The sequence below is a fragment of the Pseudomonas sp. GL-R-19 genome (assembly GCF_019956375.1).
Lineage (GTDB): Bacteria > Pseudomonadota > Gammaproteobacteria > Pseudomonadales > Pseudomonadaceae > Aquipseudomonas.
Genome location: NZ_JAHBDJ010000037.1, coordinates 1 through 51,783 on the forward strand (window position 1 = coordinate 1; position 51,783 = coordinate 51,783).

The following is a 51,783-nucleotide window of genomic DNA, read 5'->3' on the forward strand; positions in this document are numbered from 1 at the left end:
CGATAGCGGAGTGTCAGTCAGCATAGTATCGACTGATCCACCGCTATCGCGAGCAGGCTCGCTCCCACAGGTTTTTCGGTGTCCCACAACTCAGGTGACTTACATCCGCGCCAACGCCTGCGCCAAATCCGCCCGCAAATCCTCCACATCCTCAACCCCCACCGACAACCGCACCAACCCGTCGCCGATCCCCAGCTCTGCGCGGGTATCGGGCGGGATGGTGGCGTGGGTCATGATCGCCGGGTGTTCGATCAGGCTTTCCACGCCGCCCAGGCTCTCGGCCAGGGCGAAGATCTGCACGCTCTCGAGGAAGCGTTTGGTGCCGGCCAGGTCGCTGTTGAGGTCGAGGGCAATCATCCCGCCGAAACCGCGCATTTGCCGTTGGGCCAGTTTGTGCTGCGGGTGCGACGGCAGGCCCGGGTAGTAGACCCGCGAGACTTGCGGTTGGCGCTCCAGCCACTGCGCCAGCTCCAGTGCGTTGCTGCAATGCCGCTCCATGCGCAGGGCCAGGGTTTTCACCCCGCGCAGGGTGAGGAAGGCGTCGAACGGGCCGGCGATGGCGCCGACGGCGTTTTGCAGGAAGCCCAGACGCTCGGCCAGTTCGGCGTTCTGCCCGACCACGGCGATGCCGCCGATCACGTCGGAGTGGCCGTTGAGGTATTTGGTGGTCGAGTGCAGCACGATGTCGAAACCCAGTTCCAGCGGGCGCTGGATCCACGGGCTGGCAAAGGTGTTGTCGGCCACGCAGATGATGCCGCGCGCGCGGCAGGTGCGGGCGATGGCGGCCAGGTCCGTGAGGCGCAGCAGCGGATTGCTCGGGGTCTCGACCATGACCATCCGGGTGTCGTCCTGCAGGGATGCCTCGAACGCCGCCAGGTCGGTCAGGTCAACGAAGCTGAAGCGGTGCCCGGCGCTGCGCTGGCGTACCTTGTCGAACAGGCGGAAGGTGCCGCCGTACAGATCGTTACCCGAGACGATGTGCGAGCCGGCGTCGAGCAGCTCCAGCACCGTGGAAATGCTCGCCAGCCCCGAGGCGAAGGCAAAGGCCCGGGTGCCGCCTTCGAGGTCGGCCACGCAACGCTCCAGCGCCCAGCGCGTCGGGTTGTGCGAACGCCCGTAGTCCAGGCCCTTGTGCACCCCGGGGCTCTGTTGCAGGTAGGTGGAGTTGGCGTAGATCGGCGGCATCAGCGCCCCGGTCGAAGGGTCCGGCGCTTGCCCGGCGTGGATCACCCGGGTGGCGAAGCCCTGTGGCGGGGCGTTTTTGTCCTGTTGACTCATGGCAGGGATCTCCGCAGGTGATTGAGCATGTCGGTTCGGGTAATCAGGCCGTGAAATCCCGAGGCGTCCTGGATGATTGCCACCAGCCCACGGCCCAGCTCTGCCTCCAGTTCCGCCAGAGAGGCGTCGGGGGACAGGGTTTGCAGCTTGTCGGTCATGGCGCTGGATACGGCCTTGCGGAAATGTGCAACGTCTTCGTGCACGCCCAGCAGGATGTCGGACTCGTCGATCACGCCGACCAGTTGCTTGCCGTTCACCAGCACCGGCAGTTGCGAGACATCCGCCAGGCGCATGCGCTGAAACGCCGTCAGTAGCGTGTCATCCGGGCCGACGCTGATCACCCGGCCGTCCTCGAAGCGCCGCGCGATCAGGTCGCGCAGGTTGCCGTAGTGCTTGCGTTGCAACAGGCCCTGATCGTTCATCCACTGGTCGTTGTAGACCTTCGACAAATAACGCGTACCGGTGTCGCAGACGAAGCTGACCACCCGTTTCGGCTGGGTCTGTTCGCGGCAGTAACGCAGGGCGGCGGCCAGCAAGGTGCCGGTCGACGAGCCGCCGAGAATGCCTTCGACGCGTAGCAACTGGCGGGCATGGTCGAAGCTTTCTTCGTCGCTGATCGAATAGGCGTGGCGCACGCTGGACAGGTCGGCAATCGACGGAATGAAGTCTTCGCCGATGCCTTCCACCGCCCAGGAACCGGGGGTGGGGAGGGTGCCATTGCGGCTGTATTCGGCCATCACTGAGCCGACCGGGTCGGCCAGAACCATTTCCAGGTCCGGCTGCACGCGTTTGAAGAATCGGGTCAGGCCGGTGAGGGTGCCGGCCGAGCCGACACCGACGACGATGGCGTCCACATCGTGCTGGGTCTGCGCCCAGATCTCCGGCGCGGTGCTGCATTCGTGAGCCAGCGGGTTGGCCGGGTTGTTGAACTGGTCGGCGAAGAACGCATCGGGAATATCCGCGGCCAGCCGCGCGGCGACGTCCTGGTAATACTCGGGATGACCCTTGCCGACATCGGAGCGGGTGATGTGTACCTCGGCGCCCATGGCCTTGAGGTGCAGGACCTTCTCGGTGGACATCTTGTCCGGTACCACCAGCACCACTCGGTAGCCCTTGGCGCGGCCGACCAGGGCCAGGCCCAGCCCGGTGTTGCCGGCGGTGGCTTCGACGATGGTGCCGCCGGGGCGCAGGCGACCATCGCGTTCGGCGACATCGATCATCGCCAGACCGATGCGGTCCTTGATCGAACCGCCGGGGTTCTGGGATTCGAGTTTGAGAAACAGCGTGCACGGGCCGGTATCGAAACGGCTGACGCGCACCAGCGGGGTATTGCCAATCAGTTCGAGCACGGCAGGACGGGAATTGTCGGGCATGTCATCACTCCTTGCGTAAATCCGCACTGGATGGACAGCAATCCGCGCCGGGTCTTCGCGTCGGTCGCGGGCAATGCATCGCTTGGACCATAGGCCGGGATTGGGTCGGCCGCAACCTTGCACAGCCAACCGGTCGCCTCGACGCTTTTTCCTCGTCAGCGACCACAAAAAACATAATTTCGCTATTTTCCGGCTCCGAACAGAATGCGGCCAACACCCTGACACCGATAGCCGCAGCAGAAGAACAACAGTGATCAGAATCGAGGCGGCAGCCATGACCGACCTGAATCAAACCACCTTTCAGAAGTGCACAGCCATGACAGTTGACAAGACCGAAATTGATACGCTTGTAGTTGGCGCCGGCCAGGCCGGCGTGGCCATGAGTGAACACCTGAGCAAGCTCGGCGTGCCTCACCTCGTGCTGGAGCGCAATCGTATCGCCGAAGCCTGGCGCACCGGCCGCTGGGATTCGCTGGTGGCCAACGGTCCGGCCTGGCACGACCGTTTTCCGGGTCTGGAATTCGACGGTCTGGACCCGGATGCCTTCGCCGGAAAAGAGCAGGTGGCCGAGTACTTCGAAGCCTACGCCCGCAAGTTCAATGCGCCGATCCGCACCGGCGTGGACGTGAAGAAAGTCGAACGCAATACCGACCGTCCTGGTTTCACCGTTGAAACCTCTGATGGCGTAATCGAGGCCCGGCATGTGGTGGTCGCCACCGGCCCGTTCCAGCGTCCGGCCATTCCGCCCATTGCTCCACAAATCGACGGCATCACCCAGATTCACTCCGCCCAATACTTCAACCCGCAGCAACTGGCCGAAGGCGCGGTGCTGGTGGTGGGCGCCGGTTCTTCGGGGGTGCAGATCGCCGATGAACTGCAACGCTGCGGCAAACAGGTCTACCTGTCGGTGGGCGCCCACGACCGTCCGCCGCGTGCCTATCGCAACCGTGATTTCTGCTGGTGGCTGGGGGTGCTCGGCGAGTGGGATGCCGAAGCCATGCAACCGGGCAAGGAACACGTGACCATCGCCGTGAGCGGTGCCCGTGGCGGCCACACCGTGGACTTCCGCCGCCTGGCTCACCAGGGAATGAACCTGGTCGGCCTGACCCAGTCGTTCAACGACGCTGTGGTGAGTTTCGAAGACAACCTCGCCGACAACATCCGGCGTGGCGATGAAAACTACCTGGCGCTGCTCGACAAGGCCGACGCCTACATCGAACGCAACGGCCTCGACCTGCCGCTGGAACCCGAAGCCCGAACCATGCTGGCGGACCCGGATTGCGTGACGAATCCAATCCTGGAGCTGGACCTGCTCCAGGCCGGCGTCACTACGATCATCTGGGCCACCGGTTACTCCACCGATTACAGCTGGCTGAAGGTCGATGCCTTCAAGGAAAACGGCAAACCCCGGCATCAGCGCGGCGTGTCGGCCGAGCCGGGGGTGTATTTCGTCGGGTTGCCGTGGCAGTCCCGTCGTGGCTCCGCCTTCATCTGGGGCGTTTGGCACGACGCCAAGCACATCGCCGATCACATCGTTAAACAGCACACCTATCTCAACTATCGGGATGCGACCCAGCGTCAAGCCGACGCCGCCCGTGCACCTCTTCAGAAAGCCAGCCTCATGGGAGTTCGTTAATGCCTACTCATACCCGCATCCGCATGTTCAACACCAAGGACACCTACCCGAACCAGACGCTGGACAACGATCTGTGCCAGGCCGTGCGCGCCGGCAACACCGTGTATGTGCGTGGTCAGGTCGGCACCGATTTCAACGGTCAACTGGTGGGCCTCGGTGATCCGCGCGCCCAGGCCGAGCAGGCCATGCGCAACGTCAAGCAACTGCTGGAGGAGGCGGGCAGCGACCTGAGCCATATCGTCAAGACCACCACCTACCTGATCGACCCGCGCTACCGCGAACCGGTGTACCAGGAAGTCGGCAAGTGGCTCAAGGGCGTGTTCCCGATTTCCACTGGCCTGGTGGTCAGCGCCCTCGGCCAGCCGCAGTGGCTGATGGAAATCGATGTGATCGCTGTCATCCCTGAATAAGGAATTGGCCATGACTTTTTCCATCGTGGGTCGCTGCGCCGAGACCGGCCAGCTGGGCATTGCCATCAGTTCTTCGAGCATTGCCGTTGGCGCGCGCTGCCCCTGGCTGCGGGCCGGTGTCGGCGCGGTGTCGAGCCAGAACATCACGCTGCCGGCCCTCGGCCCGCAGATCCTCGATGAACTGGCGGGCGGCTCGGCACCGCCCCAGGCGCTAGACCACTCATTGACCCGCAATGGCTACAGCCAATACCGCCAGGTGGCGGTGGTCGATGCCCACGGGCGCACGGCGGTGTTCAGCGGCAACCATGCACTGGGCATCAACAACGCTGTGGCCGGTGAGCAATGTGTGGCGGCCGGCAACCTGCTGGCCAACAGTGGGGTGATCGAGGCGATGGTCGCGGCGTTCGAAAACAGCGAAGGCTGCCTCGCCACCCGGCTGATGAAGGCCTTGCAGGCCGGGCAGGATGCCGGTGGCGAAGCCGGCGCGGTGCACTCGGCGGCGTTGTCGGTGGTCGGTGACCTGACCTGGCCGATTGTCGACCTGCGGGTGGATTGGGCCGATGAAAACCCGATCGGCGAGCTGGGCAAACTGTGGACGGCCTACGAGCCGCAATTGCAGGACTACCTGACCCGCGCCCTCAATCCGACCCTGGCCCCCGCGTATGGAGTGCCCGGCGATGAGTGAGTTGCGCAGCCGTGCCATGCTCGCGCGATTGATCGGGTTTGCCACGGTCAGCCGCGATTCGAACCTTGCGCTGATCGAGTTCGTGCGCGACTACCTGCACGAACTGGGCGTGGATTGCGAACTGATCTACAACGCCGAGCGGACCAAGGCCAATCTGCTGGCCACGGTCGGCCCGCGTGTGGCCGGCGGCATCGTGCTGTCCGGTCACACCGACGTGGTGCCGGTGGACGGCCAGGCCTGGACGGTCGAGCCGTTCTGCCTGAGCGAAGCGGACGGCAAGCTTTACGGCCGCGGCACGGCTGACATGAAAGGCTATCTGGCTTCGGTGCTGGCCGCCTTGCCGATGTTTCTCGCCAGCCCTTTGAAGTGCCCGGTGCACCTGGCGTTTTCCTATGACGAAGAGGTCGGTTGCCTCGGCGTGCGCGGGTTGCTGGAAGTGTTGCCCCAACGCATCCCGGCACCGGCGTTGTGTCTGATCGGCGAGCCGACCGAGCTCAAGCCGGTGCTCGGCCACAAGGGCAAACTGGCGATGCGCTGTCATGTGCGCGGCGCCGCCTGTCATTCGGCCTACGCACCGTATGGGGTCAATGCCATCGAGCAGGCCGCGCGCCTGATCGGTCGGCTGGGCGACATCGGCGCCACTCTGGCCCGGCCGCCATTGCACGACAAACGCTTCGATCCGGCGTTCACGACTGTGCAGGTCGGAGTGATCCAGGGCGGTACGGCGCTGAACATCGTGCCAGCGGACTGCCGTTTCGATTTCGAGATCCGCGCCTTGCCGGACTTCGCCCCGCAAGTGGTCGTCGATGAGCTGCAAGACTACGCCGAGCAGACGTTGCTGCCGGCCATGCAGGCCGTGGACACCGATACCGGCATCCGCTTTGAAAAAATCTCGGCCTATCCGGGCCTTGCGACACCCACCGACAGCGCGGCGGCCCGGCTGATTGCCCGGCTATGCGGCAATGACGAGTTCAGCACCGTGGCCTTTGGCACCGAAGGCGGGCTGTTCGATCAGGCCGGCATTCCTTCGGTGGTCTGCGGTCCCGGCAGCATGGACCAGGGACACAAGCCCGATGAATTTGTCAGCGTCGAACAGATGGCAGCCTGCGACCGCCTGATGGATCGCCTGGCGGCGTACTTGAGTGAATCCGAACACCCATGACAACAAAGGGTCGACAAGGCCCGAGGAAGCGATCCATGTCCAGATCCTTGCGTTGCAGTGTTCCGTTTACCCTGGCGGTGTTGAGTGCCAGTGTGTCGGCGGCCCCCCAGGACCTCACCGTGATCTCCTTCGGTGGTGCTACCAAACAGGCTCAGGATAAAGCCTATTTCCAGCCCTTTAATGCCAGCGGCGCGGGCAACATCATCGCCGGTGAGTACAACGGCGAGCTGTCGAAGATCAAGGCCATGGTCTCCGCCGGCCACACTAGTTGGGATGTGGTGGAAGTCGAAAGCCCCGAGCTGTTGCGCGGCTGCGAGGAGGGCCTGTTCGAGAAGCTCGATGCGGGACGCTTCGGTGATTCGGCGAACTTCGTGCCCGGTGCACTGACCGAATGCGGGGTGGCCACATACGTCTGGTCGATGGTCATGGCCTACGACCAGAGCAAGCAGGCCAAGGCGCCGCAATCCTGGGCGGACTTCTGGAATGTCGCCGACTTCCCGGGCAAGCGCGGCCTGCGCAAGAGCGCCAAGTACACCCTGGAAATCGCCTTGCTGGCCGACGGCGTCAAGGCGGACGACGTGTACAAGGTCTTGAACACCCCGCAAGGCGTGACGCGGGCCTTTGCCAAACTCGACCAGATCAAGCCGAACATCCAGTGGTGGGAGGCGGGCGCCCAACCGGCGCAATGGCTGGTGGCCGGCGACGTGGTGATGAGCGCCGCCTACAACGGGCGGATTGCCTCGGCGCAAAAGGAAGGCATGAAACTGAGCATCGTCTGGCCGCAGAGCCTGTACGACCCGGAATACTGGGCGGTGGTCAAAGGCACGCCGAACAAGGCGCTGGCGGAAAACTTCATCGCGTTTGCCAGCCAGCCGCAGACGCAAAAAGTCTTCTCGGAAACCATCCCCTACGGGCCGGTGCATCGCCAGACCCTGCCATTGCTGCCCGAGGACGTGCAGGAGCAATTGCCGACCGCCGCGGCCAACCTGGCCGGCGCGCGGGCCGTGGACGCGGAGTTCTGGGTCGACCATGGCGAAGAGCTTGAACAGCGCTTCAATGCCTGGGCTGCGCGCTGATACAGGCACCGCATAACCTCTGTAGGAGCGAGCCTGCTCGCGATGAGGCCATCAGCTTCAACATCTTAGTTGACTGATCCACCGCCATCGCGAGCAGGCTCGCTCCTACAGAAAAGCTGGGTGCAATACCTCGGGCGTACCGGGTTGAAATGATTGTGTAATTCGGGATGGTCGTTTGTCGGGCGTATGGTTATGCTCGGCGAGTTTGCCAATCGCCAAATAAAAACAACCACAGTGAAACCATGAGCCAATCCGACACGCGTGCGACTGTTCTAGCGCTGTATCCAGAAGACTCCCGCGAGGCGGCGGCGTTGCTCAAGCAGGCAGTGCCGCTGATGGTTCGTCACAACATTGCGCCCAACCCGGTGCACTACGCGCTCTGGTACACCTACAGCAAAGGCCAGGAGCCGGAACTCAATCGGCACCTGGACCGGGTGGTCAACGACTTCGACTATTTCCCGCCGGAGTCGGCCGCCAAACTGTTTCGCGAGTACATCATCCGCGATGAACTGGCGGACGCCCGTTCCGGGCAACAGGAAGCGATCAACCTGGTCGACGATATGGAGCGCGATGTTTCGCGCAGCGTGAAGGGCAATCGGAATTTCCAGGCCAACCTCGACCAATACCTGCAAATGCTTGAAGAGCCCGCCAGCGAGCACTTGCCGAGCATCCTGATCCAGCTGCAGCAAAGCACCCAACTGATGCAGAGTCAGCAGGAACACTTCCTCTCCCGGTTGCAATCGGCGCAACACGAGATCAAAAGCCTGCGGGACAAACTGGAGCGCGCCCAACTGGCCGCGACCCTCGATGGCCTGACCGAATTGCTCAACCGCACCACCTTCAACCGCAAGCTCGAGCAGGCGATGAACAACGCAGTGACCGGTGTGGCACTGGTGATGCTGGACATCGACCACTTTAAACACTTCAACGACCAGTACGGCCATCCCTTGGGCGACCGCGTGCTTCAGCATGTCGCCCGGGTGTTGCGAGACTCGCTGCCGGCCGAGGCCATTGCCGCGCGTTACGGTGGTGAAGAGTTCTGTGTCGTGCTCAAGAATTGCCCGGATCTGGCCGCCGCCGGTGCCTTTGCCGAGCGCCTGCGCCTGAAAATCCAGGCGCTGCGGGTCAAGGCCCGGGGCACCGACACGGTGCTGGACACCATCACCGCGTCGTTCGGCGTGGCTCATGTTCAACCCGGTGACACGCCGGAAACCCTGCTGACCCGTGCCGACGATGCGCTGTACCAGGCCAAGCGCAACGGGCGTAATCAGGTACGTCAGTAGCCTGACGTAGCGGTGGGTGCGACTTGGCCGAGAGTGAATGCACCTTGCGCATCTGACAACGTTCCCAGGCCGGTTCGCTGAACCGGCAACTGACCCCATTCAAGGATTGAGTCAGTTGCCGTCGCTACCCGATCAGTGGAACGGGAAGATGTAGTTCATCCAGGCGGCCATGCGCAGAAGGATCTTGCGCATCATCGCGATGTGATGGAAATGCTGGCTGTACAACGCCGCCTGGCCATAGGCCCCGCCGGGCATCTGGTCGGCGTACTGGGCATAGTCGGGATCGGTGATTTCAATGACCACCGGGACCCGGCCGGCCGGTGGTGAACCGGTGAAGCCGAGCAGCGTGCCCGAAGGTTGGACCTGGCCTTCGGCGATGACCGAAATCACGGTTTTGACCTTGCCTTCGAAAACCTTCCCGGGAATGCCATCAAAGGCGACTTCGGCCTCGTCGCCCTCGCTCAGGCGCAACAGGCTGTTCTGGCGCATCCACGCCGCGAAGTAATGCCCTTCGGCGGGAATGAAGACCATCGAGGGGCGCAGCGGCAACTTGGTCGCCATCATGCCCGGACGCAACGAAACATGGGTGACGAAGCCTTTGCTCGGTGCGCGGACGGTGGTGTTGTCGAGTTCGTACTGCACGTTGTCCAGTTGTGCCTTCAGGTCATCACTGCGCGCGACCACAATGTCCAGTTCCCGTTGGGTGCCGAAATTACGCTTGATCAGCTCGGTGATCCGGGCGCGATCGGCCTGGGCGGCAATCAGTTGTGCCTTGAGGGATTTCATCCGGTATTCGAACGGCGTTGGATCGATGCGAAACAGCACATCGCCTTTTTCCAGGGGCTGGTTGGCCTGCACCGGCACGTCGATCACCTGGCCACTGACCACGGGTATCACCGGAACCGATACGAAATAGGAACGCGCCACCTCGGAATAGGGGTGGTTGTAGTTCATCGTGAAAATCAGTGCGCCGATGATCACGATCCCGCCCAGTACGGCTGTGGGCACCGTCCATTTGTTCAGGGGAATGCGGAAGATCTTGAAGATGGCAACGCAGAGTGCGGCATACGTCAGAATGAGTAAAAGATCCATGGCTCAGATGCCCTCGCCGAGATTGTCCGTTGGCAGCCTGCCCGGTGCAGTGCCGGTTACCGCCTCGAGGCGTTCGATCCGCGCTTGCAGTTCGGCGACTTGTTGTTCGAGGTGAACCACATGGCTTTTTGCTGAATGTCCGTCACTGAAACCCCAACCCCGGTCCTCTCGATAGGCCATCGCCCAGATCCACAGGAACGGCCACAGCGCATGCAGGGTGAACAGGCTGACCCAGCCGGTGGCATGGATCGCATCCTGGTGAGGGTGGTTGCGGTGGACGGCAATTTCATAGGGGATGTCGTGGAGCAGGATGACCCCGTAGAACAAGATGAGCCCGACAAAGATCAGCAGGCCCAGCGCGAAGTAATCAAGCATGAATCACTCCTCTTGAAACAGGTGACGTGTGCGCAAGAGTGTAGCCGTTCAATCTACACTTGACGGGAACGCGGATGCCCAGCTTGAGCAACCGGCGGCTGGCCGAAGCGTTGACCGATATCGTGCAGGCACCCCCGGGCGAGGTGAAATCATGCAAACCACTGGTCAATTCGAAAGGGCGCCGGTACTTGACCCTGTCGAGCGCATTACCGAGGTGATCTTCGGCCTGCTGATGGCCATGACGTTCACCGGTACCATCAGCGTGTCTACGGCAGATCAGGCAGCCGAACGCACGATGATGATTGCCGCACTCGGTTGCAATCTCGCCTGGGGACTGGCCGATGCGGTCATGTACCTGTTGCGCGCACTGGTCGAGCGCACGCGCAGGATCAAGCTGTACCTCGCGCTGCGCAATGGCACGGACGCCGCGGTCGGCCAGGCGCTCGTTGCGCAAGTGTTGCCGGTGCAATTCGCGGCGGTGGCCGGCAGCGAGGGCCTGGAGTTGTTGCGCCGTCGGCTGCTCGAGCAGCCCCCCTTGCCGACCAGGGCGGGCCTGGACTGGAACGACTTCAAGGGTGCGCTCGGTGTTTTCCTGTTGGTCGTGTGCTCGACATTTCCGCTGGTGGTGCCGTTCATACTGCTCGATCAGACGGCACTCGCCATCCGCCTGTCCAACCTGGTGGGCCTCGTGGTGCTGTTCATCGCCGGCTGGATGCTCGCCAGATACGCTGGCGCCACGCAATGGCAGGGTGGGGTGATCTTGGCCGCCACGGGGGGCGTGCTGATCCTGGCAATCATTGCGCTCGGTGGCTGACAGCTGGTCATAATTCAACACACTGAAGACTCATTCTCATTTACTATTGCCCTTCCATTTACGTCGGGCAGCCTGGTATGGATGTTCTTGCCGCAATCCATCTTTATTTATCCCAGTGGGTGATCGAGCCGGTCACCCGGCAGTTCCTGGGCATTTTCGACTTCAACGGCAGACTCGGTCTATCCTTTCTCTGCATGTCTTACGGCGTCGCTTATTGCCTGTTCCGCCGGCGCAAATCCCGGGGCTTGACCGACGCGCGCTCGTTCGGCCAGTTCATCGGCGGCCGCCGGGTTTACCTGCACCGCTCGGCGCTGCTCGACTACCGCTATTACTTCGTACTCGCCATCCTCAAGGTTGCCCTGGTGTTGCCCATCGTCGGCCTGGTCGATCCGTATGTCTTGCGTTCAGCGGACTACATCGCGTTCTTCAGCCACCTGTGGGGCGCGCGCACGCAAGTGGAGGAACACCTGGCACTGACCCTGCTTTATGGGCTGGGCGTATTCCTGGTCAAGGATTTCAGCCATTACTGGGGCCATCGCGCTTTTCATTCGCGGTATCTGTGGGCCTTCCACAAAGTCCATCATTCGGCGCCCGTGCTGGTGCCGGCGACGGCCAGCCGCGTGCACTTTCTGGAAGAAGTCGTCGAAAAGCTCACGGACATCATCTGCGTCGGCGCCTTTGCCGGTGTCTTCTGGTACGCCTGCGGCGGGGAGATCAGCCGCTATACGCTGTTTGGCGTGACCTACATGGTGTTCATCTTCAATAGCCTGGCGGCCAACCTGCGCCACAGCCATGTCTGGTTTTCCTTCGGGCCGCTGCTTGAGCGGGTGCTGAGCAGCCCGGCGCAACACCAGATTCATCACAGCGATGCGCCGCGACACTTCAACAAGAACTTCGGCATCAATTTGTCATTGTGGGACTGGATGTTCGGCACGCTGTACGTCACCCGGTCCACACCCGAGGCCATTCAATACGGCACCGGGGAACAGGATCACGAGCGTTACCTGACGCTGCACGGTTTGATCGTCACGCCGTTTGTGGACATCACGCGCAAACTCCTCTCTGGGAAACGCGCGAAAGCACGGCCTGAAAGCGGATCTGATCCGTATTTTTCAGCGCAATCTGCCTCTGTAACGGATACAGCCACCAGCCCACAATAAATCTCCGGTACGGCAGCGCACGACGCCCCTGTACCGCCAATTCATAGTGTGGGAGGCCCCATGGCCAAGATGTCGATTTTTCTCGGCGGTTTTCTGCTGTTGACCATCCTGATCGGTATGCTTGCGACGATTCCGCCGACGTGATTACACCCGCTGTCGGTCGTCGACGGCCAGGCGCAGTTCGCGGTAGGCCGTGACCAGTTGCTCGAGACTGAACCCACGATTTCTGCCGCTGGGGTTGGGCAGGACCCAGACTGAGGCATTGCCGAAGGTTTTGGTTTGCAGGCCCCAGGCAATGTCGCGCTGATTGGACAACGCGGCATACGCCGCCTTGCCCAGAAACGCCACGAAACGCGGCGCATGGCGTGCGATTTTCTGTTCGAAGGCCGCTGCCGCGGCGGTGAACTCGTACAGGGACAACTGATCCGCGCTGGCCGTCGGCCGTTCCACCACCGCGGTCAATCCGCATCGATAGCTCAAGATCGTCCGATCGTCTTCCGGTCGCACAAGCTCTGGGGTAAACCCGGCGAGGTGCAGCGTGCGCCAGAAACGATTGCCGCGCCCGGCAAAATGATGCCCCTGGGCGGCGGCCGTCATGCCGGGGTTGATGCCGCAGAAGATCACGGCCAACCGTCCGGCGAGGATATCTTCGAGCTTTTCACTCACCGCAGATCACTCTGATCGCCTGGCGTGCCAGCGCCGTCAGTTCGGCTCGGGATTTACCGGCCCGGGCACGGATCGAAATGCTGTGCAGCAGAGACGAGGCGAGCACGGCCAGGGCCGCCGGGTCTGCATCGCCTTTCAACTCGCCAGCATTTTTCGCCGCTTGCAGGCGAACTTCCAGATCGGCATCCAGCCGGCTCAACCGGTCGGACAGCACCTCGCGAATTTCCGGGTCTTCGACGGCTTCGGTGGTTGCCGTGCCGATGGCGAAGCAACCGCGGGGCTGGCCGTCGCCCGAGAAGTAAATCGATAACTGCCCCTCGTAGAAACGCTGCAAGGCCTCGGCCAACGGCAGCTCCAGGTCCGCCAGCGCCTCGTGCATGGACGCCGCGGCAAACTCCCAATATTGCTCCAGCGCTTTGATATAGAGCGCGTGCTTGTCGCCGAATGCCGCATAGAGGCTGGGGCGATTCATGCCGGCGGCGGTGGCGATGCTATCGAGCGACGCGCCGGAATAGCCGGTGTTCCAGAACACACCGAGTGCCTGTTGCAATGCTGTCTGCGGGTCGTAGGCGCGAGGGCGGCCGCGGACTTTACCCTCTGTCGATTTATTTTGTGCCATGTCGTACAAAATCCTTGTAGGAGGGTGGGTCGAGGGATATTCTTACACCGTCGCACAAAATTAAGGAATCAGAAATTCCTTGTTCCAGGGTTTGTTGTAGCCGAGCGCGAACTGAGTGTTGCGGCGACGAAACCGACGCGCCGGGAGTGATCCTCCCGGCCGCGCACGGGCTTGCTTCCTTACGACATTTATTGACCTGCGGGCCGCTGGCGATGCTTGCCGACGTCGGCCCGATTACCCGGCTAAAGGCGCACTCGATCATGACCAAAGCGTTCGATCTCCCGGCTTCGCAGACCTTCGAGCACCCAGGCCCAAACCCGGCTGACTCGCGTATCAACAAACCACTGAAACAGCGGTTGCGCCCCTGGCTGATGGTGGGTGTTCCCATCCTCTTCGCAGCGTTGGGCTATGCCCACTACGTGTCGGGGCAGGCTTTTGTCTCGACCGACAACGCTTACGCCCGAGTGGCGAAGGCATCGATCAATGCGCGGATCTCCGGGCAAGTGGTAGAGATTGCCGTCGAAGACAATCAGCAGGTCCACAAGGGCCAGGTGCTGTTCCGGATCGACCCGAAACCGTTCCAGATCGCCGTCGACCGCGCGCAAGCACAACTGGGCGTGGCGCGCCTGCGTATCGATGGGCTCAAGGCCAGCTATCGCCAGCAACAGGCGGAACTGCAATCGGCGAAAGCGTCGGCTGACTTCGACCAAAAGGATTTTGCCCGCAAGAAAGCCCTGGTCGCCTCCGAGTTCGTGTCGAAATCAATTTACGAACGGGCCGACACCGACGTGAAGGTGGCGCGGCAACGGATCGCGTCCATCGAACAACAGATCGCCAGTACCGTGGTCGCCTTGAACGGCAATCCGGACATCGATGCCGATAGTCACCCGACTGTTCGCGAGGCCAGGGCGCAGCTCGACGAGGCGCAGTTGTACCTCTCGTACACCACGGTGTATGCGCCGCAGGATGGCATCGTGGCCAAGGTCGACGACCTGCAGGTGGGCAACTACGTGAATAACGGCGCGCCGGCCTTTGCCTTGCTGTCCGGTCACGAGATCTGGATCGAGGCCAACTTCCGCGAGACCGATGTGACCCACATGCGCCCGGGCCAGGAAGCCACCATCCGCATCGATACCTACCCGGATCGGGTGTTCAAGGCCCACGTCACCAGCATGAGCCCGGGGGCCGGCTCGGATTTCGCGCTGCTGCCGCCGGAAAATGCGACCGGCAACTGGGTCAAGGTCACGCAGCGGGTGCCGGTACGGCTTGAGCTCGACGAAATGGACCCGGCGCTGCCGCTGTTCTCCGGGACCAGCGCCACGGTGCGGATCGACACCCGCTTTCGCAGCCCCTGGTGGCATCCGCTCAAGGCGTTATTGACCGCAGGTAACTACTGATGAACGCCCAATCGGTGGTAAGCCCCGGTGGGGAGGGCGCGCGCTCGCTCAGGTTCGCCGCCTTGCTGGCGACCTACATGCAGTCGGCGAACCTGCCGCTGCCGAACGCGGCACTCAGGTTGATTCAGGGCAGCCTGTCGATGAGCGACGATCAGGCTGGGTGGATATTCACCTCGTACCTGGCCGCGAGTGCGATCAGCATGCCGCTCGCGCAGTGGCTGGCCGGGCGCTTTGGCTTGAAGCTCGTGTATCAGGCGGCACTGGCCGTGTTTGTCCTTGGCTTGTTGCTCGCCACGGTGGCGACGACGCCGCTGGAGTTCGTGGGGGCGCGCATCATTCAAGGCATCGCCAGTGGCGTGCTGGCGCCGCTGTCGATGGCGATTGCCGTGGAAACCTTGCCGCTGGACAAGCGGGCTACGTTTGGCGCGAGGTGGACGGCCATTGTGCTGTTCGGCATCGTCAGCGGCCCGAGCATTGGCGGCTGGATCGCCGAACATTTTGGCTGGCGGCCGATGTTCTACCTCAGCGTGCCACTGTCGGCGTTTATCTTCCTGGTGGCGGCGCTGTTGCTGACCGAGAAGAAGGCCGAGAAACCTCCGGCGTTCGATTTCTTCGGTTTTGGCACCTTCACCCTCGGCCTGATCAGCCTGCAAATGCTGCTCGACCGGGGGGAGCGCCTGGACTGGTTCGCTTCGCCCGAGATCTGGCTCGAAGCCGTGGCGGCTGCGTTGGGGGCCTACCTGTTCGTGGTGCATGTGCTGACCTCAAAGGTGCATTTCCTCAACAAGCGCCTGCTCAAGGACTGCAACTTCGTGTTGTCGACGGTGATCTTTTTCGTCCTCGGTTTCGTGCTGTTGTCGACCATGGCCCTGACGTCGCCGATGCTGGATGAGATTCTCGGCTATCCGCCGGACACCACCGGCGCCTTGACGATTCCCCGTGGCATTGGCCTGGTTGGCGCTTTTCTGTTGATGGGGCGACTGCCCGAGCGCTTCGACCGGCGCCTCTTCGTGGCCGCCGGTATCGCCATCGTGGTTTATGCCAACTGGCTGATGCTCGGTTATTCGCCGCTGATGGACGAGTGGCCCGTGGCGGTCGCCGGTGCGCTCCAGGGCGCGGGCCTGGGCATCCTGATGCCGGCGGTGAGCAAGGTCGCATTCAGTACGCTCGACCCCGCGCTGCGCCCCGAAGGCACCGGCCTGTTCAACCTGGCCCGGGTCTACGGCAGCACGCTGGGCGTGGCGATCGTGCAACTGTTCTTCTTCAACAACACCCAGGCGATGCACATGGCGTTGGCCAGCCACCTGACGCCGTACCGCGCCGCTGCGCATTCGCTGGCCTCGGCGCCGTTGCAGGTGCTGGGCGGGCTCAACGAAATGATCACCGGCCAGGCCGCGTTCATCGCCGTGATCGACCAGTTCAAGATCCTGATGGTGGTGATGCTGGTGGTGAGCCCGCTGGTGTTGTTCCTTCGCAAGCCCGTTGCGGCCAATTAGTGTTCGTGGAGTGTGCCAAATGAATTCTTATGCGCGGGTCATCAACCTCTACTGGATGCAAACGAAGATCGTGGCGTTGTCGCTGCTGGTATTGCTGACGGCCTGCACCGTTGGCCCCGACTACCAAACACCGGCGGCGAGTATGTCGCAGCACTATGACCCACAGGCCGAGCAGCGTCTGGCCCAGGGTAGCAACCCTCGCATCAACCTCGGCAAGAAGGTCAGTGGCGACTGGTGGACTGCCTTTCGCTCGCAGAAGCTCGACCACGTGGTTCGTCGTGCCATCGACGGCAACCTGGATCTGGTGGCCGCCGATGCCACGATCCGGCAAGCCGCGTCTTCTGTGGCGGCGGCGCAGGGTGCGCTGTATCCGCAGGTCGACTTCGCTGCCGTGGCCGGCCGTCAACGGCTGCACAACACCAGGGAACCCTCAATTGCCAATTTCTATGCGATTGGGCCGCGGGTGGGGTTCGACCTTGATGTATTTGGTGGCAACAAGCGCTTGGTCGAACAGCAGCAGGCGTTGGCCGACCTGCAAAAACACCGCTACGAAGCGGCGTACCTCACCCTGACCGGCAACGTCGCCAGCCAGGCGTTGCTGGTGGCCTCCGCCAGCGCGCAGATACAGGCCGTGGAAAAGCTGCTGGCCAATGACGTGAGGAACCTTGAGCTGGTGCGCATGGCCCACCTCAACGGCAGCACCACGCAGATCGATGTGTCGCTGGCCGAGACCCGTCTCGCCCAGGACCGCACGCTGTTGCCGCCCCTCGCTCAGCAGCGCGATGCCGCACGCCACGCACTGTCGATCCTGACGGGGAAGGGACCGGCGGACTGGATTGCTCCCGACTTCGACTTGAGCGAGTTTGCCTTGCCGTCGAACATGCCGGTGAGCCTGCCTTCGGAAATGGCCCACGACCGGCCGGATGTGCTGCAAGCCGAGGCTCAGCTGCACATGGCCAGCGCAGCGGTGGGCGTGGCGACGGCGAACCTCTATCCCCATGTCACGCTGTCAGCGTCCCTGGCACAGGCGGCTTCCGGCAATGGCGGCGCGGCACTCTGGGGTTTCGCTGCCGGGTTGGCCGGGCCGCTTTTCGATGGCGGCACGCTGAAGGCGCAACAACAAGCTGCCGTCGACGGCTACAAGGCGACACTCGCCGGTTACCAGCAAACGGTCATCACCTCGTTCGGGCAGGTCGCCGACACCTTGCAGGCGATCAACCATGACGCCGAGGAACACCAGGCCCAGACCGACGCATTGCGCGCGGCCGAAACCAGTTTGCAGTTGAACCAGCAAGCCTTCGCGCAAGGCGAGAACAGCATTCTCCAGGTCCTGGAAGCGGAGCGTGCCTACGAGCAGGCACTGCTGGGACAGATCCGCGTGAAAACCGCGCAGTACCTTGACACCGTGCAGCTGTTCATTGCGCTGGGCGGCAACTCCGTCGGTGCCTTCGAGCAACGCGTGGCGTCGGGCGACGGGCAGAAACCTTCGTATCAATAATGGCTGCGGCCTGGAGTAATGACATGACTTATGAAGCCTTTCACGACGGACTGCGCGATACCGGATTCCTGCTCAACCATGGGGCGGTCGAGATGCCGGCGGTTGGGTTCGGTACGTTGTTCCGCGATCTCGCCACAACGACTGAAGCGGTGAAGGAGGCGCTGGCCGCCGGTTTCCGCCATTTCGATTGCGCCGAGCGTTATCGCAACGAAGCGCAGGTTGGCGTTGCATTGAAGGCAGTGCAGGCGGAGGGCAAGATCCGTCGCGAAGACCTGTTCATCACCACCAAACTGTGGAACACCAACCATCGTCCCGAGCGCGTCGAACCCGCGTTCGAAGCCAGTTGCCAACGCCTGCAAGTGGACTACATCGACTGCTACCTGATCCACACGCCGTTTGCCTTTCAACCCGGCGACAACCAGGACCCGAGGGACGAGCAGGGCAATGTCATCTACGACAGCGGCGTGACGCTGATCGAGACGTGGCGGGCGCTTGAGCGGCTGGTGGATGAGGGGCGGGCGAGGTCCATCGGGGTGTCCGATATCACGCTGGAGGCGCTGAAGGTGCTGGTTGCCGACGCCCGGATAAAACCCGCCGTGGTGCAGGTCGAGTCCCACCCTTACTTGCCGGAGTGGGAGTTGCTGGAGTTCTGCAAAGAGCACGGGATTATCCTGCTGGCGTTTGCGCCATTGGGGCATGGCATGGAACCGAATGTGCTGCAGGACCCGGTGCTTGTCGGCATCGCCCGGCGCGTGCAGAAAACCCCGGCCCAAGTGGCGCTGGCCTGGTCGGTACAACGTGGGGTAGCGTTCCTGACCACCTCGGCAACGCCGAGCCATATCCGGGAAAACATCGATATCTCGACCTTGCCGCTCAGGGCCATGATTGAGATTCAACAAGACATCACAACCCGTATACGCTTCAACTCGGTGGTTGAAACCGGTGTGCCTGGATTCATTGCGCGCAAAAAGTAATGCCTGACGTCAGGGCGGCTCGTCACGGGGCCGTCCTGTTTGCCTATCCCTTGAGGTGAAACGATGGACGTTTTCCAGACCCTGCGCTGTTTCACGGCGGTCGCCCAAAGCGGCAGCTTCACGGCAGCGGCCGCGATGCTGGACACCACCACGACCAACGTTTCAAAAGCCGTTTCCAGCCTGGAGGCCCGGCTGCAAACGCGGCTGATCAACCGCACCACCCGGCGCCTGGCACTGACTGAGGCCGGCGTGCGCTATTTGCAGCGCTGCGAGCGGATTCTGCAGGACATACGCGAGGCCGATGAAGAGGCGGGCACGGCTCAGGTCATGCCCGCCGGCCGGCTGAAAATCCATGCCATGTCGGCCATCGGCAACCATTACGTGATCGGTGCCATCGCCCGCTACCGGGAAACCTATCCTTCGGTTCTGTTTGACCTGACCGTGACCAATCGGCTGCCGGATTTGCTCGAGGAAGGCTATGACATGTCGATCGTGCTGGCGCGGGACCTGCCCGATTCCGGATTCGTCGCCCAGCGGCTGGGTATCACCTACAGCATCCTTTGCGCCTCGCCGGCGTACCTGAGCAAACGCGGGGCTCCCGAATCGCCGGGTGAGCTTGGCGGCCATGATTGCCTGCGAATCGTCAACACGGTCATGCCGGCGCAGAACTGGGTATTTGAAGGCTCGCAGGGGATAGAAACGTTCAGCACACCGGTGTCGCCCTTTCACGTCAACACGGCTGACGCCATGACATTCGCGATCAAGAACGGGATGGGAATTGGCATTCAACCGATTGCTTCGGCCGTCGAAGGCCTGCGAGCGGGGACGTTGGTGCGGGTATTGCCGGGGTATCGGCTTGAGGAACTGAACCTGTTTGCGATCTACCCGTCACGCAAGTTCGTGGATGCAAAAATAAAAACCTGGGTGGAATTTCTGAAGCATTCCATTCCGGGTTTGCTCGCCTCTGATGAAAAAATTGTCGGTGCATCTGTGTAGCGATGTGGCTGGCGCTGTACGCATGGAGTGTCGACCCTCCATCGTCCATACAGTGTTCAACCGTTCGAGCATCCGGTGCCCATCACTTGATACTCAATGGTGCGACGTTGACCCTGGGAATCTTCATAGGTCATGCGCGCCGGGACCGGTCCGCATTCATCGGCGACTTGCGAGACTTCGATGACGCGCTTGATATCGAGCCTGGTGCCGTAGGTGTAGGTTTCAAGCGGCGTCTGGCCGTTGGCGGCAGTCGAGTGGCTGTCGTCTGCAAAGGCCTGGGCACCGGCGGTGCCAAGGGCAACAAAGAGTGCGATGTTCAACAGTTTCATGATTTCACCTCGTGGTTCAAGCGTTGTCCTGCAAGGGTATTCAGCCTTGTGAGCGGGTTGCATCTGATTGGGTTTGCTCACTTGGGTAGAGCCGATATTAGGCGTTTGGCGGGGGCGCAAATATCGGCTCGCGGGATAAACACTGTTGCCGGATCGCTCATGAATCGAGGGGAATTAGTTGACGGCGTCGGTGGACAAACTGGCGGACGTCTTCATCGGCGGTCAGTGACACCGCTGGCGCTCACTGGTACTCATCATGCCGACGCCACCAGGGCCCCGTTTCATTGCGCCCCTTGGGTGCGCGGTCGAGCCATTGGTACATGCCCCACAATCCGTCCAGGCCCCGGGCGTAGGTGGAATAGGTGTGATAGATCTCGCCGTCTTCCAGCACAAACGTGCTCAGTCCTGGCCTGTCGCGGGTATAGGTCGGCACATCGGTGCCACAGGTCGCGGCGAACTGTTTCACCGGTTCCGGTATTTCACTGGCGTCCATCGCATGGCCGCCGCGCTGGTAGTTGTACTCGACCAGCCCTTCACGCTGCTGCGCCTCGGTGAAGTAAACGTTGAAGTCGGCGGTGAAGTCGCTGTCGGCGGCCGAGGCCCAGGGGAAGGTCCAGCCCATTCGGCGCTTGTAGGCCTGCAGTTTCGCCAACGGCGCACGGGATATGGCCATCAGGGTCACGTCGTGGTTTGCCAGGTGGACGACGATGGGGTCGAAACTATCGGCGATGGCTGAGCAGGACGGGCAGCCGGCCGTGTAGTCGGGCCCGAACATGAAGTGGTAGACCAGCAGTTGCGAGCGCCCTTGAAAGAGCTCGACCAGGGTTGCGCTGCCGTTGTCGGTATCGAAACGGTACGTCTTGTCGACGCGAACCCAGGGCAATGCCTGGCGTTGCCTGGCTACTTCATCGCTGCGTCGGGTCAGGGCCTTTTCCGCTTCGAGCAGTTGCAAGCGTGCTGCCAGCCATTGTTCCCGGGTCGCGGTATTGTGCGTGTTCATCGTTGTACGCTCCTAGTGAAAGGTCGTGATTTAGACTAAACCCGGGTATCGAATGAGGGGAGTGACAAGTGTGGCGGGATTGCGATGGACTCGATGATCATGGCAGCTGCCCAGGCGCTGGCCGCAGGGAACCCGCTGGGCGCACTGGACCGTGTGGCCTTGCGCGACGATGCGCCCGCGCTGGCCCTGCGCGGTATCGCCATGGCGCAACTGGGCGATCTGGTGCGGGCCCGGGCGCTGGTCAAGCGTGCGCAACGGGCCTTTGCGCCCAGGGAAGTGCTGGCCCGTGCACGCTGTGTGGTGGCCGAGGCCGAGATCGCCCTGGCTTCGCGGGAACTCGGGTGGCCGGTCAAGGCGCTCGAAACGGCGCGGGTCACCCTTGAACACCACGGTGATCGGGTCAATGCCGCCCATGCGCGGTATCTGCAAATCCGCCGGTTGCTGCTGATTGGTCAGCTCGATGAGGCGCAGCAGCGACTGGCCGAACTCGATCCCGGGCCATTGCCGCCGGCATTGCGTGCGACCCATGAACTGGTACTGGCGGGTATTGCCATTCGACGCCTGCAATCGAACGCGGCACGGGACGCATTGACCAGGGCCGGGCAAGCGGCTGGTCAAGCGGGGATTGCCGCGCTGATGGCCGAGGTCGAACACGCTGCGCGCCTGCTCGATGCCCCCGCGGCACGCCTGATTGCCCAGGGTGAGGCACGGCCGCTGTTGCTCGGTGAAGTTCAAGCGTTGCTCGGTTCAACGTCGCTGGTGGTGGATGCCTGCCGGTACGCTGTGCGTGGCTGTGGCATGTCGGTGTCGCTCGCGACGCGGCCGATTCTGTTCATGCTTGCCCGCGCGTTGGCCGAAGCGTGGCCCGCCGACGTAGCGCGGGAAACGCTGATCGCGCGGGCGTTCCGCTTGAAGCTCTCGGATGAATCCCATCGCGCCCGGCTTCGCGTGGAAATCGGCAGGTTGCGTCAGGCACTCAAGCCCTTGGCCGGCATCACCGCGACGGCTCGCGGTTTTGCCCTGCAATCACCGGTGTGTACGCAGGTGGTGACACTGGCGCCGCCGGTCGAGGAAAAGTTTGCCGCGGTATTTGCCTGCCTCGCCGATGGCGAGTCGTGGTCGAGCTCCGCCCTGGCATTGGCGCTGGGCACCAGCCAGCGCACGGTACAGCGCACACTCGATACACTGGCAGAGGAGGGCAAGGTGCAATGGTTTGGCCGTGGTCGCGCACGGCGCTGGATGACGCCGCCCGTGCCGGGATTCGCGACGACCTTGTTACTCCCGGTGCCGCCGCCCGGTGGCTAGGATGAACGCCACCAACCCCAATGAGGAATGCCGGAATGAAACACGCAACTGCTGAGATCATTCGTGAATATGGCCCGTTTGCCGATGTCGACCATGTGTGCGGCGTCACCTGGGACGGCGAAAAGGTCTGGTTCGCCAGCAACAGCAAAATCAACGCCCTGGACCCGGAAAGCGGCAAGGTGCTGAGCTCGATCGATGTCGCTGCCCATGCCGGCACCGCGTTCGATGGCGAGCATCTGTTCCAGATCGCCGAAGACCGCATCGACAAAATCGACCCCCGCACCGGCCGTATCCTCGCCACGATTCCCGCCCCCGGCGCAGGCACCGATTCGGGACTGACCTGGGCCGAAGGTACGTTGTGGGTGGGCCAGTACCGCGAACGCAAGATCCACCAGATCGATCCCGAGACCGGCAAGATCCTGCGCACCATCGAATCCAACCGTTTCGTCACCGGTGTGACCTGGGTGGACGGCGCGCTGTGGCATGGTACGTGGGAAGGCGATGAAAGCGAGCTGCGCCGGATCGATCCGCAATCGGGCGAAGTGCTGCAGAGCCTGACAATGCCCGAAGGCGTGGGCGTGTCGGGGCTGGAATCCGATGGTGGCGAGCGGTTGTTCTGCGGTGGCGGCGATAGCGGCAAGGTGAGGGTGGTGCGTCGGCCTGCCTGAGGCACCGATGTTGGATGTGCCATGTAACGCCATCCCTGGATCGATAGTATTTTTCCGTCCTGCCATGTTTTCTGCTGGTCGAAATCGGTCTAAAAGCCTGGTTGGAAATCATGCCTGTTTTGCTATCCTCAACCTTGTAGGTGAAGACGCAGACTGATGCGCAAAAGGATAGCAAGGAGACGTGGGGCGCGTTCCGAAGGGTACACGGTTAGAAAGATCCCCGCGCTGGGATCCAGCCCTTATGCCGTGTGAAGCAGAAGAGTTCCAAGACAGATTCACGGCTCTTTTGTGGGAGGCCTGATAAACCTTGTAAGCCGGAGACCAGCGCCGGCCACCTACTTCACTCACCCGCGAGCCCGCCCAGTGCGGGCTTTTTAATGCCCGCAAGGTGGGTCTGGTCAGCGCCTCAGGGCGCGCCAAACAGCATCGTCCAGTAAACACCGTTGTCGCTGCGGGCGTTGGCGGCGTAAGCGGCACCGACCTGGGTGAACATCGGGTTCATCAGGTTGGCGCAGTGCCCGGGGCTGGCGAGCCAGCCGGCCATGGCCTTGCTCGGTGAGCCTTGCCCGGCGGCGATGTTTTCACCGATCTGCCGACCACGGTAGCCGGCAGCCCTGGCGCGGTCGTAGGGCATGTCGCCGTCGGGGTCCTGGTGGGCGAAATAGTTGCCATAGGCCATGGCCTTGCTATGGCCCTGGGCGGCGGCGCCGAGGGAGGCGTTCCAGGTCAGCGGCCGCGCGGCCCCGAAGCGCTGGCGACCACACAGGCGCGGCCTTGCCCGGGCTGCGTTGACCTGCGCCAGCAACGCCTGGCCGGCGTTGCGCGGATCACCGGTCTGCCCGTCGAGCACCGGCCGCGCCAGCACCACTTGCCACTCACTCCCGACGCGGCTGACGCCGATGTCGGCGTATTGATTGTCGAGCAGTGCGGCGCAGTGTTCGTCCTGGAACATATCGAAGGCTTCTTCGGCATCCCGTGCACCCACTACGCGGATAGAGCGCACCATGGTTGCCTGATAACCGGAAGCCTTTAACCGGTCCCGCAACCCACCGCCATAGCCAACGGGCAAGGCCAGGTTCGACTTGAGCGTCAGGGGTGATAAACGTTGCGTCGGTCGTCGATCGCAGCGTTGCGGATGGGCGCGATAGTCGTTGATGGCATCGACCAGTTGCCGTTGCCCATCGGCGTGGGCGGAGCTGGCAAAAACGGGGAGCAGGGAAAACAGGCACAGCGAAGAAAAGCGCAAGGCAACGGCGGTTTGGCGCATGGGGCGGGCAACTCGGAAGAGATGACGACGATAGGAGTGGGGGGAAAGCGCTGGGTATGACTGGTGACTCGACACAAGGTTCACGGCGGACAAGCAACTACCTGTTGTCCAACCGATGCGTTCGAGGAAGGATAAGGAGTGGTGCGCCGTTTAAACGGGATCCTGGTCCTCTCTCGGTCGCAGCCTGAAACGACAGACATGCCCGCCACGCACCATGCATTCGCTGTGCTCGACTTCACCGCCGCCCAGCGTGCCGATCAAGGCCAGGTCCAGTTGGCAGACCACCGGGTGGGCAGCGGCCAGGCGATGGAAGACGCAGTTATGCGCGACGATTTCCGGGGTGCCTCCCGAGCGAAAAAACACCTCGGCCTCGTAGCCTGTCTGGTTCATGTGCTGGACGATTCTGGCTTCGTCCACGACCTGTTGTTCCAGGTCCGAAGCCAGCTTGCGGCCCATGCTGCGCATCAGCGTGGCCAGGGCTTCGGGGCCGATGATGGCGGCGACTTCATCAATCAATACGCTGGCCAGTAGCTGATAGTGGCGAGGGAACTGCTCCCGCGCGTGGTCGGTGAGCCGATACAGCTGCTCCGGACGACGACCCGTCGGACGGGTATCGCCGCGCAGCACCAGACCGTCACGCTCCAGCGCCGCCAAATGTTGGCGGATCGCCGTGCGCGTGACGGCCAGATGTTCAGCCAACTCGTCAATGCTCATGCCGCCCGCATGGTGCAGCAGCGCATTGAGCAGGTCCTGCTGTGTTCGGCCCAGTCCTTCCAGCATGGGATACCCTCGCGCGATATCAGAACTTGTCAGGGAACTGCTTGACCAGCGCCGCGGTCAGCGCGTCGGCCAGGGCCTGGATGTGCGTGCGCATCATCGCCCAGGTGCGGGCTTCGCCGGCGTAATCGTGCGCGGCAAACGCATCGATCTGGGCGACGTGGTGACCGCCATGGGCCGACAGCATGTTGACCAGTGTGGCTTCAGGCAGATTGGGGTTGGCGGTGGCCAGGAAAGCCGCAATCGCCTTGGCATTGCTGGTCAGCTCGGAGACGGCAGCCTGCTTGCCCTTGGCGTCTTTCGCGACAGTGGCATCGCTGTAGTGTTTCACCGCGCCCCAGTGACCGGCCAGCAGCTTGAGCAGTTGATCCGCCGCCGGTTGGCCGTAGAGCGGAGCGATGCTGTTGGCGATTTTGGTCGCGTTGTCGACGACCTGGTCCGCCGCGACTTTGGCTTGCTTTTTATCGGCGGATTGATTGGCCAACGCGTAGTTTCTGATCCAGAAAATGTGTTCGACCCAAAGGTCACGCTCGGCCAGGCGCGTGGTCAGCGCGGGGCTGTCGACAGCGGCAGGTGAGGCGGCGGGCGTTTGGCTCCAGACCGGTTGCGCACACAAAGCCAGCAGGAGCAAAGCCAGGGTTTTGATATTCATGACGGGACCCTCTGAGAGTGGGAACGTTCGACAATATCAATATAGGCATAAAAATATGTTTTTATTGGGCGTTGGTGAATTCTCGGATGAATGGTCATAGCCTGCCGCCGGAAGCGATTGGGGGATAGGGAGGCTGTTTGTGGCGAGGGGGCTTGTTGTGGCGAGGGGGCTTGCCCCCGTTGGGTCGCGAAGCGGCCCCAAACCCTGCAATCGCGGTTATTCAGGTAAACCGCATTGTTCGGGTTTACGACTGCTGCGCAGCCGGACGGGGCGGTTCGGCGCTCCGACAAGCCCCCTCGCCACAAAGTCCGCTGCTTCCGTTACAACCCGTCCCTCAGCGCCTTGAGGTATTCAGGGCTTTCGCTGATCGAGTTATGCCCCGTCCCCGGTATCACCTGCAATGACGCCACGCCTTTGGCGAAGTGTGTATACAAACGCTCGGTGCTCGGACGCGGAATCACTTCGTCATGCTCGGCGGCAATCAGCCGAGTCGGCACCGTGATGCGGGCGGCGTAGCGCCAGGACGGGTATTTGTCCTTCAACAACCAGCGCACCGGAAACCAGCGAAATTGACGGGTAGCCAGCCCTTCGAGGCTGTCGTAGGGCGCGATCAGCACCAGTCGCGCGGCCGGGCGTTCGCTGGCAAGGCGCACGGCAACCCCGGAACCCAGGCTGCGTCCGACCACCGCCACATGCGAATGACTGGCATACACCTGGTCGAACAACGTGATGGCATCGCGGGCAATGGCTTCTTCGCAAGGCGAGCCGGAACTGCCGCCGTAGCCACGGTAATGCAGCAGATACAGCGCGTAGTCAGGGAACGCCTGGGTGAACACGGGCAGGTTGCGCGAGACGTCTTCGGCATTGCCGCCGAAATAAATCAGCGCGTTGGGACCCTCGTGGGGTCGGGTGGAGACCAGCACCTGCGCGTCGGCGACCGGCAGGGTGAGCAGTGTCTCGGCGCCGCCGACGGTACGCGGTTGCGGGAAATAAATCAGTGCCCGCTGGAACACGAACAGCCCCACGCACAGCGCCAGGTACAACGCAGCGACGATGACGACGAGTAACACCAGGGTGCGTGACATTCGACTAACGTTAATGGGCGGCATTGACTGCTCGGGGAGTGAAAGTGGCTGGCGCCGCAAGGCTTCCTGAGTGTAGTCAATCGACCCTGGCGCGGATTATCCGGATTGTCGATTCAACGGGCCGAGCCCGTGCGACTGGTGAGAAGCGTTTTATGAGCCATCCTGAGGGTTACACCCGTAGAGCAATACTCACGCTGGCTGCCGGTGCTTCGGCGGTCTTCACGTTTGGTTCGGCGGTTGCGCAACCCGCGCCGTCGACGGGAACAGGAGGCAAGACCATGCAGACCCGGGCCATTCCTTCCAGTAACGAGTCGTTGCCGATCGTAGGGCTGGGCACTTATCGCGGATTCGATGTCGAGCCTGCGCAACCGGCCTACAAAAACTTGCCCGCGGTGCTCGATGCGTTGTTCGACAAGGGTGGCAAGTTGATCGACAGCTCGCCGATGTACGGTCGCGCCGAACAGACCGTCGGCCAATTGCTGTCGATCCATGAGCCACGCTCACCGGCGTTCCTCGCCACCAAAGTGTGGACCCGGGGCCGCGAAGAAGGCATCGCGCAGATGGAGCAATCCTTCGCCCTGTTGCAGACCGACCGGATCGACCTGATGCAGATCCACAACCTGCTGGACTGGCAGACGCACCTGCCGATCCTGCGCCACTGGAAGGAAGCAGGGCGCATCCGCTACATCGGCATCACCCATTACACGGCGTCGGCCTATGAAGAAGTGGAAGCGGTACTCAAGGCCGAGCCACTGGATTTCTTGCAGATCAACTACGCACTGGATGATCGCGGTGCCGAGAATCGCCTGCTGCCGTTGTGCCGCGAGCGGGGGGTGGCGGTGATCTGCAACCGGCCGTTTGGCGGTGGAGGCTTGCTGGCCAATCTGAAAGATAAACCGCTACCGGGCTGGGCAGCGCAAGTCGGGGTCAAAAGCTGGGCGCAACTGGCGCTGAAGTTCCTGCTGTCGCATTCGGCGGTGACCTGCGTGATTCCGGGTACCGGCAACCCGCGCTACATGGCGGAAAATGCCCAGGCCGGTTTCGGCCCGATGCTGACCGATGCCCAGCGTCAGCAACTGATTGCGCTGGTGGGCTAGCGACTCACCCAACGCCGGCGGGCGAGTGCCGGAACCTATCCTATAATGTCTCGCGTCCATGCCGTTGAAAGCGCATTCGCTACCCTGACGGCGTCCCTGTCCATCACTGCAAGGAGATCGAACATGGCTATCCGTATTGGCGACGAAGCACCGGATTTCACCGCCGACACCACTGAAGGCACCCTCAACTTTCACCAATGGATCGGCGACGGGTGGGCCATCCTGTTTTCCCATCCCAAGGACTTCACGCCGGTGTGCACCACCGAACTGGGCTACCTGGCCAAACTCAAGCCGGAATTCGACAAGCGCAACACCAAGATCATCGGCCTCAGCGTCGACCCGGTCAGTGACCACAACCGTTGGGTCGGTGACATCGCCGAGACCCAGGGTACGGCGGTCAACTATCCGCTGATCGGCGACGAAAACCTGGTGGTGGCCAAGCTCTACGACATGATCCACCCCAATGCCAGCGGCGGCGCGCGCACGGCAGTGGACAACGCCACGGTGCGTTCGGTGTTCATCGTCGGCCCGGACAAGAAGGTCAAGGCCATGCTGATCTACCCGATGAGCGCCGGGCGCAACTTCGATGAAGTGCTGCGCCTGCTCGATTCCCTGCAATTGAACGCCAAACACACCGTTGCCACTCCAGTGAACTGGCGGCCGGGTGAGGACGTGATCATCCCGACCTCGGTGTCTGACGAAGACGCGAAGAAGAAATACCCGGATGGCTTCAGGACCCTGAAGCCGTATCTGCGGACGGTGGCGCAACCGAAATAACTGCTGCGGCCTTCAAACCGCTATCGCGAGCAGGCTCGCTCCTACATTGGGCTTCGGTCGAACACAGATTTTGTGTTCACTGAATTTCCCTGTAGGAGCGAGCCTGCTCGCGATGGGGCCAGTCCTGCTGGCCCAGAATTTTTATTCAAACCAGATACTTTTTAAACCACCCCAACGTCCGCTCCCACGCCAGCTTCGCCGCCGCCTCGTCATAACGCGGCGTCGAATCATTGTGAAAGCCATGATTGCAGCCCGGATAAATGTAGGCCACATAGGTCTTGCCCCCGGCCTTCAACGCTTTCTCATAGGCCGGCCAGCCTTCGTTGATCCGCGTATCCAGTTCGCCGTAGTGCAGCATCACCGGTGCCTTGATCCGCGGCACTTCCTCGGCCGTTGGCTGACGGCCATAAAACGACACGGCGGCACCCAGTTCCGGATAGGCCACGGCAGCGGCATTGGTCACCCCACCGCCGTAGCAGAACCCGGTGATGCCGACTTTTCCAGTGGCGGCGGGGTGTTTCATCATCCACTCGACGGCGGCGAAAAAGTCGTTCATCAGCTTTTCCGGGTCGACCGTGGCCTGAAGTTCGCGGCCCTTGTCGTCATTGCCGGGATAACCGCCGACCGAACTCAGGCCGTCAGGGGCGAGGGCGATGAAACCGGCCTTGGCCAGACGTCGGGCCACGTCTTCGATGTACGGGTTGAGCCCGCGGTTTTCGTGCACGACCACCACCGCCGGCACCTTGCCCGTGGCCTTGGCCGGGCGCACCAGATAACCGCGAACCTGGCCGTGGCCCTTGGGCGACGGGTAGGTGATGTACTCGGGAACAATGTCCGGATCGGTGAACTCGACCTGTTCGGCCAGCGCGTAGTTGGGGCTTAGCGCGGCGAGCAGGGCTCCAGCCGTCAATCCTCCGAAGGTGAACAACGCCGCGCGGTCGAGAAACTCCCGGCGGTTGATCTTGCCGTGGGCGTAGTAGTCGTACAGTTCCAGCAGTTCAGGGGCGAAGTCTTTGGCAGTTAGACGGGTCATTTCTGCAACTCCTCTCGGCTGGTTGAACACGGATCAATTTTGTTGGCGAAACGCTGTCCCTGTGGGAGCGAGCCTGCTCGCGAAAGCGGAGTGTCATTCAGCATGGATGTCGACTGCTCTGCCGCCATCGCGAGCAGGCTCGCTCCCACAGGGGGCTAGGGTGGATGTTTGGTATGCATTTTGTTCATTTCAGGCACTGCGCCCCGGCCTTGGCCACTTGCGCATCTTGCTCGGGCTTGACGCCCGACACTCCGACAGCACCAATCACCTGACCATCGAAAACGATCGGCACGCCCCCCTCAAGCGAGGTCAACAACGGTGCCGACAGGAAAGCGTAGCGCCCGGCGTTGACCATGTCCTCATAGCTTTTCGTTTCACGCCGCCCGAGGGCTGAGGTCCGGGCCTTTTCGGTGGCGATATACGCGCTGCTCGGCGCGCAGCCGTCGAGGCGTTCGAGGGCCAGCGGGTGGCCGCCGTCATCGACTACCACGATGGTCACGGCCCATTGATTGGCCTGCGCTTCGGCGCGGGCGGCTTTGATGATCTGGCTGACTTCGGTCTGGCTCAGGACGGCTTTGCTGTTCATGGGGACCTCCAGGATTGGGTTAAGGCAGGGCGGCTTCGACCAGTTCGATCCAGTGCCGCACCGGGGTTCGGCCCGCGCCGTCGAGGTGCGTCTGGCAGCCGATGTTGGCCGTGACAATCACCTCGGGATGGCCGCTTTCCAGGGCGTTGAGCTTGTTGTCGCGCAACTGCCGCGACAGTTCGGGCTGGGTCAGCGAATAGGTGCCTGCCGAGCCGCAGCACAGGTGCCCGTCGGGGACGGACGTCAGGTTGAAACCGAGTCCGGTCAGCAACGCTTCCACGGCACCGCCGAGTTTCTGGCCGTGCTGCAAGGTGCAGGGGCAATGGAAGGCCAGGCGTTGGGAGGCGTGGATGCCAAGTTTTTCCAGTGGTTCGTCGCGCAACACTTCCACCAGGTCCCGGGCCAGCGCGCTGACCTTTTTTGCCTTGTCGGCATAGGCCGGGTCGCTGGCGAGCAGATGGCCGTAATCCTTGATGAAGGCGCCGCAACCGCTGGCCGTCTGCACAATCGCCTCGGCGCCTTTTTCGATGCCAGGCCACCACGCGTCGATGTTGCGCCGGGCGCGATCGAGGCCGGCGGCCTGGGCGTCCAGGTGGTAGTCCACGGCGCCGCAGCAACCGGCTTCGCGGGTCGCGATGACGCTGATCCCCAACCGGTCCAACACCCGCGCCGCCGCGGCATTGGTGTTGGGCGACAGGCTGGGTTGCACGCAACCTTCGAGCATCAGCACCTGACGCTCACGCAGGGTCATGGGCCGCGGCTTGGCCGGGTAGACATTGCGCGGCAACTTGCTTTGCAGGGTGCCGGGCAGCAACGCGCGGAACACCTGACCGCTATTGACCAGGCTCTTGAACAGCTCTGGATGGGGCACGGTCTGCCGCAACCCCTCGCGCAACAGGCGTTGACCGAACGGGCGTGGCACCGCCGCATCGACCACCGCGCGACCGATGTCCAGCAGGTTGTGATAATCGACCCCCGACGGGCAGGTGGTTTCGCAATTGCGGCACGACAGGCAGCGATCCAGGTGCTGTTGGGTCTTTTGCGTGACCTCGTTGCCTTCCAGCACTTGCTTGATCAGGTAGATGCGCCCCCGCGGTCCGTCCAGTTCATCGCCGAGCAATTGATAGGTCGGGCACGTGGCATTGCAGAAGCCGCAGTGCACGCAGGTGCGCAGGATGCTTTCGGCTTCTGCGGCGCGGGGCAGCTGGCTGGCGCTTTCACTCAAGGTCGTCTGCATGGTTCAAAGCTCCGCGTACAGGCGTCCGGGGTTGAAGATGCCCCGTGGATCGAGTTGCTGTTTCAGGTTGCGGTGATAACGCATCAGCGCTGGCGGCAGCGGATGGAACGGGGTGTCGGTCAGGCCGTGGCTGAAGCAGGTGGCATGGCCGCCGACCTCGTCGACCACCTGGCGAATGAACGCCGCATCGGCATCGGATTTCAGCCAGCGCTGCGCGCCCCCCCAGTCGATCAACTGGCGCCCCGGCAGCGACAGGAGCGGCGTGTTGTGCGGCAGGGACAGGCGCCAAAGCGGCTGGTCTTGATCGAAGAAACCCAAGCGCTGTTCGTTGAGATCGTCCCACCAGGAAGCGTCCAGCTGCTCGCCACCGAGGCGCTCATGGGCCGCCGCCACCGATCCCTCACCGCCTTCTAGCCGCAGGTGCAGGCGTTCGCCGTCGTGACAGGCCGCGCTGATCGGCAACGGCTGCTGGCCCCATTCCGCCAGGCGCAACAAGGCCCGCTCGGCGTCCATTTCCAGGCTGATACTGAGGCACTGCCGGGGTTTTGGCAGCACTTTGAGCGAGACTTCGGTGATCAGCCCGAGGCTGCCGTAACTGCCGGCCATCAGGCGTGACAGGTCATAGCCGGCGACGTTTTTCATCACCTCGCCACCGAAGCGCAACAGCTTGCCGTGCCCTGTGATCACCCGCGTGCCAAGAATGAAGTCCCGCACCGAACCGACCCACGGGCGCCGTGGCCCGGACAGCCCGCAAGCGATCATGCCGCCGACGGTGGCGCCGTCGGCAAAGGCCGGCGGTTCGCAGGGCAGCATCTGTTGCGCGGCGTCCAGCACCTGCGCCATCTGCGACAACGGCGTGCCGCAGCGGACGGTGATCACCAGCTCCGTCGGGTCGTAACTGACGATGCCCCGGTGCGCGCGGGTATCGAGAATTTCCCCGGCCGTGCTGCGTCCGAGGAAGCCCTTGCTGTTGGAACCCTGGATGCGCAACGGCGTGGCGTTTTCCAGCGCCTGATTGACCTGTTCCAGCAGTGACGGGCTGTCATCGAAATCTTCAGGGCTGCGCATCAGAAACGCTCCAGCTCAGGGAAGGGCAACTGACCGCCATGCACGTGCATGGCACCGAATTCGGCGCAGCGGTGCAGGGTCGGGATGTTCTTGCCGGGGTTGAGCAGGCCGCTCGGGTCGAAGGCGGCCTTGATGGCATGGAACAGAGTCAGCTCGTCGCTGTTGAACTGCGCGCACATCTGATTGATCTTCTCGCGCCCCACGCCGTGTTCACCGGTGATACTGCCGCCGACTTTCACGCACAACTCCAGAATCTTGCCGCCCAGGGCTTCGGCTCGATCGAGTTCACCGGGTTGATTGGCATCGAACAGAATCAACGGATGCATGTTGCCGTCGCCGGCATGGAACACGTTGGCCACCCGCAGGCCGTATTCGTTCGAGAGTTCGGTGATGGCGTGCAGTACGCCGGGCAGTTCGCGGCGGGGGATGGTGCCGTCCATGCAGTAATAGTCTGGCGAGAGGCGGCCCACCGCCGGGAAAGCATTCTTGCGTCCGGCCCAGAAACGCACGCGCTCGGCTTCGTCTTTTGCCTGGCGCAGCTCGATGGCGCCGGCCTGTTGCAGCACCTGGCGCACCCGCTCGCAGTCATCGCTGACGTCGGCTTCGACGCCATCGAGTTCGCACAGCAGAATGGCCTGGGCGTCCACCGGATAACCGGCGTGGATGAAGTCCTCGGCGGCGCGGATGGCCAGGTTGTCCATCATTTCCAGGCCACCGGGAATGATGCCGGCGGCGATGATGTCGCCGACCGCGCGCCCGGCTTTTTCCACGGAATCGAACGCCGCCAGCAGTACTTTGGCGGTCTGCGGTTTGGGCAGCAGCTTGACCGTGACCTCGGTAATTACCCCGAGCAAACCTTCGGATCCGTTGATCAGCGCCAGCAGGTCGAAACCGGGGGAGTCGAGGGCGTTGGAGCCCAGGCTCAAATGCTCGCCATCGACGGTGAGGATGTCGACCTTGAGCACGTTGTGCACCGTCAGGCCGTACTTCAGGCAATGCACGCCACCGGCATTTTCCGCGACATTGCCGCCGATGGAGCAGGCGATTTGCGAGGAGGGGTCCGGCGCGTAGTACAGGCCGAACGGTGCCGCCGCCTGGGAAATCGCCAGATTGCGCACGCCGGGTTGAACCCGTGCGGTACGGGCGGCGGGGTCGATGCCCAGGATGTTGTTGAAGCGCGCCATCACCAGCAGCACGCCTTTCTCCAGGGGCAGCGCCCCGCCGGACAAACCGGTGCCCGCGCCACGGGCCACCACGGGGACGTGCAGCTCATGGCAGACACGCAGCACCCCTTGCACTTCGTCGATATATCGGGGTAACACCACTAGCATCGGCGTGGTGCGATAGGCCGACAGTCCGTCGCATTCGTAGGGCCTGAGTTCCTCCTGCTGATGCAGGACTTCCAGATGCGGCAAGCGGGTTTGCAGGGCGTGCAATAGCGCCTGTTTGTCGACGTCGGGCAAGGCGCCGTCAACGCGTTCATCGTAGAGAATGTTCATGGGGTCACGATTCTCGCTGGAGGCCACTGACCTTAATCATTGGCCTGATACAGCCGACTGTCCATGGGGTATTTGTCAGCCGGAAGCGGGCATTCATTGAATAAATGTGCGCAGAAAATGCCAACGCCCGGGCGATGGAGCCCGGGCGTTGCAAGAGTGGTGAACAGGGCGCGCAGACTCAATGTCCGCCCACCACCATGTGGCTGAACGGTGCGACATAGGCCTGCAATGTCACCAGCCCACCGACCAGAATCGCCAGCACAATCGAGTGGAAGAACACGTAGCGCAGGATTTCCCCTTCATGGCCGTACCAGCGGGTGGCGGTGGAGGCGACCACGATCGACTGGGCATCGACCATCTTGCCCATGACCCCGCCGGAGCTGTTGGCGGCGGCCATCAACACCGGGCTCATGCCCAACTGCTCGGACGTCACTCGTTGCAAGCCGCCGAACAGCACGTTGGAAGCCGTGTCCGAACCGGTCAACGCCACGCCGAGCCAGCCGAGCAAGGTACCGAACATCGGATAGAAGATGCCCGTCGCGGCGAAGGCCAGGCCCATGGTCGCATCCAGGCCCGAGTAGCGCGTGAGGAAGCCCAGCGCGAGCATCGCCGCAATGGTGATCAGTGAATAGCGCACCACCCACAGGGTGCGCAGGTACTGGCGAATCAGTTGTGGTATCGAGTACCCCATCAGCAAGCCGCCGACAATCGCCGCCAGCAGAATGCCGCTGCCGGTGGCGGTGAACCAGGTGAACTTGTACACCGCTTCTTCGGTTTTCGGCGCGGCCACCACGGGCGGGACTTTTTCAACCTGCAAATGCAGGGTGGTGAAGGTCACGACCGGCGCAAACACCGGGTTCGCCTCGCGCATCGGCTTGCCCTGAGGATCGAGCTTGGCGGCACTGGTTTGCGGGTCGATGGCGGGGCGGGTGTCGAAGGTGTTCTTGAAGCCCTGGGTGCCCCAGATGAACACGAAGACCGTGAGGATGATCCACGGCATCCATGCGCGCATCACCGCCGGTTCTGCCTCATCGGCGAAGGTTGCAGTCGGTACAGGCTTTTCGTCGTGCTCGGCGTCGATCTTCGAGTTGTCGACCCGGCCGGACAGCGCCGCGGAGGTGTGCACGGTGGCCGGTTTCCAGACCTTGAGGAAACCGGCCAGGCAGGCCATGGAAATCAGTGCGGCGATCACGTCCACCAGCATCGGCCCGTGATAGTTGGACACCAGGAACTGCGGCACGGCAAAACTGACCCCGGCCACCAGGATCGCCGGCCAGATTTCCAGCATCTTGCGCCAGCCGGCAAAGGCCCAGATCAGCCAGAACGGCACCAGCACCGAAAAGAATGGCAACTGCCGGCCGACCATCATCGACAGCTCCATTTCGTCCAGCCCGGTCACCTTGGCCAGGGTGATGATCGGCGTGCCGAGGGCGCCGAACGCCACGGGGGCGGTATTGGCGATCAGCGCCAGCCCCGAGGCGGCGAGCGGCGAAAACCCCAGCCCGATCAGAATCGCTCCGGTCACCGCCACCGGCGTACCGAAACCGGCCGCGCCTTCGAAAAACGCGCCGAAACAGAAGGCGATCAGCAGCAATTGCAGGCGTCGGTCATCGGTGATGCGCGCCAGGGAGTCTTGCAACACCTTGAACGAGCCGTTCTCGGTGGTCAGGCGGTGCAGGAAGATGATGTTCAACACAATCCAGCCAATCGGCAGCAGACCGTTGGCTGCACCGAACAGCGCTGCGGTACCCGCCATGTTCGCCGGCATGCCGAAGGCGAAAATCGCGATCAGCAAGGCCGAGGCCAAGGCGAGCAATGCCGCCAGGTGCGCCTTGACATGGAAAAACGCGAGGGACGCCAGCATCACCACCACTGGCACAGCCGCCATGAGCGTTGAAAGCACCGGGTTACCGAACGGATCGTAGACTTGCTGCCAGACCATGTTCCACCTCTGCTTTTTATTGTTGAACGTGCAGATCCCCTGAGGGGAGGTGGACTTGAGTATAGGTGGCATTGCGCCGCTGTCAGGGCAGGCCTCCGGTCCTGCCAATCGGCGCGCTCCGGAGGGCTGAGCTAGCATGGCCAGTAGGGTTTGAATTCAGTCAGGGGAGCAATGCAGTCATGACCGAGCGCCATCTGGAGCACAAGGAAACGCTATCGAACGGATGCAACATCAAAGTCACAGCCGAGATATTGAAAGACGGTTCGTTGGGCATGTTCATTGGTGTCTATCGGCCGGACGGCACGGCCATCAATGAAAACCATGACCCACGGCCGCACATGCTCGACATGGAAGCGGCGATGGATTGGGGGATCGATATTGCCAAGGGGATTGGCAATAGCCAGCGAACGTTGTGAGCGGTTGCCGTCCGTGCCCGGCGTCCGGCGGTCGCTGTCAGAACCCGAACGAACGGGCCGAGCCTTTGACCAGCTCGACATCCAGCAGATGCCCGACCAGCACGTCATTCAAAAAACGGAACTGATCATTGAGCCCGACCACTTCGTTGCTGAAGTGATGACCGGCTGCCGGGATCAGCAACGCCTCGAACTTCTCGTCGAACAGCAGAGTCAACTCTTTACGCGACTCGTATTTCTGCGCGTAGAAATTGTTGCCGAACACTGGAAAACGCACGGCGAGGGTGACGATGTGAATCATGATGTTTGCTCCTCGCTCAAGACGTACCAGGAAAATACGCTCAAAGTGAAAGCCGTCAGAGCCAGGCAGGTCAGCAGATGGATCAGCATGATGTCCCCCTCCGATTCGGGGTTTCGTGTTGGCTTGGAATCGATCCTACGCTGACGGCCATCAAACGGAAGGCAATCGCGGCGATGGTGAATATCGATGCAAGTGATGGCGGTTTTTTTCGCTGTTGATGCAGGCCCTTTCGCGGGCTCCGGGACATCGCCACCTATACTTAAACCGAAAGTTTCGCGTGTCGGGCATTTCGCCCGGTGCCAACTCCAGGAAGCCGCCATCTTGAACCTGCGTTCGCTGATCATTGCCGTGCTGGTGGTGTTGGCGGGGTGTGCCACGCCTGTGCGCGCGCCGGTGGAAGTGGCGCCGGTCATCGTTCCTGCCAGCACCTGGCAAGAAGTGGACCGGGAGATCGTCACCGCGTCGCAGGCGGCCACCGAGCAGACCAGAATCTACGCCCGCGGCGCCATGGATTACTGGCGCACACGGGTCTATGAATTGACCGAACAGAATTTCATTCCGTGGTTCAGCAGTTACTGGACCCAGGAATGGCTGTCGATGAAGGTCAGCTGGTACACCATCAGCGCCAAGGGTGAGCAGGACGCCGTGGAAAAACGCCTGGCGGCGTACCTGCTCGAAGCCTATCAGGAGAAGGTCCTGGCCCCGGCGGCCGTGGAAATCGATCCCGATGCGATTCTCGGCCTGGCAGCGGCGTTCTATGTCGACATCCTCAAGGAAGAGCTGCAGAAAATCTCCGACCGCCACGGCGTGCCGATGGCCCAGCTCAACGGGCGCATCCAGAAAGTCCCGGCCATCGCCCTTGGGCCTCCGCCGACGAGGGACGCCTCGTTGTACCAGGTCGTGCACACCGAACCGCTGAACTCCTTGCCGGCTTTCGCTGCGCTGATCGACAAAGTCCATAAGGCCGGTGGCGACAAGGGGGTGGGCTCGACCGACACCGCGATGGCGCCGGTGGCCAGGCGCGCCAGCCGGCGGATGGAAGCCGAGATGGCCCCGCGCGGGGCCGCCAGCGCCGTGGCCGCAGCGACCGGGAAACTGGCCGGTGGCTTGATCACGCTAGGGGTGGCTGGCATTCGCGCATTCATCCAGGCCTTTGACCGGCCCGATAGCGAGGCGCTGATTCGCCGTAGCCTGGGCAATACCTTCGACAAGGCCTGGACCAAACTGGTGCAGAGCCCGACCAGCGGCGTCATGGCCGGCACGCTTTACATGGCGGCGCAGATCGAAGGCAACCTGGGCGGCAGCGCACAACCGCCGGTCGGTTTGAGCGCCGGCACTGTCGATCGGACGCCGGCGCAACCGACTAACCTGCAGCACACCCCATGACCCAAGGAGAAAACGCATGTCGTACGTCGATGGATTTATCGCTGCCGTACCCACCGCCAACCGTGAGCAATACATCATGCACGCCAAAGTCGCCGCCTTGGTCTTCAAGGAAAATGGTGCCTTGAGCGTGGTCGAATGCTGGGGCGAGGATGTCCCGGAAGGCAAGGTCACCTCGTTTCCAATGTCGGTGAAGCTCAAGGAAGGCGAAACCGTTGCCTTTGGCTGGATCATCTGGCCTGACAAGGCCACCCGCAATGCCGGAATGGGCAGGATGATGCAGGACCCGCGCATGAAACCGGACGTCAATCCAATGCCCTTCGATGGCCAGCGCATGGTCTACGGCGGGTTCGAAGTGCTCCTCCAGGCCTGACGCTGCACGCGGGATCACTCCGGCGTCGGGGTGATCCTGCAACTCTTGCGCTGGCGGATCTCGTCGTCCGTCGGCCGCTCGTGGATGAACTCGAAGCGCGGCTCACCTTCGTTGTAATGCACCAGCCAGCCCCATTCCAGCTTGAGTTCATCCTGACCTGGCTCGGGCGGTGTAGCCCACCATGGCTCTTTGCTGATGATCTGTCGCATGGCCCCCTCCGTTTTTTCGGGATGGTAGAACTATAACGCGCCTGCCCCACGGCGCCAGAAATGCGCTGGCCGGAACGCGGGTGTTGAGTACACTCAGGCAGTCTTCCCACGAGGTGCCCGGCATGAACGACGAAACCCGCGAGCCGTTCAAACGCCTGTTCTTTGCGCTGAGCTGCGCCCCGGCCCTGCGCCGGGAGATCGCCCAGTGGCGCAGTGCGCTGCAACTGCGCAACGGACGGCCGGTGCCGGCGGAAAACTTTCACCTGACGCTGAAGTTTTTGGGGGCGGTGGGTGTGGCGCAGATCGCCGAGCTCTGCACCGCTGCGGCGTCCATCCGCACACCGGGCGAGCGCTTGACGGTGGTGCTGGATCGGCTGGACGTGTGGCGCAGGGCAGGGGCGCTGGTGCTCGCGCCGCAACAGGCGCCCCCGGCATTGCTGCGCCTGGTGTATGCCCTGGAACAGGCGATGTTGCCGTTCGGGCTGGAGGAAGCACCCAGGGAATATCGTCCGCACCTGACCCTGGCACGACAGTATCGGGCGCCGGTGCCGGAGTCCACAACCGCACCGGAATTCTTCCTGCGTGCCGACCGATTCACCCTGTTCGAATCCCACAAGGGCCGTTATCGGGCGCTGGCCGAATGGCCGCTGATCGATCCCCAATAAAAAAGGCGCCCGAGGGCGCCAAACTTCACCTGAACCGAGAGAGCCAGGTGAGGCCGTTCTACTGCAGGAGAGGCAGCGGTGGTAAGGCGCTGCATGAACGGAAAGGGTTGAACCCCCACATTAAGTCGGTGGAGTTCTGGATTACTGGCCCAACTTCACCTTGGTCCAGCCACGGGTCATGATCCGCTGGATGGCAATCGGCTGGTCCGGCACGGCATAGAGCGTGGCCATCACCGCTTCCGGCGGGTAGGAGCCCGGATCGTTGCGGATGGCTTCATCCACCAACGGCGTGGCCGCCGCATTGGCGTTGCTGTAGCCGATGTTGTTGGTGACGTCGGCGATCACGTCGGGGCGCATCAGGAAGTTCATGAACAGGTAAGCGTTCTCGACGTTGGCGGCATCGCGGGGGATGGCGAGCATGTCGTAGAAACTGGCGGCGCCTTCTTTCGGGATGCTGTAGTCGATCTTCACCTTGTCCCCGGCTTCCTGGGCGCGGGCCTTGGCCTGCAGCACGTCGCCTGAGTAACCGACGGCCACGCAGATGTTGCCGTTGGCCAGGTCCGAGATGTATTTCGACGAATGGAAGTACGCCACGTTCGGGCGAATCTTCATGAACAGCGCCTGGGCTTGGGCGATGTGCTGTTTGTCCTGATCGTTCACCGGGTAGCCCAGGTAGTGCAGGGCGGTCGGGATCATTTCAGTCGGTGAATCGAGGAAGCTGATGCCGCAGGCTTTGAGCTTCTCGGCGTTTTCCGGTTTGAACAGCAGGTCCCAGGAGTTGGTCGGGGCGTTGGCGCCGAGCACTTCCTTGACCTTCTGCGGGTTGAAGCCGATGCCGATCGAGCCCCACATGTACGGGATGGCGTGGGCGTTATCGGGATCGCTCGCCGAAGCGTTCTTCAGCAGCACCGGGTTGAGGTTTTTCCAGTTCGCAAGCTTCGACTTGTCCAGTTCCTGATAGACGCCGGCCTTGATCTGCTTGGCCAGGAAACTGTTGGACGGCACGACGATATCGTAGCCGGATTTACCCGCCAGCAGGCGTGCCTCAAGGGTTTCATTACTGTCGAAGACATCGTAGGTCACCTGGATGCCGGTCTCGTCTTCGAACTTCCTGACGGTGTCCGGGCCAATGTAATCCGACCAGTTGTAGACGCGCAGAACCTTGTCATTGGCCTGGGCAACCGTAGCGATTGCGCCCAATAAGGACAGTGTCAGCAGAGTCCTGCCAAACATTTTCATCGGTACAACTCCATTTCTTTTTTATTCAAAATCACATAGCAAACATTTGTGGCGAGAGCGCTCCTTTGTAGGAGCGAGCTTGCTCGCGATGGACCTGAGGGCGACGCGCTCATCCAGACAACACGCGTTATCGTTAACGTCCATCGCGAGCTCGCTCCTACAGGGGCGGCACTAGGCAGTCGCTTCTGCCATTTGCTTTTTAGGTTGTTGCCAGGATTCGCTGGCGGTCTGGTCCATGGCTTCCTGGATCGCGCGCTTGCGGCTTTCTTCGGCACGGCGGCTGAAGAGCCAGACCATGAAGGTCACGATCGACACCGCCAACAGGATCAGGCTGGCCACGGCGTTGATCTCGGGCTTCACCCCCAGACGCACCGCCGAGAACACTTCCATCGGCAGGGTCGTGGAACCCGGGCCCGACACGAAGCTCGCCAGCACCAGGTCATCCAGCGACAGGGCGAAGGACATCATGCCGCCCGCTGCCAGCGATGGCGCAATCATCGGGATGGTGATCAGGAAAAACACCTTGAGCGGCTTCGCCCCCAGGTCCATGGCCGCCTCTTCGATGGACAGGTCCAGCTCGCGCAAACGCGCCGAGACCACCACCGCCACATAGGCCGCGCAGAACGTGGTGTGGGCGATCCAGATGGTGACGATGCCGCGCTCCTGCGGCCAGCCGATCAACTGCGCCATGGCCACGAACAGCAGCAACAGCGACAGACCGGTGATTACCTCAGGCATGACCAGTGGTGCGGTGACCAGGCCACCGAACAGCGTGCGGCCCTTGAAGCGCGTAACGCGCGTCAAGACGAACGCCGCCAGGGTGCCCAGTGCGACTGCCGCGACGGCGGTGTAGCAGGCGATTTCCAGCGAGCGCACCACCGAGCCCATCAGTTGCGAGTTGTCGAGCAGGCCGGCGTACCACTTGATCGACCAGCCGCCCCACACCGTCACCAGTTTGGAGGCGTTGAACGAGTAGATCACCAGGATCAGCATCGGCAGGTAGATAAACGACAGGCCGAAAATCAGCATGAACTTTGAAAATCCGAAGCGTTTCATCCCCGTGCCTCCATCTCTTTGGCCTGGCTGCGGTTGAACAGCAGAATCGGCACAATCAGGATCAACAGCATCACCACCGCCAGGGCAGACGCCACCGGCCAGTCGCGGTTGTTGAAGAACTCTTGCCACAACACACGGCCGATCATCAGGGTTTCCGGGCCGCCCAGCAGTTCCGGAATCACGAACTCACCGACCACCGGAATGAACACCAGCATGCAGCCTGCGATGATGCCGTTTTTGGCCAGCGGCACGGTGATTTTCCAGAAGTTGTTGAAGTTGCTCGAACCCAGGTCCGACGCTGCTTCCAGCAGACTGCCATCGTGCTTCACCAGGTTGGCGTACAGCGGCAGCACCATGAACGGCAGGTAGGCGTAAACGACCCCGATGTAGACGGCGGTGTTGGTGTTGAGGATCTCGATCGGCGCCGAGGTCAGCCCGGTCCACATCAAGAATGCGTTGAGCAAACCGTTGTTGCTGAGGATGCCCATCCACGCGTAAACGCGGATCAGGATCGCGGTCCAGGTCGGCATCATGATCAACAGCAGCAGGACGTTTTGCGATTCCTTGCTGGCCTTGGTGATCGCGTAGGCCATCGGGAAACCGATCACCAGGCACATCATCGTGCTGAGCAACGCGACTTTCAACGAGCCGAGGTACGCCGAGATGTACAGTTCGTCCTGGGTCAGCAGGCTGTAGTTACCGAGGTTCAACAGCAGCTGAAATTTCTGCTCGGCGAAGGTGTAGATCTCCGAGTACGGCGGAATGGCCAGCGCTGCTTCCGAGAAGCTGATTTTCATCACCAGGAAGAACGGCAGCATGAAGAACAGGAACAGCCAGATGAATGGAATCCCTATGACGAACTTGCGCCCGCTGGGGACCAGTCTCAGAAATTGCTGATTGAAGGTTTTCATGCGCGCAGTACCACGCCGCTGTCGTCTTCCCACCACACGTAGACCTGATCGTCCCAGGTCGGACGCGCGCCACGGCGTTCGGCGTTGGCCATGAACGACTGCACGATCTTGCCGCCAGGCAGCTCGACGTAGAACACCGAGTGGCCACCGAGGTAGGCAATGTCATGCACCTTGCCGCTGGACCAGTTGTAGCGGTGCTCGGGCTTGACGGTGCTGACCAGCAGTTTTTCCGGACGGATCGCGTAGGTGATCGACTTGTCCTGCACCGAGGTGCTGACGCCGTGGCCGACGTAGATTTTCTGTTCCAGGTCCGGGCTGTGGATGATCGCGTGACCTTCCAGGTCCTCGACCACGGTGCCGTCGAAGGCGTTCACGTTGCCGATGAATTCGCAGACCATGCGGCTGACCGGTGCTTCATAGATGTCGACCGGGCTGCCGATCTGGGCGATCCAGCCCAGGTGCATGATCGCGATGCGCTCGGCCATGGTCATGGCCTCTTCCTGGTCGTGGGTCACCATCACGCAAGTCACGCCGACGCGCTCGATGATTTCCACCAGCTCCAGTTGCATCTGCGAACGCAGCTTCTTGTCCAGTGCGCCCATCGGTTCGTCGAGCAGCAGCAGCTTCGGACGCTTGGCCAGGGAACGGGCCAGGGCCACGCGCTGACGCTGGCCGCCGGACAGTTGATGCGGCTTGCGCTTGGCGTACTGGGTCATGTGCACCAGGCGCAGCATCTCCTGCACGCGGGCTTCGATTTCGGCTGCTGGCAAACGGTCCTGCTTGAGGCCGAAGGCGATGTTCTGCGCCACCGTCATGTGCGGGAACAGCGCGTAGGACTGGAACATCATGTTGATCGGTCGTTCGTACGGCGGCATGTCGGTGATGTCGACACCGTCGAGCAGAATCCGGCCTTCGGTCGGTCGCTCGAAACCGGCGAGCATGCGCAGCAGGGTCGATTTGCCGGAGCCGGAACCACCGAGCAGGGCAAAGATTTCACCCTGATGGATTTCCAGGGACACGTCGTCCACCGCGGTGGTTTCGTCGAATTTCTTGGTGACGCGATCGACTTTCACCAACACCTTTTTCGGTGCCTGGTGACCTTCAAGAGCCTTCCTGTAGATGCTGGAGGCGTTTGCCATGTGAAACTCCCAACAGGTTTCAGTCGCCCGGCCAACACGGCCCGGCTTAATAGTGGATTGCAAACCCGTGAAGCCGGTCCGCGCTGATCCCTTGTAGGAGCGAGCCTGCTCGCGATGGTCGCCAACGATGACGCTGGCAGTCTGAATGCCCGCGGTGTCCGGACATCCATCGCGAGCTGGCTCGCTCCTACAGGGAATTGCGTTTCCCACCCCGGGTTTATTCGGCGCCGCCATCCTGGCTGCCTGGTCGTACTTGTTGTTATCGCGGTGTGTTGTTTTCGCGAGCGGGGCACGCAAAAGCGCCTGCCCGCTCGCGTTGGGCAGTCAATCGTTGAATGTGGGTATCAGGTCGTCAGCTCGAGTGACGCAGTGCCGCCCGTTGCCGACAGGCTTCGCCGAACGCCTGGAAAATACTCAAGTAAGGAGGGTTATCCAGCACTTGCCATTCCGGGTGCCATTGCACGCCGAGGGCGAAGGCCTTGCTGTGTTCGACCGAGATCGCCTCGATCAGGCCATCGGGCGCGACGGCTTCGGCGCGCAGGCCGGGAGCGAGTCGGTCGATGCCCTGGCTGTGAATCGAATTGACCTGGAACACCGCAGGCAGGTCCAGCGCTTCGAACACGCCACCGGGCTGCACATTCACCCCATGGGCCGGCGCGTATTGCACGGCCAGGTCCGGATGGTCGGCCTCGCGATGGTCGAGGAAACCCGGGAGCTCATGGACCTTCTGATGCAGGCTGCCACCGAACGCCACGTTCATTTCCTGGAAGCCACGGCAGATGCCGAGCACCGGAACGCCAGCTGCAATAGCGGCGCGGATCAGGGGAAGGGTGGTGGCATCCCGCGCCGGATCATGATCCGTGCCGGGGGCGCTGTCGGGGCCTTGATAGTGGAAGGGTTCCACGTTCGATGGCGAGCCGGTCAGCAACAGACCGTCGAGCTGCGGCAGCAGATCTTCGATTTCGGTCAGGTCGCCTAAGGAAGGAATAACGACAGGCAGCCCCAGCGCCGCAACGCTGACAGCACGCAAGTACTTGTCGCCGCTGATGTGGTAGGGGTGCAGGCCAATCTGTTTGACGCACGCAGTAACGCCGATCAATGGCTTGAGTGCCATTTTTATCACCTCGAAGTTTCACACTTGAACGAGCTTTTCCGGAGCTTAGCCTTGTTGATTTTAATTAACAACTCTCATGTAAAAAATTCTAAACGCCGCGCATCCGATCCTCAGGGTTTACGCGTGTTTGAGGGCGTATATGGCACTCTCGTCCTTCTGAGAGGCCCGAAAATAAACGCTGAAAGGCCAGGTGTTCGCTATTGACTTCACTTTGTCGTTCGGGTTGACTGGGCTCGTGAAAGGGTAGTGAACATAATAATTAACAGCTAAAAAATAGGTGCATCATGTCGGTCCCTCTGCGTGCCGTTCAACTCAACGAAGCAAACGCATTCCTTAAGAAATATCCTGAGGTTTTGTACGTCGACCTTCTGATTGCGGATATGAACGGTGTGGTGCGCGGCAAGCGCATCGAGCGCACCAGTCTTCATAAGGTTTACGAAAAAGGCATTAACCTGCCGGCGTCTCTGTTTGCTCTGGACATCAACGGTTCTACGGTGGAAAGCACCGGCCTGGGCCTGGACATCGGCGACTCAGACCGAATCTGTTTCCCAATCCCCGGCACTCTCAGCATCGAGCCTTGGCAGAAGCGCCCGACTGCGCAACTGCTGATGACCATGCACGAACTCGAGGGCCAGCCATTCTTCGCCGACCCGCGTGAAGTGCTGGCCAATATCGTGCGCAAGTTCGACGACATGGGCCTGACCATCTGCGCCGCGTTCGAACTGGAGTTCTACCTGATCGACCAGGACAACGTGAACGGTCGTCCGCAATCGCCACGTTCGCCGGTGTCCGGCAAGCGTCCGATGTCGACCCAGGTGTACCTGATCGACGACCTCGACGAATACGTCGATTGCCTGCAAGACATCCTCGAAGGTGCGAAAGAGCAGGGCATCCCGGCTGACGCCATCGTCAAGGAAAGCGCCCCGGCGCAGTTCGAAGTCAACCTGCATCACGTGGCCGACCCGATCAAGGCGTGCGACTACGCGGTCCTGCTCAAGCGTCTGGTGAAGAACATCGCCTACGACCACGAGATGGACACCACCTTTATGGCCAAGCCGTATCCGGGCCAGGCGGGCAACGGTCTGCACGTGCACATTTCGATTCTCGATAAAGAAGGCAACAACATCTTTGCCAGCGAGGATCCCGAGCAGAACGCCGCGCTGCGTCACGCGATCGGCGGTGTGCTCGAGACCCTGCCGGCGCAGATGGCCTTCCTTTGCCCGAACGTCAACTCGTACCGTCGTTTCGGCGCACAGTTCTACGTGCCGAACTCGCCGAGCTGGGGCATCGACAACCGTACCGTGGCTGTGCGTGTACCGACCGGCTCGCCAGACTCGGTGCGCATCGAACACCGCGTAGCGGGCGCCGATGCCAACCCTTACCTGCTGATGGCGTCGGTCCTGGCCGGTGTTCATCACGGCCTGACCAACCAGATCGAACCGGGCGCCCCGGTGGAAGGCAACAGCTACGAGCAAAACGAGCAGAGCCTGCCGAACAACCTGCGCGATGCACTGCGCGAGCTGGATGACAGCGAAGTCATGGCCAGGTACATCGACCCGCTGTACATCGACGTGTTCGTGGCGTGCAAGGAAAGCGAGCTGGCCGAGTTCGAGAACTCCATCTCGGACCTTGAGTACAACTGGTACTTGCATACGGTCTGATTGGCAGCTGCCCGCCACACCCTTGATGGCGGGTGACTACCCCTGTAGGAGCGAGCTTGCTCGCGAAAAACCCGATGGCGCCGAGGTGATTCAGGTTTCCCGCGTGATCATTGACTTCCTTCGCGAGCAAGCTCGCTCCTACAGGGATCGGGTTTCAAATGTTTGATTGAGGGCATTCAGCCCGACGATCACCTATTCCCCTGCGTCGAGTCACAACCATGACAAACACTCGCAGCGACTGGGAGCAACGCTTCCAGTCCCTCTCTATCGAAGGTCGCGCATTCATTGACGGCCAATACTGCGCGGCCGCCAGTGGCGCCACGTTCGAATGCATCAGCCCCGTGGACGGTCGTTTCCTGGCGAACGTCGCCAGCACCGACGAAGCCGACGCCAATGCAGCAGTCGCCGTCGCACGCCGTACCTTCGAATCCGGCGTGTGGGCCAACCTGGCCCCGGCCGAGCGCAAGCGCATCCTGATCCGCTTCGCTGATCTGATCCTGGCGAACCAGGAAGAACTGGCCCTGCTCGAAACCCTCGACATGGGCAAGCCGATCAGCGATTCGATGAGCATCGACATTCCGGCGACCGCCAACGCGATCCGCTGGACCGCCGAAGCCATCGACAAGATCTACGATGAAGTCGCCGCCACGCCCCACGATCAATTGGGTCTGGTGACGCGCGAAGCGGTCGGCGTGGTCGCGGCCATCGTGCCTTGGAACTTCCCGCTGATCATGGCCAGCTGGAAATTCGCCCCGGCCCTGGCGATGGGCAACTCGTTCATCCTCAAGCCTTCGGAAAAATCCCCGCTGACCGCGATCCGCATCGCCCAGTTGGCGCTGGACGCCGGCATCCCGAAAGGCGTGTTCAACGTCCTGCCGGGCTACGGCCACACCGTCGGCAAGGCGCTGGCGCTGCACATGGACGTCGACGTGCTGGCCTTCACCGGCTCCACGGCGATTGCCAAGCAACTGATGATCTACGCCGGACAAAGCAACATGAAACGCGTCTGGGCCGAAGCGGGGGGCAAGAGCCCGAACGTGGTGTTTGCCGACGCGCCGGACTTGCGCGCGGCAGCACAGGCAGCGGCCAGTGGCATCGCCTTCAACCAGGGTGAGGTCTGCACCGCCGGTTCTCGCCTGCTGGTGGAGCGCTCGATTCGTGAGCAGTTCATCCCGCTGCTGGTCGAGGCGCTGCAAGCCTGGAAACCGGGGCATGCGCTGGACCTTGCAACAACGGTCGGCGCGGTGGTCGATCAGCGTCAGCTGGAAAACGTATTGCGCTACATCGAAGTCGGCAAGCAGCAGGGCGGTCAACTGATCGCCGGCGGCAGCCGTACCCTCGAGGACTCCGGTGGCCTGTATCTGGAACCGGCGATTTTCGACGGTGTGACCAACGCCATGACCATCGCCCGGGAAGAAATCTTCGGCCCGGTGCTGTCGGTCATCACCTTCGACACCTTCGATGAAGCCCTGGCGATTGCCAACGACAGCATCTTCGGCCTGGCCGCCGGCGTGTGGACCAGCAACCTGAGCAAGGCCCACACCTTCGCCCGCGGCCTGCGTGCCGGCAGCGTCTGGGTCAACCAGTACGACGGTGGCGACATGACCGCGCCGTTCGGCGGGTTCAAGCAGTCGGGTAACGGTCGGGACAAATCGCTGCACGCGTTCGACAAGTACACCGAACTCAAGGCGACCTGGATCAAGCTCTGATAACAATAAAGCGACGGTCGCCGGCTCTGTCGGCGGCCATCGGAGAAATGTATGAAACAAGACTCTTTTAACCAACAGCATGTAAACAGCTACTACGCCGCCACCCGCAACTTCACCGGTGATTTTCCGGTGCTGGAAGGGGCGGTGGACTGCGACGTCTGCGTGATCGGCGCCGGCTACACCGGCCTGTCCTCGGCCCTGTTCCTCGCTGAAGCGGGCTACAGCGTGACCGTGCTCGAAGCGGCGAAAGTCGGCTTCGGCGCCAGCGGTCGCAACGGCGGGCAACTGGTCAACTCCTACAGCCGCGACGTCGATGTCATCGAAGAGCGTTATGGCGACAAGACTGCTGAAATCCTCGGCAGCATGATTTTCGAAGGCGCCGACATCATTCGTCAGCGCATACAGCACTACGACATCCAGTGCGATTACCGTCCCGGCGGTATCTTCGCGGCGATGAACAAGAAGCAACTCAAGGGCCTGGCCGAGCAGAAGAAGAGCTGGGAACGCTACGGCAACAAGAACCTGAAAATGCTCGACGCGGCCGACATCAAGCGCGAAGTCGGCTCCGACGCCTACGTCGGTGGCCTGCTGGACATGCAGGGCGGCCATATTCACCCGCTGAACCTGGCTCTCGGCGAAGCCTCGGCGATCATTGGTCTGGGCGGCAAGATCTACGAGCAATCGGCGGCGGTGGAAATCACCTACGGCGAGCCCATCACCGTGCGCACTGCCAAAGGCGTGGTGAAGGCCAAGTACCTGCTGATCGCCGGCAACGCCTACTTGCCGCAGGGCCTCGACAACCGCGTGACCAGCAAGAGCATGCCGTGCGGTTCGCAGATCGTCGTCACCGAGCCGTTGTCGGAAAAGCAGGCCCGCAGCCTGATCAAGAACAACTACTGCGTCGAAGACTGCAACTACCTGCTCGACTACTACCGCCTGACCGCGGACAACCGCCTGCTGTACGGCGGTGGCGTGGTCTACGGTGCGCGCGAGCCGGACGACATCGAACAACTGATCCGCCCGAAAATCCTCAAGACCTTCCCGCAATTGAAGGACGTGAGGATCGACTACCGCTGGACCGGCAACTTCCTGCTGACCATGTCGCGCATGCCGCAATTCGGTCGTATCGAGAAGAACGCCTATTACATGCAGGGCTATAGCGGTCACGGCGTTACCTGCTCGCACCTGGCCGGCAAACTGATCTCGGAAATGATCCGTGGCGACGCCGAGCGTTTCGACGCGTTTGCATCCTTGCCGCACATGCCGATGATCGGCGGGCGCACCTTCTCGGCGCCGTTGACCGCCCTCGGCGCCGTGTACTACTCGCTGCGCGACCGTTTCGGCATCTAAGCCTTACCTCGCCGGCGGCTTCCAGAAACAGGAGTTGCCGGTTTTTTATCCGATACACCGCAGTCCACTTGTGGGAGCGAGCCTGCTCGCGAAGAGGCCATATCAGCCAAAATCGATGTCGCCTGACACACCGCTTTCGCGAGCAGGCTCGCTCCCACAGGTCGTTTTTTTCTGCCGTTTATCGAACCTGCTGAGCATTACGAACAAACGTGATTTAATAGCCGCCTTTCACGTTTCCGGGACCGGAAAACGGCGTGATCCGCGCCTGCACTCCACCCATCCATTATCCCTGTAGGAGCGAGCTTGCTCGCGAAAGCGTTGGTTCAGTCGACATCAATGTTGAAGGTCAGATCGCAATCGCGAGCAAGCTCGCTCCTACAGGTTTGGCACATAAGGCTGTCATGGACACGGGCTCACGACTCAAACTAGTACGCGAAAGCTACAAAATGTCCCAGCGCGAGCTGGCCCGGCGTAGCGGCGTCACCAATGCAACCATCTCCCTGATCGAACAGAATCGGGTCAGTCCTTCCGTCAGCTCGCTGAAGAAATTGCTGGAGGGCATCCCCATGTCCCTGGCCGACTTCTTTACCTTCGATCAGCCACCGCGCGAACACCAGTACGTCTTCCGCGCCAACGAACAGCCCGACCTTGGCCGCCATGGCCTGCGCCTGCTGCTGATCGGTGCGTCCGTGCCGAGCCGGCAGATGCGCTTGCTGCGCGAGCAATACGCACCGGGCGCCAGTTCCGGGGAAGAGCCGATCGTGCATTCCGAAGGCGAGGAGTGTGGGTTGGTGACCCGTGGCACGGTGGAATTGACCGTGGATGGCCAGGTGAGCGTGCTGAACGCCGGGGATGGTTACTACTTCCCGACGACGTTGCCGCACAAGTTTCGCAATATCGGGGCGGATGAGGCGGAGATTATCAGTGCCAACACGCCCGCCAACTTCTGATGTGAAGGCAGCCGGTCAACTGGCGCAATACCTGTGGACGAGCCTGCAAACCCCTTGACCGAACAGGTCCTCGAAAAAAGCGGCCTGCAGGACGCCAAATGGCCCCTGCGGGTAAATTCCTTCGCGATTTCGCACGCCCGGATTAATAGGCAACGTCTACGGTAAAGTTGGCGATTGGTCGGACGTGAAACCAAGCTTCGACCGGATAAGCGTAGACGCTTCAGTGTTCGGTGACTCGATTGAACCAACTTCGCCAATAGCGTCTAAATTTCAGGGAATATTCCCCACCGCGAAGGAATGAATCATGTTCAGGACTCGATCATTGATTGCAGCTGTTACCTGTTTGACTCTGGTCTGCGGCTCGGTGACGGCGCTGGCTGATCCCGGTAACGGCCAGGGTAACGGGAAGGTCAACCATGGCAACCAGGGCGGTCATGGCAACAAGAACAAGAGTTCCGGCGGTGGTGAGGACTGGAGCAATGGCCCGAGCATAAACCGTGGCAGCGTGCTCGAGATCATTGGCGTGAATACGGGCTACTGGAGCCCCGGGCCTGATTTGCCACCGGGTATTCAAAAGAACCTCGCCCGAGGCAAACCGCTTCCACCCGGCATTGCGAAAAAACTGGATGGCCGACTGGCCGGCAGGCTGCCCCACTATGATGGCTACGAATGGCAGCAAGTCGGCACGGACCTGATCCTGGTTGCGCTGGCCACCGGGCTTGTCTATGAAATTCTCGACGGTGCGTTTGATTAACCTGTGGAAGGTAGTCTTCCCGCTGTTTCAAGGTGCTCCAGCCATCTGTCGTGGTATTTGAACTGTTGGAGGGATATCGCGTCATACGTCACGCGATATCAACCACCTATGGAAGCCATCATGCTTTTAAAAAACAAGAGTCTCGTTGCTGTAATGTCATGCGCCATGATGCTTGCAGCCGCCCCGTTACTCCCTGATAGCCTGTCGATCATGGGTTCCGCATACGCGAAGGACGGCGGTGGCG

General features: G+C 61.9%; 51 protein-coding genes. 26 read left to right on the forward strand and 25 right to left on the reverse strand.

From position 1 onward, the window contains the following. Positions 1–99: 99 nt before the first annotated feature. Positions 100–1,278 (reverse strand): trans-sulfuration enzyme family protein, encoded by a 1,179-nt coding sequence (locus KGA83_RS19305; protein ID WP_108216055.1) that lies wholly within the window; start codon positions 1,276–1,278, stop codon positions 100–102. Next, positions 1,275–2,651 carry a pyridoxal-phosphate dependent enzyme gene (locus tag KGA83_RS19310; RefSeq protein ID WP_108216054.1) on the reverse strand — a complete coding sequence of 459 codons (1,377 nt, stop codon included), beginning with the start codon at positions 2,649–2,651 and terminating at the stop codon, positions 1,275–1,277. Before KGA83_RS19310 ends, KGA83_RS19305 begins: the two co-directional genes overlap by 4 nt. Positions 2,652–2,925: 274 nt before the next feature. Here KGA83_RS19310 and KGA83_RS19315 point away from each other — a divergent pair, with 274 nt between their 5' ends. The 6 genes from KGA83_RS19315 to KGA83_RS19340 all read left to right on the forward strand — a co-directional run bounded on the left by KGA83_RS19315 (position 2,926) and on the right by KGA83_RS19340 (position 8,903). Further along, a complete protein-coding gene (locus tag KGA83_RS19315) occupies positions 2,926–4,287 on the forward strand; it encodes a flavin-containing monooxygenase (RefSeq protein ID WP_223530545.1) in 1,362 nt (453 codons plus the stop codon). After that, positions 4,287–4,697: a RidA family protein gene (locus KGA83_RS19320; RefSeq protein ID WP_003201555.1), complete on the forward strand. Its 411-nt coding sequence runs from the start codon at positions 4,287–4,289 to the stop codon at positions 4,695–4,697. Before KGA83_RS19315 ends, KGA83_RS19320 begins: the two co-directional genes overlap by 1 nt. 10 nt (positions 4,698–4,707) lie before the next feature. Continuing rightward, positions 4,708–5,382: a DUF1028 domain-containing protein gene (locus KGA83_RS19325; RefSeq protein WP_115948354.1), complete on the forward strand. Its 675-nt coding sequence runs from the start codon at positions 4,708–4,710 to the stop codon at positions 5,380–5,382. Next, positions 5,375–6,544 (forward strand): acetylornithine deacetylase, encoded by a 1,170-nt coding sequence (argE, locus tag KGA83_RS19330; protein ID WP_108216052.1) that lies wholly within the window; start codon positions 5,375–5,377, stop codon positions 6,542–6,544. Before KGA83_RS19325 ends, argE begins: the two co-directional genes overlap by 8 nt. Before the next feature lie 35 nt (positions 6,545–6,579). Beyond that, positions 6,580–7,620 (forward strand): ABC transporter substrate-binding protein, encoded by a 1,041-nt coding sequence (locus KGA83_RS19335; protein ID WP_223530546.1) that lies wholly within the window; start codon positions 6,580–6,582, stop codon positions 7,618–7,620. A gap of 242 nt (positions 7,621–7,862) precedes the next feature. Beyond that, positions 7,863–8,903, forward strand: coding sequence for a GGDEF domain-containing protein (locus tag KGA83_RS19340; RefSeq protein WP_223530547.1), 1,041 nt, complete (start codon positions 7,863–7,865; stop codon positions 8,901–8,903). Between the two features lie 132 nt (positions 8,904–9,035). Here the strand turns inward: KGA83_RS19340 and KGA83_RS19345 are convergent, their stop codons facing one another. Together KGA83_RS19345 and KGA83_RS19350 are read right to left on the reverse strand one after the other, a co-directional pair. Continuing rightward, positions 9,036–9,995: an HlyD family secretion protein gene (locus KGA83_RS19345; protein ID WP_108216049.1), complete on the reverse strand. Its 960-nt coding sequence runs from the start codon at positions 9,993–9,995 to the stop codon at positions 9,036–9,038. A 3-nt stretch (positions 9,996–9,998) separates the two neighbouring features. Continuing rightward, positions 9,999–10,370 (reverse strand): DUF3302 domain-containing protein, encoded by a 372-nt coding sequence (locus tag KGA83_RS19350; RefSeq protein WP_108216048.1) that lies wholly within the window; start codon positions 10,368–10,370, stop codon positions 9,999–10,001. Positions 10,371–10,521: 151 nt separating this feature from the next. Between KGA83_RS19350 and KGA83_RS19355 the strand changes: the two genes are divergently transcribed. Continuing rightward, the gene (locus KGA83_RS19355; RefSeq protein ID WP_115948351.1) at positions 10,522–11,184 is read left to right on the forward strand and encodes a hypothetical protein; all 663 of its coding nucleotides are present in this window, start codon (positions 10,522–10,524) and stop codon (positions 11,182–11,184) included. A gap of 77 nt (positions 11,185–11,261) precedes the next feature. Further along, positions 11,262–12,344, forward strand: coding sequence for a sterol desaturase family protein (locus KGA83_RS19360; protein ID WP_108216046.1), 1,083 nt, complete (start codon positions 11,262–11,264; stop codon positions 12,342–12,344). Between the two features lie 144 nt (positions 12,345–12,488). Here the strand turns inward: KGA83_RS19360 and mug are convergent, their stop codons facing one another. Together mug and KGA83_RS19370 are read right to left on the reverse strand one after the other, a co-directional pair. Further along, complete coding sequence (mug, locus tag KGA83_RS19365; RefSeq protein ID WP_108216045.1) at positions 12,489–13,010, reverse strand: G/U mismatch-specific DNA glycosylase; 522 nt, start codon at positions 13,008–13,010, stop codon at positions 12,489–12,491. Further along, the gene (locus KGA83_RS19370) at positions 13,003–13,629 is read right to left on the reverse strand and encodes a TetR/AcrR family transcriptional regulator (protein ID WP_108216044.1); all 627 of its coding nucleotides are present in this window, start codon (positions 13,627–13,629) and stop codon (positions 13,003–13,005) included. The genes mug and KGA83_RS19370 overlap by 8 nt, the downstream gene beginning before the upstream one ends. Positions 13,630–13,889: 260 nt before the next feature. On the opposite strand from KGA83_RS19370, the gene KGA83_RS19375 reads away from it, so the two are divergent. From KGA83_RS19375 to KGA83_RS19395, 5 genes are all read left to right on the forward strand, one after another. Further along, positions 13,890–15,026 carry an HlyD family secretion protein gene (locus KGA83_RS19375; RefSeq protein WP_223530548.1) on the forward strand — a complete coding sequence of 379 codons (1,137 nt, stop codon included), beginning with the start codon at positions 13,890–13,892 and terminating at the stop codon, positions 15,024–15,026. After that, entirely contained in the window at positions 15,026–16,522 is a 1,497-nt protein-coding gene (locus KGA83_RS19380) for a DHA2 family efflux MFS transporter permease subunit (protein ID WP_223530550.1), read from the forward strand. The genes KGA83_RS19375 and KGA83_RS19380 overlap by 1 nt, the downstream gene beginning before the upstream one ends. Positions 16,523–16,541: 19 nt before the next feature. Next, positions 16,542–18,020 (forward strand): efflux transporter outer membrane subunit, encoded by a 1,479-nt coding sequence (locus KGA83_RS19385; RefSeq protein WP_223530551.1) that lies wholly within the window; start codon positions 16,542–16,544, stop codon positions 18,018–18,020. 23 nt (positions 18,021–18,043) lie between these two features. Beyond that, positions 18,044–18,994, forward strand: a complete 951-nt coding sequence (locus KGA83_RS19390) for an aldo/keto reductase (protein ID WP_223530553.1) — start codon at positions 18,044–18,046, stop codon at positions 18,992–18,994. Between the two features lie 63 nt (positions 18,995–19,057). Continuing rightward, positions 19,058–19,990: a LysR family transcriptional regulator gene (locus KGA83_RS19395; protein WP_223530555.1), complete on the forward strand. Its 933-nt coding sequence runs from the start codon at positions 19,058–19,060 to the stop codon at positions 19,988–19,990. A 56-nt stretch (positions 19,991–20,046) separates the two neighbouring features. Here KGA83_RS19395 and KGA83_RS19400 read toward each other — a convergent pair whose 3' ends face one another. Further along, entirely contained in the window at positions 20,047–20,319 is a 273-nt protein-coding gene (locus KGA83_RS19400) for a DUF2790 domain-containing protein (RefSeq protein ID WP_115948348.1), read from the reverse strand. Positions 20,320–20,560: 241 nt separating this feature from the next. Next, positions 20,561–21,319, reverse strand: a complete 759-nt coding sequence (locus tag KGA83_RS19405; RefSeq protein WP_223530557.1) for a DUF899 domain-containing protein — start codon at positions 21,317–21,319, stop codon at positions 20,561–20,563. A gap of 84 nt (positions 21,320–21,403) precedes the next feature. On the opposite strand from KGA83_RS19405, the gene KGA83_RS19410 reads away from it, so the two are divergent. Together KGA83_RS19410 and KGA83_RS19415 are read left to right on the forward strand one after the other, a co-directional pair. Further along, complete coding sequence (locus KGA83_RS19410; protein ID WP_223530559.1) at positions 21,404–22,624, forward strand: helix-turn-helix domain-containing protein; 1,221 nt, start codon at positions 21,404–21,406, stop codon at positions 22,622–22,624. 35 nt (positions 22,625–22,659) lie between these two features. Then, positions 22,660–23,292 (forward strand): DUF5074 domain-containing protein, encoded by a 633-nt coding sequence (locus KGA83_RS19415; RefSeq protein WP_108216035.1) that lies wholly within the window; start codon positions 22,660–22,662, stop codon positions 23,290–23,292. A 406-nt stretch (positions 23,293–23,698) separates the two neighbouring features. Here KGA83_RS19415 and KGA83_RS19420 read toward each other — a convergent pair whose 3' ends face one another. From KGA83_RS19420 to KGA83_RS19435, 4 genes are all read right to left on the reverse strand, one after another. Beyond that, a complete protein-coding gene (locus KGA83_RS19420) occupies positions 23,699–24,559 on the reverse strand; it encodes a CAP domain-containing protein (RefSeq protein ID WP_108216034.1) in 861 nt (286 codons plus the stop codon). A gap of 150 nt (positions 24,560–24,709) precedes the next feature. Beyond that, positions 24,710–25,339, reverse strand: coding sequence for a helix-turn-helix transcriptional regulator (locus tag KGA83_RS19425; protein WP_108216033.1), 630 nt, complete (start codon positions 25,337–25,339; stop codon positions 24,710–24,712). 19 nt (positions 25,340–25,358) lie between these two features. Then, complete coding sequence (locus KGA83_RS19430) at positions 25,359–25,988, reverse strand: hypothetical protein (RefSeq protein ID WP_223530561.1); 630 nt, start codon at positions 25,986–25,988, stop codon at positions 25,359–25,361. A gap of 320 nt (positions 25,989–26,308) precedes the next feature. Next, positions 26,309–27,097, reverse strand: coding sequence for an alpha/beta hydrolase (locus tag KGA83_RS19435; RefSeq protein ID WP_223530563.1), 789 nt, complete (start codon positions 27,095–27,097; stop codon positions 26,309–26,311). A gap of 128 nt (positions 27,098–27,225) precedes the next feature. On the opposite strand from KGA83_RS19435, the gene KGA83_RS19440 reads away from it, so the two are divergent. Together KGA83_RS19440 and KGA83_RS19445 are read left to right on the forward strand one after the other, a co-directional pair. Further along, entirely contained in the window at positions 27,226–28,170 is a 945-nt protein-coding gene (locus tag KGA83_RS19440; protein WP_223530564.1) for an aldo/keto reductase, read from the forward strand. 123 nt (positions 28,171–28,293) lie between these two features. Beyond that, complete coding sequence (locus KGA83_RS19445; protein ID WP_108216029.1) at positions 28,294–28,947, forward strand: peroxiredoxin; 654 nt, start codon at positions 28,294–28,296, stop codon at positions 28,945–28,947. Between the two features lie 145 nt (positions 28,948–29,092). Here the strand turns inward: KGA83_RS19445 and yghX are convergent, their stop codons facing one another. From yghX to KGA83_RS19475, 6 genes are all read right to left on the reverse strand, one after another. Next, a complete protein-coding gene (gene yghX / locus KGA83_RS19450; RefSeq protein WP_223530565.1) occupies positions 29,093–29,980 on the reverse strand; it encodes a YghX family hydrolase in 888 nt (295 codons plus the stop codon). Positions 29,981–30,164: 184 nt separating this feature from the next. Beyond that, the gene (locus KGA83_RS19455; protein WP_108216027.1) at positions 30,165–30,566 is read right to left on the reverse strand and encodes a heme-binding protein; all 402 of its coding nucleotides are present in this window, start codon (positions 30,564–30,566) and stop codon (positions 30,165–30,167) included. Between the two features lie 19 nt (positions 30,567–30,585). After that, positions 30,586–31,803: a glycolate oxidase subunit GlcF gene (gene glcF / locus KGA83_RS19460; protein WP_115948341.1), complete on the reverse strand. Its 1,218-nt coding sequence runs from the start codon at positions 31,801–31,803 to the stop codon at positions 30,586–30,588. 3 nt (positions 31,804–31,806) lie between these two features. Continuing rightward, complete coding sequence (gene glcE / locus KGA83_RS19465; RefSeq protein WP_223530566.1) at positions 31,807–32,871, reverse strand: glycolate oxidase subunit GlcE; 1,065 nt, start codon at positions 32,869–32,871, stop codon at positions 31,807–31,809. Further along, entirely contained in the window at positions 32,871–34,370 is a 1,500-nt protein-coding gene (gene glcD, locus KGA83_RS19470; RefSeq protein WP_223530567.1) for a glycolate oxidase subunit GlcD, read from the reverse strand. The genes glcE and glcD overlap by 1 nt, the downstream gene beginning before the upstream one ends. Positions 34,371–34,548: 178 nt before the next feature. Beyond that, entirely contained in the window at positions 34,549–36,312 is a 1,764-nt protein-coding gene (locus KGA83_RS19475) for an L-lactate permease (RefSeq protein ID WP_223530568.1), read from the reverse strand. Positions 36,313–36,491: 179 nt separating this feature from the next. Between KGA83_RS19475 and KGA83_RS19480 the strand changes: the two genes are divergently transcribed. Beyond that, positions 36,492–36,728 carry a hypothetical protein gene (locus tag KGA83_RS19480; RefSeq protein ID WP_223530569.1) on the forward strand — a complete coding sequence of 79 codons (237 nt, stop codon included), beginning with the start codon at positions 36,492–36,494 and terminating at the stop codon, positions 36,726–36,728. Positions 36,729–36,765: 37 nt separating this feature from the next. On the opposite strand, the gene KGA83_RS19485 is transcribed toward KGA83_RS19480, so the two are convergent. Then, positions 36,766–37,026, reverse strand: a complete 261-nt coding sequence (locus KGA83_RS19485; RefSeq protein ID WP_115948337.1) for a hypothetical protein — start codon at positions 37,024–37,026, stop codon at positions 36,766–36,768. 321 nt (positions 37,027–37,347) lie between these two features. On the opposite strand from KGA83_RS19485, the gene KGA83_RS19490 reads away from it, so the two are divergent. Together KGA83_RS19490 and KGA83_RS19495 are read left to right on the forward strand one after the other, a co-directional pair. Beyond that, complete coding sequence (locus tag KGA83_RS19490) at positions 37,348–38,412, forward strand: hypothetical protein (protein WP_115948336.1); 1,065 nt, start codon at positions 37,348–37,350, stop codon at positions 38,410–38,412. A 16-nt stretch (positions 38,413–38,428) separates the two neighbouring features. After that, positions 38,429–38,782 (forward strand): DUF1428 domain-containing protein, encoded by a 354-nt coding sequence (locus KGA83_RS19495; RefSeq protein ID WP_108216019.1) that lies wholly within the window; start codon positions 38,429–38,431, stop codon positions 38,780–38,782. A 14-nt stretch (positions 38,783–38,796) separates the two neighbouring features. Here KGA83_RS19495 and KGA83_RS19500 read toward each other — a convergent pair whose 3' ends face one another. Beyond that, the gene (locus tag KGA83_RS19500) at positions 38,797–38,991 is read right to left on the reverse strand and encodes a hypothetical protein (protein WP_108216018.1); all 195 of its coding nucleotides are present in this window, start codon (positions 38,989–38,991) and stop codon (positions 38,797–38,799) included. A gap of 122 nt (positions 38,992–39,113) precedes the next feature. On the opposite strand from KGA83_RS19500, the gene thpR reads away from it, so the two are divergent. Then, on the forward strand, positions 39,114–39,656 hold the full coding sequence (gene thpR, locus KGA83_RS19505; RefSeq protein WP_115948335.1) for an RNA 2',3'-cyclic phosphodiesterase: 543 nt from the start codon (positions 39,114–39,116) through the stop codon (positions 39,654–39,656). 141 nt (positions 39,657–39,797) lie between these two features. Here thpR and KGA83_RS19510 read toward each other — a convergent pair whose 3' ends face one another. From KGA83_RS19510 to KGA83_RS19530, 5 genes are all read right to left on the reverse strand, one after another. Then, positions 39,798–40,895 carry a polyamine ABC transporter substrate-binding protein gene (locus KGA83_RS19510; RefSeq protein ID WP_108216016.1) on the reverse strand — a complete coding sequence of 366 codons (1,098 nt, stop codon included), beginning with the start codon at positions 40,893–40,895 and terminating at the stop codon, positions 39,798–39,800. A 171-nt stretch (positions 40,896–41,066) separates the two neighbouring features. Continuing rightward, positions 41,067–41,951: an ABC transporter permease subunit gene (locus KGA83_RS19515; RefSeq protein WP_115948334.1), complete on the reverse strand. Its 885-nt coding sequence runs from the start codon at positions 41,949–41,951 to the stop codon at positions 41,067–41,069. Then, positions 41,948–42,862, reverse strand: a complete 915-nt coding sequence (locus KGA83_RS19520) for an ABC transporter permease subunit (protein WP_108216014.1) — start codon at positions 42,860–42,862, stop codon at positions 41,948–41,950. The genes KGA83_RS19515 and KGA83_RS19520 overlap by 4 nt, the downstream gene beginning before the upstream one ends. Beyond that, positions 42,859–44,001, reverse strand: a complete 1,143-nt coding sequence (potA, locus tag KGA83_RS19525) for a polyamine ABC transporter ATP-binding protein (RefSeq protein WP_223530570.1) — start codon at positions 43,999–44,001, stop codon at positions 42,859–42,861. The genes KGA83_RS19520 and potA overlap by 4 nt, the downstream gene beginning before the upstream one ends. Positions 44,002–44,353: 352 nt before the next feature. Then, positions 44,354–45,115 carry a gamma-glutamyl-gamma-aminobutyrate hydrolase family protein gene (locus KGA83_RS19530; RefSeq protein WP_108216012.1) on the reverse strand — a complete coding sequence of 254 codons (762 nt, stop codon included), beginning with the start codon at positions 45,113–45,115 and terminating at the stop codon, positions 44,354–44,356. A 284-nt stretch (positions 45,116–45,399) separates the two neighbouring features. Here KGA83_RS19530 and KGA83_RS19535 point away from each other — a divergent pair, with 284 nt between their 5' ends. From KGA83_RS19535 to KGA83_RS19555, 5 genes are all read left to right on the forward strand, one after another. After that, complete coding sequence (locus tag KGA83_RS19535) at positions 45,400–46,776, forward strand: glutamine synthetase family protein (protein WP_108216011.1); 1,377 nt, start codon at positions 45,400–45,402, stop codon at positions 46,774–46,776. 218 nt (positions 46,777–46,994) lie between these two features. After that, positions 46,995–48,485, forward strand: a complete 1,491-nt coding sequence (locus KGA83_RS19540) for an aldehyde dehydrogenase (protein WP_223530572.1) — start codon at positions 46,995–46,997, stop codon at positions 48,483–48,485. Between the two features lie 51 nt (positions 48,486–48,536). Then, entirely contained in the window at positions 48,537–49,835 is a 1,299-nt protein-coding gene (locus tag KGA83_RS19545; RefSeq protein WP_115948331.1) for an NAD(P)/FAD-dependent oxidoreductase, read from the forward strand. A 401-nt stretch (positions 49,836–50,236) separates the two neighbouring features. Continuing rightward, on the forward strand, positions 50,237–50,785 hold the full coding sequence (locus KGA83_RS19550) for a cupin domain-containing protein (protein WP_108216007.1): 549 nt from the start codon (positions 50,237–50,239) through the stop codon (positions 50,783–50,785). Positions 50,786–51,089: 304 nt separating this feature from the next. After that, positions 51,090–51,539 (forward strand): anti-virulence regulator CigR family protein, encoded by a 450-nt coding sequence (locus KGA83_RS19555; RefSeq protein ID WP_108216006.1) that lies wholly within the window; start codon positions 51,090–51,092, stop codon positions 51,537–51,539. The last annotated feature ends 244 nt before the right edge of the window (positions 51,540–51,783 follow it).

Coding starts and splice junctions, on each gene's coding strand:
- KGA83_RS19515 (WP_115948334.1), bottom strand. CDS start 41,951: ATGAAACGCTTCGGATTTTCAAAGTTCATGCTGATTTTCGGCCTGTCG.
- KGA83_RS19360 (WP_108216046.1), top strand. CDS start 11,262: ATGGATGTTCTTGCCGCAATCCATCTTTATTTATCCCAGTGGGTGATC.
- KGA83_RS19410 (WP_223530559.1), top strand. CDS start 21,404: ATGGACTCGATGATCATGGCAGCTGCCCAGGCGCTGGCCGCAGGGAAC.
- KGA83_RS19380 (WP_223530550.1), top strand. CDS start 15,026: ATGAACGCCCAATCGGTGGTAAGCCCCGGTGGGGAGGGCGCGCGCTCG.
- KGA83_RS19555 (WP_108216006.1), top strand. CDS start 51,090: ATGTTCAGGACTCGATCATTGATTGCAGCTGTTACCTGTTTGACTCTG.
- KGA83_RS19390 (WP_223530553.1), top strand. CDS start 18,044: ATGACTTATGAAGCCTTTCACGACGGACTGCGCGATACCGGATTCCTG.
- KGA83_RS19500 (WP_108216018.1), bottom strand. CDS start 38,991: ATGCGACAGATCATCAGCAAAGAGCCATGGTGGGCTACACCGCCCGAG.
- glcF (WP_115948341.1), bottom strand. CDS start 31,803: ATGCAGACGACCTTGAGTGAAAGCGCCAGCCAGCTGCCCCGCGCCGCA.
- KGA83_RS19480 (WP_223530569.1), top strand. CDS start 36,492: ATGACCGAGCGCCATCTGGAGCACAAGGAAACGCTATCGAACGGATGC.
- KGA83_RS19485 (WP_115948337.1), bottom strand. CDS start 37,026: ATGATTCACATCGTCACCCTCGCCGTGCGTTTTCCAGTGTTCGGCAAC.
- argE (WP_108216052.1), top strand. CDS start 5,375: ATGAGTGAGTTGCGCAGCCGTGCCATGCTCGCGCGATTGATCGGGTTT.
- KGA83_RS19345 (WP_108216049.1), bottom strand. CDS start 9,995: ATGGATCTTTTACTCATTCTGACGTATGCCGCACTCTGCGTTGCCATC.
- KGA83_RS19540 (WP_223530572.1), top strand. CDS start 46,995: ATGACAAACACTCGCAGCGACTGGGAGCAACGCTTCCAGTCCCTCTCT.
- KGA83_RS19405 (WP_223530557.1), bottom strand. CDS start 21,319: ATGAACACGCACAATACCGCGACCCGGGAACAATGGCTGGCAGCACGC.
- KGA83_RS19440 (WP_223530564.1), top strand. CDS start 27,226: ATGAGCCATCCTGAGGGTTACACCCGTAGAGCAATACTCACGCTGGCT.
- KGA83_RS19550 (WP_108216007.1), top strand. CDS start 50,237: ATGGACACGGGCTCACGACTCAAACTAGTACGCGAAAGCTACAAAATG.
- KGA83_RS19545 (WP_115948331.1), top strand. CDS start 48,537: ATGAAACAAGACTCTTTTAACCAACAGCATGTAAACAGCTACTACGCC.
- KGA83_RS19375 (WP_223530548.1), top strand. CDS start 13,890: ATGACCAAAGCGTTCGATCTCCCGGCTTCGCAGACCTTCGAGCACCCA.
- KGA83_RS19350 (WP_108216048.1), bottom strand. CDS start 10,370: ATGCTTGATTACTTCGCGCTGGGCCTGCTGATCTTTGTCGGGCTCATC.
- KGA83_RS19455 (WP_108216027.1), bottom strand. CDS start 30,566: ATGAACAGCAAAGCCGTCCTGAGCCAGACCGAAGTCAGCCAGATCATC.
- KGA83_RS19430 (WP_223530561.1), bottom strand. CDS start 25,988: ATGAATATCAAAACCCTGGCTTTGCTCCTGCTGGCTTTGTGTGCGCAA.
- KGA83_RS19310 (WP_108216054.1), bottom strand. CDS start 2,651: ATGCCCGACAATTCCCGTCCTGCCGTGCTCGAACTGATTGGCAATACC.
- KGA83_RS19400 (WP_115948348.1), bottom strand. CDS start 20,319: ATGAAACTGTTGAACATCGCACTCTTTGTTGCCCTTGGCACCGCCGGT.
- KGA83_RS19385 (WP_223530551.1), top strand. CDS start 16,542: ATGAATTCTTATGCGCGGGTCATCAACCTCTACTGGATGCAAACGAAG.
- KGA83_RS19520 (WP_108216014.1), bottom strand. CDS start 42,862: ATGAAAACCTTCAATCAGCAATTTCTGAGACTGGTCCCCAGCGGGCGC.
- KGA83_RS19335 (WP_223530546.1), top strand. CDS start 6,580: ATGTCCAGATCCTTGCGTTGCAGTGTTCCGTTTACCCTGGCGGTGTTG.
- KGA83_RS19425 (WP_108216033.1), bottom strand. CDS start 25,339: ATGCTGGAAGGACTGGGCCGAACACAGCAGGACCTGCTCAATGCGCTG.
- KGA83_RS19355 (WP_115948351.1), top strand. CDS start 10,522: ATGCAAACCACTGGTCAATTCGAAAGGGCGCCGGTACTTGACCCTGTC.
- yghX (WP_223530565.1), bottom strand. CDS start 29,980: ATGACCCGTCTAACTGCCAAAGACTTCGCCCCTGAACTGCTGGAACTG.
- thpR (WP_115948335.1), top strand. CDS start 39,114: ATGAACGACGAAACCCGCGAGCCGTTCAAACGCCTGTTCTTTGCGCTG.
- glcD (WP_223530567.1), bottom strand. CDS start 34,370: ATGAACATTCTCTACGATGAACGCGTTGACGGCGCCTTGCCCGACGTC.
- KGA83_RS19535 (WP_108216011.1), top strand. CDS start 45,400: ATGTCGGTCCCTCTGCGTGCCGTTCAACTCAACGAAGCAAACGCATTC.
- KGA83_RS19445 (WP_108216029.1), top strand. CDS start 28,294: ATGGCTATCCGTATTGGCGACGAAGCACCGGATTTCACCGCCGACACC.
- KGA83_RS19320 (WP_003201555.1), top strand. CDS start 4,287: ATGCCTACTCATACCCGCATCCGCATGTTCAACACCAAGGACACCTAC.
- glcE (WP_223530566.1), bottom strand. CDS start 32,871: ATGCGCAGCCCTGAAGATTTCGATGACAGCCCGTCACTGCTGGAACAG.
- KGA83_RS19340 (WP_223530547.1), top strand. CDS start 7,863: ATGAGCCAATCCGACACGCGTGCGACTGTTCTAGCGCTGTATCCAGAA.
- KGA83_RS19370 (WP_108216044.1), bottom strand. CDS start 13,629: ATGGCACAAAATAAATCGACAGAGGGTAAAGTCCGCGGCCGCCCTCGC.
- KGA83_RS19325 (WP_115948354.1), top strand. CDS start 4,708: ATGACTTTTTCCATCGTGGGTCGCTGCGCCGAGACCGGCCAGCTGGGC.
- KGA83_RS19495 (WP_108216019.1), top strand. CDS start 38,429: ATGTCGTACGTCGATGGATTTATCGCTGCCGTACCCACCGCCAACCGT.
- KGA83_RS19395 (WP_223530555.1), top strand. CDS start 19,058: ATGGACGTTTTCCAGACCCTGCGCTGTTTCACGGCGGTCGCCCAAAGC.
- KGA83_RS19415 (WP_108216035.1), top strand. CDS start 22,660: ATGAAACACGCAACTGCTGAGATCATTCGTGAATATGGCCCGTTTGCC.
- KGA83_RS19435 (WP_223530563.1), bottom strand. CDS start 27,097: ATGCCGCCCATTAACGTTAGTCGAATGTCACGCACCCTGGTGTTACTC.
- KGA83_RS19305 (WP_108216055.1), bottom strand. CDS start 1,278: ATGAGTCAACAGGACAAAAACGCCCCGCCACAGGGCTTCGCCACCCGG.
- KGA83_RS19475 (WP_223530568.1), bottom strand. CDS start 36,312: ATGGTCTGGCAGCAAGTCTACGATCCGTTCGGTAACCCGGTGCTTTCA.
- potA (WP_223530570.1), bottom strand. CDS start 44,001: ATGGCAAACGCCTCCAGCATCTACAGGAAGGCTCTTGAAGGTCACCAG.
- KGA83_RS19315 (WP_223530545.1), top strand. CDS start 2,926: ATGACCGACCTGAATCAAACCACCTTTCAGAAGTGCACAGCCATGACA.
- KGA83_RS19510 (WP_108216016.1), bottom strand. CDS start 40,895: ATGAAAATGTTTGGCAGGACTCTGCTGACACTGTCCTTATTGGGCGCA.
- KGA83_RS19530 (WP_108216012.1), bottom strand. CDS start 45,115: ATGGCACTCAAGCCATTGATCGGCGTTACTGCGTGCGTCAAACAGATT.
- KGA83_RS19420 (WP_108216034.1), bottom strand. CDS start 24,559: ATGCGCCAAACCGCCGTTGCCTTGCGCTTTTCTTCGCTGTGCCTGTTT.